We start from the raw sequence: 55,904 nt of genomic DNA, 5'->3' as shown, positions 1-55,904 counted from the left end.
CCCCGGGGTCATCGCCGTCCTGCGCGACGGGGACCGTACGCAGACCTACCGGGCGGGGGTGGCCGATGTGGAGAGCGGTCGGCCGCCGCGGACGACCGACCACATGCGGATCGCCAGTGTCGCCAAGGCCTTCAGCGGAGCGGTGGCGCTGACGCTCGTCGACCGCGGCCGCCTGCACCTGGACGACACCATCGGTGAGGTCCTGCCGGGTCAGCCCACCGCCTGGCACCGGGTGACCCTGCGCCAACTCCTCAACCACACCAGCGGATTGCCCGACTACTCGGCGTCCCAGGGGTTCGCGGACATCATCTCAGCGGACCCCCGCCACCGCTTCGACTCCCGGCACCTGCTGGACTTCGTCGCCGACGAGGACCTCGCGTTCCGGCCGGGCAGCCACTACCAGTACTCCAATTCCGACAACATCGCCGTCGCCCTCATGGCCGAGGCCGCCACGGGACGCCGCTATGAGGAGTTGCTGCGCGAGCTCGTCTACGAGCCGTTGGGCATGGATGCCACGAGCCTGCCCCAGGGCTACCGGCTGCCCGCGCCCTTCCTGCACGGCTACCAGATCGATCCGCAGGCCGGGCCCGTCGACGTCAGCGAGGCCGTGGGCGCCTCCGGGGCCTGGGCGGCCGGGGGCATCGTCTCGACGCCGAAGGACCTGACCGCGTTCATCCGGGGCTACGCGGGCGGCACGCTGATCTCCGACCGCACCCGACGAGAGCAATTCACCTTCATCCCCGGCGCCTTGTCCCAGCCCCCCGGCCCGGGCCGCACCGACGCGGGCCTGGCGATCTACCGCTACACCACGCGCTGCGGAGCGGTGTACGGCCACACCGGCAACACACCCGGCTACACGCAGCTGGTGGCGGCCACCGCCGACGGACGGCGTTCGCTGACCTTCTCGATCACCACGCAGACAGCCCTCAACAGCAACCCCGATCTGCTCGCACAGGTCCGGGAGGTCCAGGAGGACTTCGTCTGCGCCCTGCTGCACAGGTAGCGCGGGACGGCGAGGGGCCAGTACCAGACATTCCGTTGCCCGTGCACGCAACTTCGTTCAAAACCGGCTAAGTTGACCTCCCGCCCGCAGCGTGAGCGGCATTCCGAGAGACAGAAACAGGCATGTACACGAAGAACGAACCCGGGCAGATACGGTCGGCGGTCGGCGGGGACCGCGAGGGGGACGGGGGCGGGGGCGGGGGCACGGACCGGGACACGGACCGCGAGTCTCCGCGGGGCGTGGGCGGGAGCGGGAGCGGGAGCCAGGACGCCCCGGAAACCGCGCGGTGGTTCGAGGCCCTCGCCTCGTACGCCCCCGCGCCCGCCTTCATCCGCGACGGACACGGCCGGTATCTGTGGGTGAACGCCGCCTACGCCCACCTCTACGGGATGGAGCCGCACGCCGTGGTCGGCCGGACGGTCGAGGAGATCGACGCCCCCGACGACGCCGCCATGTTCCGGGCACTGGACCGCGACGTGCTGTCGTCACGCCGTCCCGTCCGGCACACCCTCGTCTTCCGGCACCCTGACGGAACGCCCCGGCAGGTGACCGGGCACCGCTTCGTCCTGGACCTCGGCCGGGGGCCCCGCGTGGGCGGCATCTACGCGGACGTCACCGAGCAGGCCCGGGCTCTGGAGGACAAGGCCGCGGCCGCCGAGGAACTCCATGCCCTGTGGGAGCGTTCGGGCCTGGCGATCGTGACCCTGGACCTGCGGGGGCGCGTACAGCGGGTCAGCGGCGGCGTCGCGGAACTGCTGGGGGGTGACCGCGCCTCCCTGGAGGGCAGCCGCGCCCTCGGGCACGTGCGCGGGGACCCCCGGGCGGTGCGGCACGCGTGGGCGGAGCTGGTCAGCGGCAAGGCCTCCCGGCGCACGTGTTCCGTGGTCTGCGGCACGGCCTCCGGCGAGTGCAAGGTGCTCCGCGCGGATCTCGCGGTGATCAGGCGCCGCGGGGCTCCCTACCGGGTCTCGGCCGTACTGACCTCGCGCAGCGTCGAGTTCGGCGCCACCGTCCCAATCAGCCCGGTGCAGCTGCGGGTCCTCTCCCTCATGGCGGGCGGCCGGTCCAACGGAGCCATCGCCACCGACCTGGGGCTGTCGCGCCAGGCCCTGGACTACCACCTGCGCCGACTGCGCGTCGCACTCGACGCGGACTCGCGCCCGGCTCTGGTGGCGCGCGCCTACACCCTCGGCATCCTCGACACCGGGGTCTGGCCGCCGCGCGCGGCCGACCCCGCGTACCAGGGCTGAGCGGCGGGCCAGGGCTCACCGACGTATGACGGGCTCACCGCCGCATCAGGGCCGACCGCCGCATCAGGGCCGACCGGTCGCCGTCCGCGCGCCGTCCCGGCGCAGCCGTCCCAGGACGACGCCCACCACGAGCAGCAGCAGACAGGTGCCCGCCGCCGCGTGCACGAGGAGCGCGTCGAGACGGTCGGCCGCCAGGTAGGCACCGACGGCCAGCGCCACCAGCGCGCACACGCCGCGGTCGATGATGGACTCCACCGACAGCAGGGTCGCCCGGTAAGGGGTGGGCGGGATGGCCGCGTTGATCAGGTTGCGTTGCACCGGGTACGCGAGGCCCGCCGCGGCGGCGAACACGCACAGCCACAGGATGGTGCCCGGTGCCCCCGACAGGGTGGTGGCCGCGAGCGTGAGTGCCATGACCACGCTGAGCACGGTCACCACGGTGGTGTCGGACAGTCTGCCGCGCAACCAGCCTGTTCTCGCCGAACCGACGGCCTCGGCGACCGTCATCGCCGACAGCACCGCGCCGTGGTCGGCGACGGGGAGGTGCTTCTCGAGGAGCAGCGGCTGGAAGAGGTTGACCTGGCAGATGCGGGCGAGCGTGAAGATGGCCACGCCCTGCACCATCAGCGGCCCGAGGGACCGTGACGTGCCGAGCACCTTCGCGGCCTGCCGGGCCGAATCGAGCAGCCCGACGCGCTCCGCGGGCGGTTCACCGCCCCCGTGGGGCCGGGGCGCGGCGATCGCCGGGAGGGCCGCGGCGCAGGCCAGCGAACCGAGGGTGGAGAGCGCGGTCAGCACGTACGGGGCCTCGTGCCGGACGTCCATCAGGACGCCGACCAGCGGCCAGCAGGCGATCTTCGCCCAGAGGCCGAGCGCCCGGGCCGTGCCCTCGGCCTGGACGTAGTGCTCGCCGGCGCCGTGCTCGTGCAGGTACTCGTACAGGTAGGCGCTGGAGGCCCCGGACACCAGCGAGCGGGCGGTGGCGATGGCCAGGAAGTGCGCCATGAAGCCCGCGAAGGACGGCGAGGCGACCGGGAGGAGGTTCGCCGCGGTCATCGCGGCCGCGCCGAGCTGCATGCAGCGGCGCTGTCCGATGCGGTCGGCGATGAAGCCGGTGGGTATCTCCAGCAGGCAGAACGCCACGTAGTAGACGCTCTGGATGCCGAAGATCTGACTGTCCGACAGACCCGCCTGCTTCTGGTACTGGTAGAAGACGGGCATCCACCACAGCAGGTTGAACAACAGCTGGAACCCGTTGTTCAGGCGGATCACGCGGAGCACCGCGGCGGGCGGGCGGACGCGGCGCTTCACGCGCGTCCGCAGGGAGAGGGGCATGGGTGACCTTCGGGTGGGACGGTGCGCGGGGACTCGGGGCGCGGGGACGTGTCGACGCGCGGACGGGTCAGGCGCGGGGACGGGTCAGGCGCTGTACGGGCGCAGCTGGAGGATGTGGAGCGCGCCCCCCGGTCCGAGCAGCCATTCGACGTCGAGCGGCCCCGCGAAGGTGTAGTCCGTGGCGAAATGGGACTGGAGCAGGCGGCCGGCCAGTGCCAGCCGGCCCAGGTGGGCCCGCGTGTCCTGCGGGAGGTCCTCGGTGGCGGCACCCAGCGAGATCGTGCGGCCGCCGCCCTCGACCGTGTTGTACAGGTACTGCAGGGGCAGCGTCCGGCCGTCGACGACATCGGCCGTGGACCCGTGCGCGCAGTTGAGGTACACGTTGCGGAAGTCGGCCCGGTTGGTCGGGTTGCAGGTGACCATGACGCCGCCGAGCGGGGACGGCTCGTAGCGCTGGACGATCACTCCCATGTAGGTGTCGTCCAGGGAGATGCCGGCCTGATGGCGCAGCCGCACACTGCGCGGGGACAGCAGCGAGGCCCAGACGTGGCGGATGGCGTCCAGCAGCCCCGGCAGATCGGTGACCTTGGTGTGGGACTCGTAGATCCCGGCCGCGGAGAAGCCCGGCAGGTCCTCGGCGTTCGAGGAGGACCGCACGGCGAAGCGGCCCGTGCCCGCCAGGTGCTCGACCAGCTGCGCGTCCAGGGCGCGCACCAGGTCCTCGGGCACCGGGAGGGTGCGCACCAGGTGCTGCAACTGGAGGCAGACCGTGTCCACGGCGTCCATGGCGTTCAGCTCCAGGGCCATCTTCAGCTTGCCGATGCTCTGTTGCACGGCGGGCGAGGAGTCCAGGAAGCGCCGCTGGACGGAGAAGGGGACGGCGATGCCCGCGGGTGCCTGGACGTGCCGGGTCAGGAACTCGCTGGCGTGCTGGGCGAGATCGCCCTCCTCGGGCATCTCCAGCCGGGCGGCCAGATGGCCGAGCAGATCGGCCCGGGGCGGCCGGGGCACGGAGTAGTAGCCGGTCAGCCGGCCCGATCCGTGGCGCAGTACGTGGTGCAGCTCCCCGAGGTTGGCCGCTTTGGTGCCGTAGCGGTTCCGGTCGCCGGCGCGCAACGCGGACAGCGGCACGAGCGGTGCGTCCGTCACGTGCGGCGCGTCGAGGCGGATCCGCTGGGTGTGCCACGTCGGTTCGGCCAGGTCCGACGGCGCCTCGGCGCGCTCGATGACGAACCCGTCGGCGGTGACCTCGTACCGGACCCAGGCGCCGTCCAGCTTCTCGTCCGCGATCGTGTCGAGGACGCCGCGGACGATGGCGTTGGGGATGCCCCATCCGGCCGCCAGCATGTTGGTGTGCGACAGCGGGGTGGTGGGCTGGGCGTTGATCAGTCCGGCGAGCCGCGGGATGTCGTCGGGGACCACCGGCATGGCGACGATGTCGTGCCAGCTCAGGTCCGCGCGGGCGGCCAGGTACTCCTCGCCCGAGGCGAAGGCGCGGAGCCGGCCGGTGGCCGAGGCGAGCGTCAGCGGCACGAAGGGCGCGGTCGCCAGGAGCGCGTGGCCCCGGGCGCGGGGCACGACGGTCTCCGGAACCGCGGCGAGGGCGTGCTCCTGGCCGTGGTTGGCCGGTTTCAGCAGCAGCTCCAGCGCGGGATCGAGGTGGGCCCGTACGAAGGCGTGGAACTCGATCAGCAGGTCCGCGCCCATGGTGTCGGCCTCGGTGGTCTCCAGGACCATGAACGGCTCGTCGCGCTCCGGGCCGCCGCGCGAGTGCAGCGACAGGACGCCGAGCAGGAAGCGCCGCGCAGGGTCCTGGTAGACGTCGTGGTTGAAGCGGTCGAGCTCGGCGTCGAGCTGCTCCAGGGTCAGCCCTTGGATCTCGGTGGCTATGTAGTTGACGTGGAAGGAGTGCACGGAGCTGTCGAGGACGTGCCAGAGGCCCTGGTCGCGGTCCACGACGACCTTGACGTACGGATGCCCGCCCAGCACCCCGGCCAGCTGCTCGAAGAGGGGGAGCGTGAGCAGGGTGTCCACGGCGGCGCCCCGGGGGGACGGCGCGGCGGCGGTGGTTCCGGCATGCGTCATGCGGGGCTCCCGGGCGTCGGGCGGTCGGCGGACAGGGGGGAGGTCTCGGTGGGGGCGGCGGGACCGCTGCCGGAATCGGTGGGGGCGGCGGGACCGCTGCCGAGGGCGGGGGTGACGGCGGGGGCGGTGAGGGCGTCCGGCAGGGCCGCGAGGATGCGGCCGCAGTCGGCCAGCAGCTGCGGCCCGGACTCGGCGGTGAGGAAGCACAGGGCGGCCATGGAATTGGCCCCTCCCGCCTCCTCGTACGGCGGGACGGGGCTGCCCGGCGCGAGACTGTGCTCGCGCACCAGCTCCACACGGGATCCCGGCGCGACCAGGGCGGCCCAGTCGACCGACTCGAAGTCCCAGGCCGGGAGTTCGGTCCAGGGCCGGCCGGCGGGGTCGACGGCGAGGATCACGAGGGATCCGGCGGCGCCTTCGCCCCCGCCCGCGCCCGCCCCCTCGGTCAGCATCCGCTCCGGGTAGGCGACCTCCTGGCCGAGCAACTGGCGCACCAGCATGCCGATCATGTCGAACCCGAAGACGGTCTCCACCTGCCGGGTGGTCATCACCCCGCCGAAGCGGGCGGCGGTCTCGATCAGCCACATGGCCCCGTCCGCGCCGAGTTTGATCTCGGTGTGGGTGGCGCACGTGTCCAGTCCGAGCGCGTCGACCGCGGCGCGCGACACCTCCTCGATCCGGCGCTGCAACGCCTCCGGGAGGGCGGCCGGGGCCAGGCTCGCGCGCTCGGTGAAGGGTGCGATGGTCGGCATCCGCCCGGTGATGCACAGCGGGTGGTAGCGGCCGTCGGCGACGATCCCCTCCACGCTGACGTAGTCGCCCCACCCGTCCGCGTCGAACCAGTCGGCGGCCTCTCCGGTCACGATCTCCTCCAGCAGGAAATCGCTGACGCCCTCGTCCGCGGCGTGCAGTTCCGCGTAACCCTGCGCGGACGAGGCTTCCATGACGGAGCGTCCGGTCTTCCAGGCCGCTTCGGCCTGCTGCTCGTTCCACACGGTGAGGTGGGCCGTGGAGCCCGCGCTCCAGGCGGCCTTGAGGAGGAGCGGCGGCCGCAGGGTCCGGAAGGCGGCCGCGATGTCCTCCGGAGCGTGGATCTCCGCGAACCGCGGTACGGGCACCCCCGCGTCACGCCAGATCCGGCGCATCAGGCGCTTGTCCCGAGCCCCCGCGACCCGCTCGCCGGCGCCGCGCAGACCGAGCCGCAGGCTCGCGTGGGCGACGGCCACCACCGCGTACTCCGACAGGGTCAGCACCGCCTCGGCGCCGACGCGGCGGGCGTGGGAACAGATCAGATCGACCAGTTCCACCCCCTCCCCCGGCGGGGCCGTGGTGACCGAAGCGCACGCGGGCAGCCACACCGACTCGGTGATCCGGGGCAATGGCGCGAGCGCCAGGACGTGCACCTCGGCGTGGGCGGCGATGCGCGGGACGGCGTACTCCAGCGGAGGGCCGCCCTTGGCATAGACGAAGAGGATCGGGGTCATGGTGCTCCTGAGGTCGAGGGGGACGCCGCGTGGCGCGACGGCGTCGTCGGCGGACGATCCGTACGCGGTGTCACCGCGCACGGACCAGGGGTAACTAGACCACGACGGAAAACGACGGACGCACAGATGTACGCCTACTCAGTTAGGCGTTCGCCAAACAATCGTGCTGGCCAAGTGGCGCCGGTATGAGGGTGTTTCAGCCATCCGCGCGGGGCCCGCGGGGATGGCGCGTCCCAGGGGACCTGCCCAGGGGCCTGACCAGGGGCCTGACCAGGGGCCTCACCGGCCGAGCGGGGACCCGAGCGGCCGCCTCGACCGGCGCCAACGTCCGATGCCCTCCGGCCGGTTGGGGCCAGAGGGCATCGGAGGAGTCGGGCGGCGTGAGCGGTGCGTCAGGTGGCGACAGTGGCGACCGGTTCGACGCCGTAGGTGCGGGCGTAGCCGTTCTCGGTCCCGACGAGCAGGTCGACGATCTCGAAGTAGCGGTCCCAGAACGGTGTTTCGCGCAGTGCGTCGATGAGGAGCTGGTAGGCGTGGTGGTCGTCGGCCTCCCACACCCAGATGTCGGTAACGCGCGCGGAGTAGAACTCCGTGTCGTAGAAGCGCGACCGGACGCCGGTGGTCTTGGCCGCGATCGCGGGCATGACCTGGGTGGAGAAGGCGTCGACGCGCTCCTGGACGGTCAGAGCGAGCCACTCGGGTGTGGTCTTGACGAGGATGAACGCGGTGACCGGCGGTTCGGTCGTGACGGCGGCCATGAGAGTGCCTCCAAAGCGGCAGCGTGGCAGGTGGACTTGGCGGGCCGGGCGGCGTACGCGTCCCGGCGACGGGGGGCGGGCCTCAGGAGAGGACGGCGGGCTTCAGCGTCTGGGCGCACCACTGCTCGAAGCCGGTGGGCGAGGCGGTGCCCGGGGTGCGGGCGACGCCGGCGTCCAGGCCCTGGTCCTTGGCCCGCTTCATGTCGACGATGCCTTGCACGAACGCCTCGTTGAGGCCATAGCCGACAAGGGTGGTGTACAGCTCGTCGAGCGGTTGGCGTTCGTAGCGGACGGGGCGGCCGAGCTGTTCGGTCATGATGCGGGCCAGGTCGTGCGGAGACAGGTCCTGCGGGCCGAGGACCGGGACGCTGTCGACGCCGGTCCACGAGCGGTCCAGCAGCAGGCCGGCGGCGGCGGCCGCGATGTCGGCTACAGCGACGAGGGGGGCCTTGCGGTCGGCGTCGACGACGTCGGTGAAGACGCCCGTGTCGCGGATCGAGCCGGCCTCCTCCAGGAGGTTCTCGAAGAAGGACGGGTTGGCCAGGGCCCGGTAGGCGACGCCGGCTTCGGCGATGAGGTCGTCCATGGCGAGGGACGCGGTGACCAGGCCGGCCCGGCCGGCGAGCGGGGTGCCGCGGCCGAGCGCGGAGACGCCGACCACATGGCCGACGCCGTGGGTGGCGAGCGCCTTCACCGCGGGGCGGGTGAAGCCGCTGAACGCGTCCAGCGGGCTCAGGGAGGCGTCCGGGGGAACGAGCCAGAAGACGGCGTCCGCACCCTCGAAGGCCCGGTCGAGGACTTCGGCGTCCCCGTGCGAGCCGGTGACCACCTCGACGCGTCCGCGCGCCGCGTCCGGCAGCCGGGCGGGATCGCGCACGATCACGCGCAGTTGCTCGCCCGCGGCGGGGGCGGCCTCCAGGAGCCGGGAGAGCAGCGGACGGCCGATGTTCCCGGTGGGAGCGGTAATGACGATCATGAAAACCTCGCAGGTCGTGCCGGATCGGTACACCCCCCATCCTGCGAAGGGCCGTGGTGTTGCCACAATGGGAACTTCAGCATGGAATCATTGACGGAAATGGAATGATGCTGGTGAACACCCCCGATCCGGTCCTCGACGCCAATCTCGCCATCGCGCTGGACGCCTTGCTGGCCGAGAACAGCGTCACCCGCGCCGCCGCCCGCCTGCACACCTCGCCCGCCGCCATGAGCCGCACCCTCGCCCGGCTGCGCCGCGTCCTGCAGGACCCCCTCCTCGTCCGGGCCGGGCAGACCATGGTCCCCACCCCGCGCGCCCAGGCCCTGCGCGGCGAAGCCGCCGCGGTGGTCCGCAGCCTCGGGGCGCTGCTCAGCCCCGGCACGGGCGTCGACCTCGCCGGCCTGCGCAGCACCTTCACCCTGCAGGCCGCCGACCTGGTCGGGGCGGCGCTGACCCCCGGCCTGCTCCGGCTGGCCCGACAGGAGGCGCCCGGGGTCTCGTTCCGGCTCCGGGCCGAGGAACTGGAGGCCGGAACCGCCCTGCGCGACGGCCGGATCGACCTGGAGATCGGATCCATCGACCACGTCGGCCCCGAGACCCGGGTCGAGGAGCTGGTCAGCCTCCGCATGGTGGCGGCCGTCCGCTCCGGCCACCCCCTGACCGAAGGACCGCTGACCCCGGCCCGGTTCGCCGCCGCCGAACACGTCGCGGTCAGCCGCCGCGGCCGGTTCAGCGGCCCCCTGGACACGGCCCTGGCCGAGCTGGACCTCCACCGGCGGGTCGGCGTCGTCCTCCCCAGCCACCTGGCCGCGATGACCCTGGCCGCGCGGAGCGACATCGTCTGCCTCGTCCCCGCCGCGCCGCCCGGCGCTGCCCCCTCACCCCTCACCGACGACGCGCGCGCCCTCGGACTGCACCTCCTCGACATCCCCCTGGCGCTGCCGCCGCTGATCATCGGCATGGCCTGGCACCCCCGGCACACGGCCGACGGAGCCCACCGCTGGCTCCGCGACGCCGTCCGCCGGACGCTCCGGTGACCCCTTCGCACGCCCCGGGCCCCCGCCACGCATCCGGCCGGGGCCTCGGGGCCGGTGCGTCACGCGCGGTCGCCGCCCTCGGGCTTCGCCAGCAGCGCCTGGAGGACGACATCCACCAGGGCCGTCGCCACCATGGTCATGAGGTCGTCGACCGGGAAGACGCCCCACACCACCATGGCCAAGCACACGAGCACCAGGAGGTGCTTCCGCGGTGCGGAGTCCGCGGCCTTACGCGTTTCCTCACACATTGCCTTCTCCCCATCTCTGCGCCGGCGGTTCGCTGCCCCGTCAGGCCCGGTTGACAGCACAACTGTTGAGGTCGGCGCGGCCCTGGGCACAGACACACTCGGCGGACGGGATGTGCGTCGGGGGGCTCACAAAGGGCGCACCGGCGGCAAAGGCTTCGTAAAGCTGCGGAGCGCTCCTAACCTGGAGTCAGCCGGAGCATTTACGTCGGGGGTATGAGATGAGCGATCGTCGAGAACCGAACGGACAGCTGCTCGACCTGCTGCTCGAAACGGGATTCACCCGCAAAGGCCTGGCCCGCCGGGTCAGTGACCTCGCCGCCTTGCAGGGCCTCACCGTGCGCTGCGATCACACCTCGGTGGCGCGCTGGCTCGCCGGCTCCATCCCCCGGGACCCGACTCCGGCGCTCCTGTCCCAAGTGTTCTCACAGCGCGTCGGCCGCTCGGTGACGGCCCGGGATCTGGGGATGCGGGTCATGTCCGAGGACCAGACGATCGGGCTCCGCTACCCCCGCAATGCCGAACGCGCCGTCGAGACGGCACTGCGTCTGTGGAGGTTCGACGTGGAACAGTCCGATTTCCTGACCAACTCCGCCTTCGTGGCGGGTGCGGTATCGGCGGCGAGCCGGGACTGGTTGATCGGCGGTCCGGTCGAGAATCTGACCTACTACAGCGGCAGCAGCCGTGTCAGCATGTCGGACGTCCGCCAGGTACGCGCCTTGGGGAACGAGTTCGAGCGGCTCAGCCACGAATTCGGATCTTTCCGCATCCGGCGCCATATGATCAATTATCTGCGCTATGACGTCGCTCCGCTGCTGAAGAAATCACGCTCCGACGAGGTGGGGCGGGCCCTGCTGCAAACGGCCGCCGAGTTCACGGCGGCGGCCGGTTACATGGCCATCGACTGCAACAAGCTGAGCCTGTCGCAGCGTTACTACACGCTGGCGCTCGGTATGGCCAACGCCGCCGATTCCCGGGAGTACGGGGCGCAGGTCATGGCGACCCACCTGGGGCACCTCGCCCTGTACGCCCAGCACCCGGCGGAGGCGGTGCAGCTGGCCGTGGCGGCCAGGTCCCGGGGGCACCGGCGCGACGACCCGCTGGCGCACGCGGTGGCCTGGGTGGTCGAAGCCCGGGGATACGCCCGGTTGGGCGATGCGCGGGCAAGCTCGATGGCGCTCGTGGAAGCCGAACGGCACTTCGGCAGGTCCCGGTCCACGGACGATTCGGCGCCCTACCTGAGCTATTTCAAGGAGGCCTACCTCGCGGACGCGTTCGCGCACTGCTTCCGGGACCTCAAGCAGCCCGCGAAGGCGAGGCACTACGCGGAGGCGGCCCTGAACGACCTCCCCGAGACCTACGTCCGGCGGCGGTCCATCAACACCGGCATCCTCGCCCACGCGAGTCTGCTGGACAACGAGCCGGAAGAGGCGGCCCGGCACGGCCTGGAGGCCCTGCGGCTCACCCGCCAGCTCCACTCCCCGCGCGCCTTCCGCAGGATCGCCCGGCTGCGCAAGCAGTTCGAGCCCTACCCGAGGAGCGCCGAGGTGTCCGCCTTCCTCCACGGCTCCGCCGAACTGCTGGCCGACGTCCACGCGTGAGCGACGGCGGCCGGGGCCGCCCGCCCGCCCGCCCGCCCACCCGCCCACCCGGCGCAGGAGTCTCCACCCGCCCTGTCCACCCCTCGTCTCCACCCCTCGTCTCCACCCCTCGTCTCCACCCCCGTCTCCACCCCTGTTTCCACCCACGGGTCCAGGTGCCGCGAGCCGCTTCGCCGCAGTCTTGGGGGCATGACAACGACCGAGTGGATCACCGACATCGCGCTCCTCCTCATCGTCTTCCGGCAGCTCCGGGAGGGACGGCTCGACCTCAAGTCCTTCCTGATCCCGCTGGGGATCGTGGCCTTCGTGGCCAACTCGTACCTGGACACCATTCCCACCGCCGGCAACGACCTGGTGCTGATCGCGGTCCTGGTGGGCGTGGGTGCCGCGCTCGGCATCGCGGGCGGCGTCTACACCCGGATCCGGACCGTCGGCGGGCACCTCCTGATCAAGGCCGGAGCGGTGTCGGCGGTCCTGTGGATCGTGGGCATGGGCGCACGCATGGGCTTCCAGCTGTGGGTCGAGCACGGCGGGGCCGCCGACGTGGCGCGGTTCAGCGTCACCCACCAGATCACCAGCGACAAGGCCTGGGTGGCGGCGTTCGTCCTCATGGCCCTCACCGAGGTGGTCACGCGACTGGCGACGATCTTCATCCGGAGCCGGAGCCGCGCGGTGACCCGCCCCGTGCCCGTCCTCGACCACACGGCCTGACCGTGCAGTACGTTCGGCGCATGCTCACCACCCAAAGCGCTCCGCCCCCCGGGAAGTCACCGTCCCCGGGGGCGGTCCCGCATCCGATTCCCGGACAGGACCCGCGGGTCCGGTGGGCGATGACCCTGGCGGTCATCGTCGCCGGGATCGTGACGGTCAGGCCGATGGGCTTCAGCGGCCGGGGCCTGGCCGTCGCCGCCCTCTTCGCGGTCAGCACGGCCGCGCTGCTGGCCCGGGGCCTGCCCGAGAACGCCGCGACCCAGCGGTTCGCCCCCGTCTGGCTCACCGGCGGGGTCGTCGCGGCGGCCGCCCTGATCGGCCTCAGCAGCAGTGGTACGGGGTACCTCTTCGCCTTCTTCCTGGCCGGTCACATCGGATACCGGCTGGAGACCAGGCGGGCCCTGGCCCTCGCGGGGCTCTGCAGCGTGCTCTGCGCCGGCGTCTTGTACGTCCACCTCGGCTCGTGGCAGCAGCCGTTGCCGTGGACCGTCGGCCTCGCCGCCGGCGCGCCGGTCCTGGTCGGGATCATCAACCGCAGCCAGCGCCAGGCCGTACGGGCGGTGATCGCGGCGTCCGAGTCGGCCGAACGCGCCGCCCTGGCCGAGGCGCGGACGGCCGTACTGACCGAACGCGGCCGGATCGCCCGGGACGTGCACGATGTACTGGCGCACTCGCTGGCCGGGATCAACATGCAGCTGGAGCTGGCCGACGCGTTGATCGAAACCGGTGACCTGGAGAAGGTCCGGGAAGCCAACGCCAAGGCCCACTCCCTGGTCAAGGAGAGCCTGAAGCAGGCGCAATGGACCGTGCACGCGCTGCGCGAGGACGCGCTGCCGCTCGTGGAGAGCCTCACCGCGATGGTCGAATCGTCCGGTCACCACGACTCCCTCACCGTCGTCGGTGCGGTCCGTGACGTCCCGACCCGCGTGACCCAGAACCTGCTGCGGATCGCCCAGGAGGCGCTGACCAACGCGGCTCGGCACGCGCCCGGTGCGGACGTCCGCGTGGAGCTGACGTTCGGCGCCGCATCGACGACACTGAAGATCCGTAACCGCCCCGGCACCCGGGAGGTGAACGCGGGGCTCGGCAGTGGAATGGGGCTGATCGGCATGCGTGAACGCGTCGCGCTGCTGGACGGAACCGTCACCGCGGGTCCGGTCACCGAAGGGCCCGACCGGGGCGGCTGGCACGTGGAGGCAGTGATCCCGGGATGAGCGAACCGACCGAGAAGCAGTCAGCCGAGAAGCAACCGTCCGATCAGCGACCGTCCGCCGGGCAGCAGAAGGTGAGAGTGGTCGTCGCCGACGACCAGGCCGCCGTCCGGGAGCCGCTCGCCGCGGTGCTCGGGCTGTCCGAGGACATCGACGTCGTCGCGGCCGCCGCGGACGGGACCGAGGTGCTGACGGCGGTCGCCGCGGGGGCGGTGGACGTGGTGCTGATGGATCTGAGAATGCCCGTCATGGACGGCATCGAGACCACCCGCCGACTGACCGAGGAACACCCGCGGGTGGCGGTGGTCGTGCTCACCACCTTCGCCGACGACGACTCGATCCTGGGCGCGCTGGGGGCGGGAGCCCGCGGGTACCTGACCAAGAACGCGGGACGCCAGGACATCATCCGGGCCATCCGCGCCGCGGCCGCCGGTCAGTCCGTGCTCGACCGCGAGGTGCAGGACCGGCTGCTCGCCACCGCCAGGACCACGGCGACGAAGACCCCCGTACGGGGCCCCGCCCTGCCCGCGGACCTCACCCCCCGCGAACGCGAGGTGCTCACGCTGATCGGCCAGGGGCTGCCCAACCGGGGCATCGCCGAGAAGCTCTTCATCAGCGAGGCCACCGTCAAGACCCACATCAACAACCTGTTCGCCAAGGCCGACATCCCCGACCGCGCGGCCGCCGTCCGCCGCGCCATCGAGGCCGGCCTGGCCTGACGGATGTCGTCACCCGCGATCGGGCGGCGGCGGGGTGTACGCGTGGCCCGGGGCCGGCCGCGGTGTCGCGGCCGGCCCCGGCCTGGTCAGCGTGCGGCGGCGGCGCGGCGCATGCGTGCGGCGAGCAGGATGCCCGCGCCCGCGACGAGTGCGGTGCCCGCACCGCCCGCGATCAGACCCGCGTCACCCGCGCCGGTGGCGGCGAGGGGGGAACCGCTGCCGCCCTGGGGGGTGACAGCGGTGTTACCGGTGCCGGACCCGGAGCCCGTGCCGGTGCCCGCACCCGTGCCGGAGTTGTTCTGGCCCTGCTGGCCCTGCTGGCCCTTGTCCTTGCCGTTCTCCTGCTGGGTCTTCTTGTCCTTGGCGCGCGCCTCGTGCTGACCCGTCTTGAGGAACTCGACGCGGTCGGCTGCGGTGCCCTTCAGTGCGGCGCGACCGGCCTTCACGAGTTCCGGTCCCCCGCCGTCGATGATCTTCGCGATCGCGACGCGGTTGTCCTCGTCGCGCAGCGCGTACTGGGTCACCTCGAGGAACCGGCGCAGCTCCGCCGGGGTCGGGGAACCGCCCAGGAGCTTGCTGATCGCCTCGGTCAGGATGGGGCCGTCCCAGCCCTCGTCGATGCGCGCGAGCTCGACCCGGTCGTCGGAGGCCTGCGCGAGGTACTGTCCCGTCGCCAGGAAGGCGATGCGGTCCGCGGGCGTGCCCTGGAGGGCCTTCTTGGCCGCTTCCTTCACTTCGGTGCCACCGGTTCCGACCAGCCTGGAGATGGCGACCTTGTTGTCGTCGTCGCGCAGCTCGTGCTGAGTGACGTCGTAGAAGTGGCGCAGCTGCTCCAGCGTCTGCTTGTCGGTCTTGAAGAGCTTGTTGATGCCTTCCTTCAGGCCGGGGCCGGCGCCGTTCAGGAGGCGGGTGATGAGCACCCGGTAGTCGTCGAGACGGATGCTGTGCTGGTCGGTCTCGATGAACTTGCGCATGGCCGCGGGGCCGTCGGCGATGGCCTTGTTGCCGGCTTCCTTCATGTACGCGCTGGCCATCGGATCGGCGATGATGCCGAGGATGGTCTTGCGGTCCTGCTCCGCCTGGTCCTTGTCGCCATGGTCGGCCGCCGCCTGGTCAGGTGCGGTCGGAGCCGTGGGACGGGTGGACGCGGCGGCCTCCTCGCCGGCGGCGAAGGCCGGTGACGCGATGAGGACGACGGGCGCCAGAGCGGCGGTGGTGACCGCTGCGGCGATCCGGGACAACTTCATGGACATAACCCCCTGGAAACTGTTCTTACGCGGCGTAAGACTCACCAACCACCGCAATGGTTGTACGGCACATCAAGAACAGAACCAGGGGCCGGAACGGAAGCCGGAACGGAAGCCGGAACGGAAGCCGGAGCAGGAGCCCCCGCGGGTCCGCCGAGGGATCAGGCGGGGCGTGTCGCGTAGCAGAAGAAGTGCTCCTCGGGCCCGGCGAGGGGGTCCGCGGGTACGAAGGACGAGGTGTGCTGGTGCAGCACGTCCAGCCCGGCCGCCGTCAGCCGTCGCAGGTGCTGTTCCGCGGACAGGCTGCTGACGGTCACGGCGTGGCCCATCCACTCGATGTCCAGCCCCCGGATGTCTCCCGGGACCGTGGCGAGCACGAGGTAGCCGCCCGGCGCGACCCAGGACGCCATGCGGTCGAGGGCGGCCTCGATGTCCGGCTGGTCCATCACCAGGAGCGGGAAGAAGGAGCAGACGGCGTCGAAGCCACCGGCGTCCGGTACGTACGTGCGGACGTCGGCCTGCTCGAAACGCGCCCCGGGCACCCGGGCGCGCGCCGCCTCGACCATGGCCGCCGAGACGTCGATGCCGGTCACGGTGTGTCCCGCCCGGGCGAGCGCCTCCGCCGTCGGCCGGCCGGTGCCGCTGCCCACGTCCAGCACCCGGGCCCCGGCGGGCAGCCGCTCCGCGAGCCAGTCCAGGGCCTCCAGTTGCTCGGGTACCGACCCGAACAGGTCCTCGTACCGCTCACCCAGCGCGTCGAACACCTCCGCCGCGCTCTTGCGTCGCGTCATGTCCCCTCCTCGTCTCGGCTGTCGCCACGCTACCGGCGACCGCGGCCGTACGGGGGCGTTCGCGGGTCCCGGGCCGGGCCCGGGACCCGCGGAGGTCAGCGGCGCTCCGGCAGGTCCTTCTCGGCCGGGGCGGGCGCCGGGGCCGTGGTGGGGGCCGATGCCGGACCGCGCGCGGCGGTGTTGCTCTTCGGCGCCGCGGGCTTGCCGCAGAACGCCGCCTCCAGCGTGCCGCCGAGGGCGGTGTTGGCCGCTCCGTCGTTCGAGGTGTTCGCCATGGCGGAGAGGCTGCGCTTCCCGTCACGGGTGGTGAAGGCGTAGGTGTAGAAGCCCTGCACGGTGCCGGTGTGCCCGAACACCTGGGTACCGCACGACAGGTCGTAGCGCCGCAGACCCAGGCCGTAGAAGCGGGTCTTCGCCGCGTCCGTCGGGGTCATGGTGGTCATCATGTCGAGCATGCGCGCCGGCAGCAGCTTGCCGCCGACCAGCCCGGACATGAAGGTGCTCAGGTCGGCCGCGTTGGAGATCACCGCTCCGGCGGTCTGCGCCCAGGACACCGTCTGCTCGGTGGAGTCGACCAGCGGCTGCCCGTCCTCGTCCGGGTGGAGGTAGCCGTGGGCGTGCCGGCCGCGGATGACGGTGGAGGGGTGCACGTAGGAGGTGTTGCGCAGCTTCAGCGGCTTGATGATGCGGCGGTCGTACTCCTTCTCCACCGGCTTCCCGGTCACCTTCTCGATGATCATGCCGACGACCACGAAGTTGGTGTTCGAGTAGCTGTACGACACGCCGGGCTCGGCCGTCCGCGGCTCGGCGAGCGAGAGGTCGACCAGCTCCTGGTAGCTGAACACCTTGTTGCGCACGGCCTCGAAGCCCGGGACGGTGTTCTCGAACATCGCGTTCGTGTAGTCCGACAGACCGCTGCGGTGGGTCAGCAGGTGACGCACCGTGATCCGGTCGTCCGGCAGCAGCCGCGGCAGGTACTGGTTGACCGGGGTGTCCAGGTCGACGCGGCCCTCGTTCACCAGCTGGAGCAGCACGACGGAGGAGAACGTCTTGGAGACGCTGCCGATCCGGAACCGCGACCGCACGTCCATCGGGGTGCCGTGGGCGGTGTCCTGGATGCCCAGGGTCTTGCTCTTCACCCCGTCCGGACCGGTGTAGCGGGCCAGGGCGCCCGGCGCGCCCGCGTCCAGCGTGCTCTGGAGGGCCTTGGCCAGGGCCTCCATGTCGGGGGTGACCTGCTGGGACTGCGCGGTCGGCGCGGCGGCGGCAGGCTGGGTGACCGGGGCGGCGTAGGCCGCGGTGGCCGGGACGACACCGGCTGTGAGGGCGAGCAGGGCGGCACTCACGGCCAGGCGTCGCTCGAGGGACAGGCGCACGTATTCCTCAACTCAATGCGTGGGGGCAGGACATGCGAAAGCACGGCCGCCGCGGGAGACAACTCCGGGCACGACGGACATTCCTGAGCTTACGGAAGATCATCGGGCGATGGACACCCACCTCGCCCCACAAGGTGCGGCGCGTTCCGTCACCCGCCGTTACTCCAGCCACGTTCCGTCACGCATGATGACTCTGCCACGCAGCTCCCGTACGCCGCGCCAGGCGCGCACCGTCTTCGGCACCACGCGCCGTGACCAGTCGTTCGAGAGAGTCCCGCTTGCGTGCGGTGAGTTGACGCGGGACGAGTTCCGTGTGCTGCATGAGAGCCGACCCCAGTCAGCGGGCGCGCGCCGCACATGGGGCGCCGGTCCTACGCCCAACGGCGGACGGACCCTCAGCCGCCGAGGTGGATGAAGGCGGCCCAGAAGCGGGGATCGGCATAGCAGGGAGCCTGCTGCGGAAAGCGCTCGAGGACGGCGACGGCCTCGCGCAGGCGGGACCGTGCCGGTTCGTCGACGGCGTCGAGGAGGGCGCCGCACCACCGGGACAGCTGCCCGGCCGTGGAGTCCCGCAGCCACAACTGGGCCGCGCGCAGCGCCTGGCCGGTGCCCGAGGGCAGTTCGTGGTAGAAGCGGGTGGCGAGGAGCATGGTCGGCAGGTCCTGCACGTTCCACAGGGAGGCGATCACCTCCGCCGCACCGGCCTGGAGGAGCCCCGACGCCAGCCCGATGGCCTCGTCGGGCAGGAACCGGTCGGTCGACGCCGTACCGCAGGCCGATGCGAAGACCAGCCGGACACCGCGGAAGGCGCGCCGCGCCATGATCTCGCGGAGCGTGATGCGGGTGTCCCGGGCCAGCAGGAAGGCCGACTCCAGCGGGGTGGCGGGGTCGAAGAGGCCGTGACACGCGAGGTGGACGTGCGTCGCCCCGGGCAGGTCCTCCTTCAGGAAGACGGAGGCGGTGGCCGCCGTGCCCTGGCGCAGTGTGTACCGCGACCAGGGGCCCAGCGCGACGGCGGCGGCCGCCTCCGCCCACGCGAAGCCCAGATCGTCCGTGGGGTCCCCGACCGCCGCCAGCGCCGTCGGCCCCGGCCGCGACCTCGGCCGACGGGCCAGCAGGGCGGCCGACGGAGCGAAGGAGACCGTGAACTCGTCCACCAGGCAGCGGCCGTCATGTGCGACGGCGTGCAGCGGCACCCCCGCCAGCGGACCGCACGCGACCAGGGTCACCTCCGTGACGCGGAGTCCGCGCAGCCACGCCGCCAGTTCTCCGACGATCCGGTCCTGGAGCGCGGCGACCGGGTCCTCCTCGGGCGCCACGTCCCGCACGTCCGCCGTACGGACGTCGATGTCGAGGCTTCCCTCGGCGTCCCGCCGGACGAGCAGGAGACGCGCTGTCCCGTGCGACACGTAGACGTAGACCAGGGGGCGGTGCGGGGGCGCCGCGAGCGACAGTTCACCGATGCCCGGCGGCCCGAGCGGCTCCACCGCCACCGTGAGTCGCGCGAGCGCGGCGTCCCGCTCCGCGCGCGCCGTGGCGATGGCCCGGACGAGCGTCGACTGCAGCCGCTCGAGATCGCCCGTACCGAAGCGGCTGACGGCCACCGACTGCTCGGCGGCCCCGAGTTGCGCGAGGCGCGCGTCGGCCGCCCGGTAGGCGTCGTAGGCCTCGGAGTCGGCGTCCCTCGCCCTGCGCAGCGCCTCCTCGTCCTGCTGCAGGATCTCGCCCAGTTCACGGGCCCGGGTCCGCTCCAGAAGGAGGACGGCGTCGAGCGTGCGTCCCGCCGCGACCATGGCGGTGACGATCTCCATGACGTCCTCCGCGGCGGCGTGCTGCTCCATGTGGCGGCTCTGCCGGAGCAACGCCTCCTGGTACAGGCTCTCGTGGAGCTCGGCGGCCCGCGCCCCCGCGTCGGCGGCCGCCGGCAGGTCTCCCGCGTCGCTGAGCATCCGCAGGTAGAGCAGGCAGGCCCGGTACGCGTCGGTGCGCTGTCCCCTCTCGATGAGCAGTTTGATCGTCTTCTCGTGCGCGACGCGGTCCTGCGACGGCTCCAGCTGCGCGAGGTTGAGCCGTACGGTCGCCCACTCCCGGGGATTGTTCTCGAAGGTCAGCACCCGCAGGGCGGCGCGGAAGTGCGCGGCAGCGGCGGTGAGTTGCGCCGGCACCCTGGTCTGCATCCGCATGGCGCCCAGGAACGACTGGGTCAGCGCCCACTGCCTGGGGGCGGAGGCCTCGGTGAACACCTGGAGGCAGGAAGTGAGATGAACGATGGCGCGCTCCAGGTCCGGTTCCGCGCGCACCTCCGCGTCACCCAGCGCGACCCCGAGGGAGAACTCGGCCGAGGCCCACAGCTCGGGTTGGTCCGCGAGCGTGAGGACGGAGAGGGCGTCCATGAACGCCGCGACCGCGAGCCGTTGGGTGGCCTCGACGTCCCTGCCGCGCATCATGCTGTAGGCGACGCCGAGCGAAGTCTGGGACATGGCCCAGTCCATCGGCATCGTTTCCTTGGGCTGCGCCACGAGGGACGCGCGGTAGTGCTCGATGGCGCGCCAGAGGTTCGCCTCGCGGCCTTCCGCGAGGCGGTCACGGTACAGGCGCGCGAGGTTGTGGTGGACGTCCCCGCGGCGCACGGCGTCCGTGACGGGGTCGAGCAGGTCGAGGGCCGCACGGGCGGCGGCGATCGCGTCTTCGATGTTCTGCTCGGGCTCGCCCGTCGTGAGGCTGGGCAGGAGTCGCGCCAGCACACCGAGCAGACCCGCCCGGATCTCCCTGTCGGCATCCGCCGGCAGGGCGTCCAGGGTGGTGCGGCACAGGCCGATCGCCCGGTCGACGCTGTCCCGGCGGTCGGTGCGGTCGGCGTCGTCCACCAGGGACTGGGCGAGGGAGATGACGAAAGCGGCACGGCGAGGGTGGTCGGGGGGCGCCTGCGCCAGACAGTGTTCGAGGAGTTCCAGGGCCGCGGCCGTGTTGGCCGCGGGGTCACCGGCCCGGCGTCGGGTGTAGGCGACGGCGAGGTTGTGCCTGATCTCCAGGCCGACACCGAACTCGACGGTCTCGGGCAGGTCCAGGACGCCCCGCAGGAGCGTGATGGCCTCGTCGGTGTCGATCGGTCCGTTGGTGCGGACCGAGAGGATCTCTTCGGCCAGGGCCGTGGAGAGGACCACCCACGCGTCCCCGGCGGTTTCGTACGGGTTCATGGCGAGGGTCTCGCGGAGCTTGGCCACCCGTGTGTCGTGGTCGGGGACCTTCGTGACTTCCCCGACGAACGCGAAGACGTCCATCCGCCCGGGTTCCTCACCTTCCCCGGGAGTCCCCTCGGGTGCGTTCTCCTCGACCCATTCCTGCAACCTCCGCAGCTTCAGCACCAGTTCGGCCGCGTACCGCCGCTCGGGGCCCTCGGGCAGGAGCCGCTCGCTCTCCATCGCCAGGCCTACCGCGCGCGCCACCTGGGCCCGGTGGGCCGCGGGGCTCGCGTCGAAGAGGTTGACGATCGACAACGCCAGGGACAGCTGGTAGCGGGGAAGGTCCGGATCACTCGGATCCCGCAGCAGCCGCTCGAGCGCGTCGCTCCGCAGGCGTAACAACGAACGCGGCATGGAAGGCGGCACGGGACGCGTCAGAGGCGGCTCCATGGACGGCGCCGAGGACGGTGTCGAGGCAGGAGCCGGCTCGTCCGTGTGCTCTTCGATCAGCCTGCACACCCAGCGGCACAGCGCCCGCGCGGAGGTGTCCCGCGGCGGATCGTCCACGAGGGACCACATGGTCCGGGCCGTCGTGAGCAGGTCGTCGGTCCCATTGGTCAGGCGGTACCGGCGCTCCTGGGCCCGGCCCAGAGTGAAGCTCCCGATGGCCCGGTGACCAGGCGGAATTCCGGGCAGCGCGAGCGCACTCTCCAGGTGGGTCAGGGCCGCCGCCAGGTCTTCGAGGCGGGCGTCCCGGTCGTACCTCGCGATACGGGTCAGGCCCAGGGCGGCCAGCGTCGACCAGCGCTCCGCCGGTGGCATGGCGGCGAAGCCCGGATGCGTCATGACCGCCTCCCAGGCCGCGACGACCACGTCGGGGTCGGTCTCCTCGGGAAGCCGCGCGGCATGGTGGAACAGCTCGTTCAGCACGGTCGGTCACCCTTCGAGTGGGGCGAAGACCGGGTCCGGTCGACGGGATCCGGCGGAGAGGTAAGCGGTCAGCCGCCGGCCCGCCTCGTACTCCACCAGCGGGTCCCGTGGCAGCGGCCAGCGCAGGGACACGTACAGCTGGTGCCGGTACAAGTCGAAGCAGGATTCGACGAGTTCCGCATGGGCCCGGGCCGAGGCCAGCAGGAAGCCCCGGTAGGTGAGGAGCGCGGCGAGCAGGGACACGGGGATCGCCCAGAGGCTCCACACCGACCACACCGAAGCGGCGACGGCGCAGACCCACACGTGGGTGACGAGGAGCAACGACCGGTGCGCCGCGGTGACTTCGTCCTTGGCCGCGTCCGGGAGCAGCAGCCACAGGCGGGGCCAGCAGACGACGGGGTCCAGACCGTAGTGGGCGCGCACCCGGTCTTCCGAGGCCCGCAGTACATTGCCGAGCAGGGTCGGCATCCTCCGCGCCGGTACGAGCGGCACCGACCGGACGCGCCGGGTCAGCCGTGCGCGCTCCGCGAGCCGCTCGGCGTCGAGGGAGGCGGCCGGAGGGGCCGCGAGGAGGCGCAGCCGCGCGATGTCGGCGTCGGCCCGACGGCCCAGGCGGACCCGCAGCCATCGCCGCGGGCCCGGGAACACCCAGTACCCCTCCAGGCAGCGGACGATCGGACGGGAGAAGAACCGCAGCAGCAGCCCGGACAGGGTGAGCAGCACCAGCACCCCCACCACGGCCATCCCCTGCACCAGCGCGGGCAGGCCGGTCAGCCCCGCCGTCCAGATCCTCGCGGCGCCCAGCCAGCCGTGCCCGCGGACGGTGGCCCACCCCTCGCTGCGTATCCAGGCGGCCAGCCCGGCCAGCCAGAACAGGCAGGCCGGCGAGAACAGTGCGGTCAGCCAGCGCTCGGAGAGCTTCTCGCTCACGCCTTTCCACAGGTCACTCAGCACCGGGCCGCCATCCCGCCGTCCGGTACGTCAGAGCCGACCCGTCGCGGGGACAGCGCTCCGGGTGCGGCGCGGGGTCTCCGACATCGAGAACGGGCCACGCGTAGTCGCACCGCGCACACAGCAGCCGGTCGAAGTCGGCGAAGGCGTCACCGGCCGGCCCCTGCAAGGCCGCCCCAGCGGATCGCTCCGCCCTGCCGGCCTCCTCGGGACCGGCCGGCGTCCCGGCCCCCTCGGGAGCCCCCACCGGCTGCCGCGCGCCCGCCCCGGCGCGCTCCTGTTCCGCCCCCACGGCACCATCCCCCGCCCTGTGTTCCGCCCTCCCAGGACCATCCCCGCCGCAGCCGGGTTCATGCACGGCCACCAGGGCCGGGGCAGCCCCTCAGCCCGCCAGGGCGACCAGCCTCGCGTACTCCAGGTGGCCGGCCTGCCGGGCCGTGAGGTGGACGTGAATGTTCGGGAAGGACTCCTTCAGCGCCGTGTAGCCCTCGGTGCAGGAGTTTTCCTGGCCGTCGGCCCCCGCCGGCACCCAAAGGATCAGCAGCACCTCGTGCCGGCGCGCCCCCTCACGGGTCGCGAAGACCAGCTCGTGGACCACCAGCCGCGCCGCGTCCGGGGGAAGGGCCCGCACCAGCTCCTCGTGGGTCAGATTGCCCTCCAGCTCGAGCGCCAGGGCACCCGGCGCCTGCGCGCACTGGAAGATCACGGTGTTGACGTCTCGTCGGTCCTTCAGTCGCTGAAGGGCATCGAGACCTTCGGGCGACAGGCCGGTCGGGCTGCTCACGTACGGCTCTTTTCGGTCGGGGCCAGGAACCGGAGAATCCAACGACCGGAGCTTTACGAGGATGCGCTGATCGCGGGTCTTCCTGAGCCGGGCGGGCCCCGAACGAGGCGGGCGGGTGTCACGCGGTGGTGCAGGCGCTCCCGTTCAGGGTGAAGCCGGAGGGCTTGGTGAAGGTGCCGCCGTACGTCCCCTGGAATCCGAAGGACGCCTGGCCGCCGACCGGGATCTGCCCGTTGTAGGCCGCGTTGCCCGCCGTGACGGCGCCCGACGACGGGGAGACGTTCGCGTTCCAGGCTTGGGTGATCCGCTGCCCGGTAGGCAGGGTGAACGCGAGGTTCCAGCCGCTCACCGGGGCGGATCCCGTGTTGGTGACGGTGACGTCCGCGGTGAAGCCCCCCTGCCAGACGTTCGTCGCGTACCCGACCTTGCAGGCCGCGCCGTCTCCGGGGCCGCCCGGGTCACCGGAGGAGCCCGTGTCGACCGTCGAGTAGAAGGACGTCACGGCGAGACCGGCGCCGTTCTGCCACGGCTCGAAGCCCGCCTGGATGCTCGTCAGGTACCAACTGCTCTGCGCGAGCCCCCGGGAGACCGCTTGCCGGACGAAGTCCATGACATCGAAACTCCAGTTGGCGATCGGCGACGGCGCGACGAAGGACAGCACGTCGTTGGAGCCGTTGTTGCCCGACCACACCTGCCACTGGCGCCCGGCCACGGTGGCGGTGCCGACCTGGGCGCCCACGGGCTGGACCGGGCCGACCGTGTGGAGCCACACCATGATCTCGGTCCGGTTGACGCCGTCGGTGCGGGGCGTGGGGTCGAGCCAGATGTCGTACGCGGCGTCGTACACCGCGTCGTTCACATAGCCGTACGAGATGCTGGTGGGCGCGGTGGCGATGCGGCTGAGCTGGGCGGGAAGGTTGGTCCCGGGCGAGCAGTTGGTGTAATGGCAGCCGTTGTATACGGACGGGTACGACTTCGGGGCGCCGTTGGTGGGAACCGAACCGTCGGCCCGGGTGACCCGGAACCCCGAGTCGGTGGCGGCGACGCACTGGCTGTCGCTGGTGCCCCACCGGTTGTTCTGGACGACGTAGCGACCTTGGACCGTCGTCGACCCGAACTGTTCGCAGACGGTGGTGTCGGCCTGCGCCGCCGACGCGGCGGTGAGGAGCGCGGCCACCGGGACGAGCGTGGTGAGCAGCGCGCACAGCAGGCCGAGCACGCTGCGGGCATGGTGCGGTGAAGGTCGCATGCGGATCCTCTTCGGGGAGGCGAGGGGCGGGAGACGGGGGTGTTCCCGGGGCCCCGAGGGTGGCGACGAGCGCGGGGCCGGCGGCGACGAGGGGGAAGTGCGAGGAACGGCGAGCACAAGCTCCGAACCAGTGGGAGCGCTCCCACTGTGCAGACGGGACGCAACCACGTCAAGATGCGTGAAGAGTCGAATGCACTGCGTTGAGGAATTTACTCAACTCCCCTTTTGCTTGACGCCAGTTGGCGCTACGGTCTGGCTCCACCAGTGGGAGCGATTCCGTCAGTCGGCGCGCCGTCAGGGCGCGCCCTCGCTGCAAGGAGTCGCCCATGCGACATCCCCCACCCCCGCGTCCGTCCGCGCCGCCCGGCAAGCCGGCACGCACCGGCCGCGGCGGTGACACCGGTCCGGGCATCGCCTAGGCCGTCTCCGCGGTCACCGCCTCCGCGGTCACCGTCTCCTCCGCGGTCACCGTCTTCACGGCCACCGGCACGCGGGACCTCCTGGACGCCGCCCCGACCCCCGGGGCCCTCCACTTCGCACGGGTCCCGTGCATCACGTACGCCCACGAGGCGGGCAGGCGACTCACCCGCTCCCCCACGGTGAGCACCTGCGCGCACGCGTCCACCTCATTCGCACCGGGCTGCGCCACCACCGCGCCCCGAACGGAAGGCACCCCCGAAATGAGCCGCACGATCCCCCGCACGACCAGCCGTACCACCACCCGCACCGCCCTCCTGGCGGCCCTCGCTCTCGTCGCCGCCGCCGGCGCCAGCGCCACCGTCATGACCTCCACGGCGGGAGCCGCCGCCGCGGGCTGCAAGGTCGAGTACCAGATCTCGAACCAGTGGAACAACGGCTTCGGCGCCAACGTGATCGTCACCAACACCGGTGACCCGGTGGCTTCTTGGACCCTGGAGTGGTCCTACGCGAACGGCCAGCAGGTCACCCAGGGCTGGAACGCCGCGATCACCCAGTCCGGGGCCGCCGTGACCGCCAAGAGCCTCTCCTACAACGGGAGCCTGGCCACGGGCGGTTCGACGTCCTTCGGGTTCAACGGTTCACACAACGGCACGAACGCCGTCCCCGCGACCTTCAAGCTGAACGGCGTCACGTGCAACGGCGCCACCGACCCGTCGCAGCCGCCGACCACACCCCCGACGACGCCGCCCACCACGCCTCCGCCCTCCGGCGGCAAGGCCGACAACCCTTACGCCGGCGCCAAGGTCTATGTGAACCCCGAGTGGTCCGCCAAGGCGGCCGCCGAGCCGGGCGGCACGAGGGTGTCCAACCAGCCCACCGGTGTCTGGATCGACCGGATCGCGGCCATCACGGGCGCGAACGGCGCGATGGGGCTGCGCGATCACCTGAACGCCGCCCTGGCCCAGAAGGGCAGCGGCGAGCTCGTCGTGCAGCTGGTGATCTACAACCTGCCGGGACGGGACTGCGCCGCGCTCGCTTCCAACGGCGAGCTGGGCCCCACCGAGATCGACAAGTACAAGACGCAGTACATCGACCCGATCGCCGCGATCCTCGCCGACCCCAAGTACGCGGGCCTGCGGATCGTCACCACCGTCGAGATCGACTCGCTGCCGAACCAGGTCACCAACGTCTCCGGCCGCCCGACGGCCACCGCCAACTGCGACGTGATGAAGAGCAACGGCAACTACATCAAGGGCGTCGGTTACGCACTGAACAAGCTCGGGTCGATCGCCAACGTCTACAACTACGTGGACGCCGGACACCACGGCTGGCTCGGCTGGGACGACAACTTCGGCGCCTCGGCCGAGCTCTTCAAGCAGGCGGCGACCGCCGAGGGGTCCACGCTCTCCAAGGTGCACGGCTTCATCGTGAACACGGCCAACTACAGCGCCCTGAAGGAGGATCACTTCTCGATCGACGACTCCGTCAACGGCACTTCCGTACGACAGTCGAAGTGGGTGGACTGGAACCGGTACACCGACGAGCTGTCGTACGCCCAGGCCATGCGGACCAAGCTGGTCTCCCTGGGCTTCGACACCAACCTCGGCATGCTGATCGACACCTCCCGCAACGGCTGGGGCGGCGCCGCCCGGCCGACCGGACCGGGCGCGATGACGAGCGTCGACACCTACGTCAACGGCGGCCGCTACGACCGGCGCATCAACCCCGGCAACTGGTGCAACCAGGCGGGCGCGGGGATCGGGGAGCGGCCGCAGGCGGCCCCCGCGCCGGGCATCGACGCGTACGTGTGGATGAAGGCGCCGGGCGAGTCGGACGGGGCGAGCAAGGAGATCCCGAACGACGAGGGCAAGGGCTTCGACCGGATGTGCGACCCGACCTACACGGGCAACGTGCGGAACGGCAACAGCATGTCGGGTGCCCTCCCGAACGCGCCGCTCGCGGGCCAGTGGTTCTCCGCGCAGTTCCAGGAGCTCATGAAGAACGCCTACCCGGCACTGTGACGCACGACCGGTGAGCAGCCGGAGCGGTACGCGGCCCCATGGATCCATGGATCGCATACCGCTCCGGCCTCGGCACGAGCGACCCCGCCGCGGTCAGCCCGGGCGGCGCGGTCGGCCCGGTCAGCCCGGGCGGCGCGGTCAGCCAGGTCAGCCCGGGCGGCTCACGGTCGGCGGACCCGGTACGCATCGCCCCGGGCCGTCGTCGGCTCATGAGGAATCCCGCACGATCAGCTCCGTCGGGAGGACCCTGCGCGGCTCCTCGGCCCGCTCCCGCGTCGGGGCGGAACCGGCCCCGGACCCCTCCGCGATCTTCTGGAGCAGCAGCCGGGTCATCGTGCGGCCCATCTCCTCGATCGGCTGGCGCACGCTCGTCAGGGGCGGATCCATCAGACGGGCCACAGCCGAGTCGTCGACTCCCACGAGGGCGACGTCCTCGGGGACCCGGCGCCCGGCTTCGCGCAGCACGCCGCGCGCGCCTGCCGCCATCACGTCGGAGGCGGCGAAGACCGCGTCCAGCCCGGGGGCGCGCTCCAGGAGCTCGCGCATCGCCAGCCGGCCGCCCTCCTCGGTGAAGTCGCCGGTCGCCACGAGCGACTCGTCGGGCACGATGCCCGCCTCGGCGAGCCCCGCGCGGTAGCCGCCCAGGCGCGCGCGGGCCACGTACATGTCGAGCGGCCCGCTGATGGTCGCGATCGCGCACCGGCCCCGCCCCACGAGGTGGGCGACGGCCGCCCGGCCCGCGCCGATGTTGTCGGAGTCCACGTAGTCGACGGGCTCGGCCTCCGAGCGCCGGCCGTTCATGACGACGGGCAGCCCCAGCTGCGCTATGAGGTCGGGCAGCGGGTCGTCCCCGTGGACGGACGCCAGCAGGACGCCGTCGACCCGCTGGGCGGCCAGGTACTGCTCGAAGCGCTGCCGCTCCGCCTTCGTCCGGACCAGGGTGAGCAACAACTGCTTGTCCGCCCGGCCGAGTTCGGCGCTGACCCCGCGGATCAGGTCCAGGAAGTACGGCTCGGCGAACAGGCGGGCCTCGGTCTCCGGGATGACGAGGGCCACCGCGTCCGTCCGGCTTCCGGCCAGCGCCCGGGCCGCCTGATTGGGTACGTACCCGAGCTCGGCGACGGCGCGGGCGACGGCTTCCTTGGCCTGCTCGCTCACTCGTGGCGAGCCGTTGATGACTCGGGAGACCGTGCCCCGGCCGACGCCGGCCAGGGCCGCGACCTCTTCCAGGGTGGGTCTGGCGTTCTGCCGTCCGCTCACGACTCTCGAACTCCCCTCGTGCGACACCGCGCTCCGCGCCGTACGCGCCGCCCGGTCGGCTGATCAGGTAAGACGGTGGATCCCGCCGCCGTCCGCCGCGGGACACACGTTACGCCGACCGGAGATATGGGAGCGCTCCCACACTACCCTTGATCCCTTCGTGACGCCACGCCCCACGTCACGAGCCGACGGCGTCCCGCGCCAGAATGGGGCCGCAATCGCCCGGAACGGGCACCGCTTACCTCCGCGTAATGAAATCGCGTTCATCTCTTGACACCCGCACCCGCCAGGCAGCAACCTTCCGGCATCGATATGGGAGCGCTCCCACCCCACGTTCCCACCCCGTGTAAGCGAGAGCGACCCTCACATCCGGTCCGGGCGGGCCCTCGCCGAGCCGCGAACAGCCCACGGACCGCTTGGCGCACAACGAGCACCACCTTGGACGAGGAGAGTGGAATGCGCACATCCAGCAGCAGACGCGGACGCCGCACGGCCATCGCGGCGGTGGCCGTGGTGGCGACCGGTACGGCCTTGCTCACCGGTTGCGGCGGCGGCGACAGCGACGACGGCGCGTCCGGCGGCGAGCAGATCACGCTGCGGATCGGGACCTTCGGTTCCTTCGGCTACGACAACGCCACCGGGGCCAAGCTCTACGCCGAGTACGAGAAGGCCCACCCCCACATCAAGATCGAAGAGTCGAACGTCGCCGACGGCCAGAAGTACTGGGACACGCTCAAGCTCCGCCTCTCCCGCAACAGCGGCCTCGCGGACATCCAGGCCCTGGAGGTCGGCTACATCGCGGAGGCGACCGGCCCCGCCATGGCGGACAAGTGGACCGACCTCGGCAAGACGGGCGGCGCGGACCTCGGCGCGTTCCTCGACTGGAAGGTCAAACAGGCCACGACGGCGGACGGCAAGGTCATCGGCCTCGGCACCGACATCGGCCCCATGGCCATCTGCTACAACAAGGACCTCTTCGCCAAGGCCGGTCTGCCGACCGACCGCACCGAGGTCGCCAAGCTGTGGGCGGGCGACTGGGCGAAGTTCCTGCAGACCGGCGAGACGTACAAGAAGAACGCACCGGCCGGAACCGCCTTCCACGACTCCGCGAGCGGTCTCTTCAACGCCGTGGTCTCCAGCCAGCCGGTGCAGTACGCCAACACCAAGGGCGAGCTGGACTATGAGAACAGCCCCGGGGTGAAGAAGGCGTGGGACACCGCCGTGGCCGCGGCGAAGGGTGAACTGACGGCGAAACTACGCCAGTTCGATGAGAAGGGCACCTGGAACGCGGCCTTCAAGAACACGAAGTTCGCCACCGTCGCCTGCCCCAGCTGGATGACCGGGATCATCAAGGAGCAGGCGGGCCCGGAGAACCAGGGGAAGTGGGACATCGCCGCGCCGCCCGTGGCGGGCAACTGGGGCGGCGCCTTCCTCGGCGTGCCGAAGTCGGGCAAGCACACCAAGGAGGCGGCCGAGCTCGCGGCCTGGCTGACCGCGCCGGCGCAGCACGCCAAGGTGTTCGCCGTGAACGGCAACATCCCGTCCTCCAAGGACACGCTCAGCTCCCCGACGGTCCAGGACGCCAAGCTCCCGTACTTCGGTGAGACCCCGGTCGGCAGGATCTACTCGCAGGCCGCGGCCGGGATCACGCCCGCACCGATCAGCCGCTGGGACGGCCAGGTGAAGACCTTCCTGACCGACAACGGAATCCTCGACATCGAGCAGCGGGGCACCGACCCGGCGAAGGCCTGGGAGAACGTCAAGAAGCTGGTCAACGACAAGATCGACCACTAGGCAGTCCCGGGGGTCGCACGCGGCCCGCCGCCGCCTGCGGGCGGCGGGCCGTCACCGCCCGTACCACCGCACGCATCGATCTGGAAGGACGCCCTCGTGGCCACCTCCGTTCGGGCGACGACCGGCGGCTCCCCGCCGCCGGCCGCACCGCCCCTCGCCCCCGGCTCCGGCAAGCCCCCTTCCGGCCGCGGCCCCGGCTGGCGCAGCACGCTCTACCGCCTGGACATCAAGGCGGTCCCGTACGTCTTCGTCGCGCCCTTCTTCCTCACCTTCGCGGCCTTCGGCCTCTTCCCCCTGATCTACACGGGCTGGCTCTCGCTCCACCGGGTCGAGCTCGGCGGCAGCGCTCAGTGGAAGGGGCTGGACAACTACACCTCCCTGGCGACCAGCGAGTTCTTCTGGAACGCCCTCGCCAACACCTTCACCATCGGTGTCATCTCGACCGTGCCCCAGCTGCTGATGGCCCTCGGCCTGGCGCACCTGCTGAACTACAAGCTCCGCGGCCGGGGCTTCTTCCGGGTCGCGATCCTCGCCCCCTACGCCACCTCGATCGCCGCGGCGACGCTCGTCTTCGCGCAGTTGTTCAACACGGACTACGGCCTGATCAACACGGCCCTCGGCTGGCTGGGCTTCGACCCGGTCGCCTGGGAGTCCTCCAAGTGGCCCTCGCAGATCGCCATTTCGACGATCGTGACATGGCGCTGGACGGGCTACAACGCGCTCATCTACCTGGCCGCGATGCAGGCCGTTCCGCAGGATCTGTACGAGGCCGCGGCGCTGGACGGGGCCTCGCGCTGGCGCCAGTTCCTCAGCGTCACCATCCCCTCCATCCGGCCGACGATCCTCTTCACGGTCATCGTGTCCACGATCGGGGCCACCCAGCTCTTCGGCGAACCGATGCTCTTCGGCGGCAGCGTCGGCATCAGCGGCGGCAGCGGCAACCAGTTCCAGACGCTGAGCCTGCTCATGTACGAGAAGGGGTGGGTGACCGGCGCGCTGGGCCAGGCCTCCGCCATCGCCTGGGTCATGCTGCTGCTCCTCCTGCTCATCGGCGGCGTCCAGGCGCTGATCAGCCGCTCGAACCGCAAGCGCAAGCGCAAGAAGCCGGGGAGCTGAACTCATGGCCCGCACACTCGACACGACGACGCCCACGACCACGACCACGACCACGACGAGCACGCACACGGACTCGGCCACGCCCCCCGCGGCGCCGCGCGCCAGGCGGCTTCGCCAGTCGGCAGGCCGTCAGCACCATGCGGGACCGCTCACCTACGTCCTGCTGGGCCTCGCCGCGCTGATCTCCCTGTTCCCGCTGTACTGGAACATCGTCGCCGCCTCCCATTCCGGCGAGCGCGTGGTGGAGGCCCCGGCCCCGCTGCTGCCGGGCCCACGGCTCTTCGACAACCTCTCCTTCGCCTGGAACCAGGTCGACATGGGCGAGGCGCTGGTCAACACCACGATCGTGGCCGGACTCGTCGCCCTGTCCACGGTCCTGTTCTCCACCCTGGCCGGCTTCGCCTTCGCCAAGCTGCCCTTCAGGGGCCGGGGCGCCCTGCTGACGCTCGTCGTGGCGACCATGACGATCCCGCCGCAGCTCAGCGTGATCCCGCTCTACCAGATCATCACCGACCTCGGCTGGATCGACCAGCTCCAGTCGGTCGTCCTGCCCTCGCTGGTCGCCGCCTTCGGCGTGTTCTTCATGCGGCAGTACCTCATCGAAGCACTGCCGGTGGAGCTGGTCGAGGCGGCCCGGATGGACGGCGCGCACAGCCTGCGCGTCATCTGGCACGTGGTGTTCCCGGTGGCCCGGCCCGCGATGGCGGTCCTGGGGATGCTCGTCTTCGTCCAGGCCTGGAACGACTTCTTCTGGCCGTTCATCGCGCTGACCCCCGACGGGAACCCGACCCTCCAGGTCGCGCTGGCCGGTCTCGGCGCGGGCAATCACACGGTGAACCAGGCCGTCGTGCTGACCGGCGCGCTGATATCCACGCTGCCGCTACTGCTGGTCTTCGCCGTGCTCGGCAAGCACATCGTGGGCGGCATCACCGCCGGCGCCGTCAAGAACTGACCGGCTCGCCCCACTCTCCCCGCCCCTCCCCTTGTCCGTACCCCACCCTCATCCGCACTCGCGTTGGGAGCGCTCCGCCATGACCGCGTCCGATACCCGGCCGCTCGCCGCCGTCCGCACCTTCCCGCCCGGCTTCCTGTGGGGCACGGCCACCGCCGCGTACCAGATCGAGGGCGCCGCCCGTGAGGACGGCCGGACCCCGTCCATCTGGGACACCTTCTCGCACACCCCGGGCAAGGTCTTCGAGGGCCACACCGGTGACGTGGCCGTCGACCACTACCACCGGTTCCGCGAGGACGTCCGGCTGATGTCCGAACTCCGCCTGGGCGCTTACCGGTTCTCCGTCTCCTGGTCCCGGGTCCAGCCGACCGGCCGCGGACCCGCCGTCCAGCGCGGCCTCGACTTCTACCGTCGGCTCGTCGACGAGCTGCTCAGCGCCGGCATCGAGCCCGCCCTCACCCTCTACCACTGGGACCTGCCACAGGATCTGGAGGACGCGGGCGGCTGGCCGGAGCGCTCGACCGCCGAGCGGTTCGCCGAGTACGCGGGCTTCGTCGCGGAGGCCCTCGGGGACCGGGTGAAGCGCTGGATCACGCTCAACGAGCCCTGGTGCAGCGCGTTCCTCGGATACGGCTCCGGGGTCCACGCCCCCGGTCGCACCGACCCGGTCGCCTCCCTGCGCGCGGCCCACCACCTCAACCTCGGTCACGGCCTCGCCGTACAGGCCCTGCGGGCCGCGCTGCCCGGGGACGGTCAGCTCGCCGTATCGCTCAATCTCCACGAGATCCGCCCCCTGACCCCCTCGCCCGAGGACCGGGACGCGGCCCGCCGCATCGACGCCGTCGGCAACCGGATCTGGCTCGGGCCGATGATGGAAGGGGCGTACCCCGAGGACCTGTTCGCCGACACCGCCCACCTGACCGACTGGTCCTTCGTCCAGGACGGCGACACCGCCGTGACCCACCAGCCCCTGGACCTGCTCGCCGTCAACTACTACACGCCGACGGTCGTCTCGCACGTCGCGAAGGGTGCGGAGCGGCCGCAGGACGACGGCCACGGCAACAGCGAGCACTCGCCCTGGCCCGGCGCGGACGAGGTCGCCTTCCACCGCGCGCCGGGCGACCGTACGGCCATGGGCTGGGCGGTCGACCCGAGCGCACTGTTCGACCTGCTGACCCGGACCGCCGCCCGGTACCCCGGCCTGCCCCTGGTGATCAGCGAGAACGGCGCCGCGTACGAGGACGAGGTCGGCCCGGACGGCACGGTGCACGACCCGGAGCGCGCCGCGTACGTCCACGCGCACCTCGACGCCGTGCACCGGGCGATCGAAGCCGGGGTGGACGTGCGCGGCTACTTCCTCTGGTCGCTCCTGGACAACTTCGAGTGGTCGTACGGGTACGCCAAACGGTTCGGTGCGGTCCACGTCGATTACGAGACCCTCGCGCGCACGCCCAAGTCGAGCGCCCGCTGGTACTCCCGCGTGGCGCGATCGGGCGAGCTGCGCGCTCCCGGCGACGCGTAGCCCCCGGCGCCAGACCCGCCGCGGCACGGCCCGGCACGTCCCGGCCCGGCGGGATCAGGCTGGGGTCAGCCGATGTTCTGGCGGTCCTCGATGTCGCAGTCGGTGTAGACCGTCGGCCTGGTCATCAACGCCGAGAGTGCCTGGGCCAGCTCGCTGGTCTCGGGCGCCTTGCTGTTGGCCATGGCCGTCTCGTACGACTCGAACTCGACCAGGACGAGGTAGCGGTTGGGGTTGGCCCGGTCCTTGAGCAGGGTGCGGGCGGTCGGGGTGCTGGTCCGCCCCGCCGCGTCGGCCTCGTAGGCGCGCAGGAGGTCGCGCACCTCGTCGATGCGCTCGGTCTCGAAATCGACGATCTGTGCGAACTTCATGATCGGGTTCCTTCTGGCGCATGGCGGCCCCGCGGATGGGACCTTCCTTGCGCACAGCAAACACCTCCACCCGCGGCGCCCCCGGCTCACACGCCCGGCGGCGCGGCGATTCCACGAGTTCGGCGGGTCAGGCGGCGCGGGCGGCGGCCGGCCTCGGGGCACCGGACCGCCGGGGGCCGGTGGAGGACCCGCCCCGCCGCGCGGGAACCGCAGGCGGCATCCTGGGATCTTGTAGATGGGATCCAACAGGGAGCGCTGGATGTGGTCGGTGTTGTCAACGGGCGAGGTACCAGCGGGCGAACGGTTCGACTGGTACTCCGACATCGTCTCGCGCGAGGTGATGCCCGCCGCACTCAGCAGCGAGCGGCCCGCCGAATTCCAGGGAGAGGCCGCGGTGTTGGACCTGGGGCAGATCCGTGCGTCGAGGTTCACCCTGTCGCCCCTGCGCTCGCGACGCACGTCCGCGATGATCCGGCGCGGTGACCCGGAGCAGTACCAACTGGCCCTGCTGCGCAAGGGAGCCACCTCGCTGTCGCAGCACCGCAGCGAGTGCACCATCGGAGCCGGCGACCTCATGCTCTGGGACACCTCGCGGCCCTCCGACAACCAGATGCCCGCCGCGGGTGGCCAGGTACGGGCGACCATCCTGCTGCTGCCCCGGCACATCATGCCCCTGCGCACCCAGCGCCTCGACCAGGTCTTGGCCCGCCGCATCCCCGGCGACAAGGGCATGGCCGCGATCCTGGCGTCGTTCATGACCTCGCTCGAGGACCACGGCGCCGAATGCACTCCGGAGGAGCTGCACCGGCTCGGTACGGTCGCGGTCGACCTCGCGACGGCCTGCCTGGCCCAGCAGCTGGACGTCGAGAGCCAGCTTCCCGCCGAAGTCCGGACCCAGGCGCTGGTGCAGCGGATCCACGCCTTCATCGAGCACAATCTCGGCGATCCTGAGCTGGACCCTTCGGCGATCGCGGCTCACCACAACATCTCGGTGCGCACGCTCCACCAGCTCTTCCACGGCCAGGGGGAGAGCGTCCAGGCCCGGATACGCCGACGGCGCCTCGAGCAGTGCCGCGCCGACCTCGCCCGCCCCGGTCTCCGCGGCCGCCGGGTGGGCGCCATCGCCGCCCGCTGGGGGTTCAGCGGACCGGTGGTCTTCAGCCGTTCCTTCCGCGAGGCGTACGGCATCAGCCCCACCGATTTCCGGGCGCTGAGCATCGGCGACGCCCTCGCCGAGCGTTCGGCGTGAGGCGCGTTCCCGGGGCCGTGACGGCTGGTCACCGCCTCCTTCCCGGAACGGCGTTGTCAGTGGTGAGGGATACATTCGGGGTGTTGCGCAGGCCGTTTCCGGACAGGAGTGGACGATGACCGAGAGCAGTGTTCAGCACCCGCTGAGGGTGGTGCTGACAGACGTGAACGAGCGCGTGGTGGAGGCGTGGCGGGCGGCGTTCGCGGACACCCCCGGCGTCCAGATCCGCAAGGGCTCGATCCTCGACGAGGACGTCGATGCCTGGGTCACTCCGACGAACTCCCTTGGCCGGATGGACGGCGGAGTCGACGCCGCCATCAAGCGCCACCTCGGATCCGGCATCCAGCTGCGGGTGCAGCGCGCGATCCGCGATCGGTTCACCGGAGCCCTCCCGGTGGGCAGCGCGGTCTGCGTCCCCTCGGGGGCGACCACTCCCCGGTACCTGATATCGACGCCGACCATGGTGCGGTCCTCGCAGAACGTCAGTGCCACGGTGAACGTGGCGCTGGCGTGCGCCGCCGCGTTCCAGGCCGTCCACCGGCAGAACCGGCAGGCGCCGGGCAGCATCCGGTCCGTGGCATTGGTCGGTATGGGTGCGCAGACCGGCCGGGTCCCGGCCAGGGTGTGCGCGAATCTGATGTGGACCGGCTACACGCTCTTCCACGACCACTGGTTCGAGAACGACGACGAGCTGCGCACCACGATCATCACGCAGCTGAACGGCATCGAGAACGCCCCCGTCGAGGAGCGGGTCCGCATCGTGCCTCCGACCGTGGCGCCCGTCCCCGCCGACGAACCGGCCGCCGCGCCCGCCGTCGCGCCGGCCGTCCAGGCCGCCGGCCACGTCCCCGCCTCGACCACGACGACCGAAAGCACCTCCCCCGTGACCGACGTGAACGACCCCCTGTCTCTCGCCGAACTCTTCGACGGCGGCGGTGAGCCCTGGCTGCCGCTCCTGAAGCCGGTCATCGAGGGGCTGCCGGACGCCTCCCGGTTCATCGGGAAGGGCCGCAGCCCCGAGGTCGTCCCGGTCCGTGAGCTGACCTTCCAGGCTCTCAAGCCCCACCCGCCGCACAAGTGGAAGGTCGTCGCCTTCGGCCAGAACCCCTACCCGCGGCCGGAGAGCGCGACCGGCATAGCCATGTTCGACAACACCTTCAACGACTGGAAGGACAGCCAGTTCGGCAGGGTCGTCAGCATCCGCTGCCTCATCAAGGCCGCGGCGATGTGGAAGTACGGCATCGCCAAGAAGACGCCCATCGCCGACGTCCGCGCGCTGCTCAAGGAGCGGGACACCGTCCAGCCGCCGGAGTGGTTCCAGGCGATGCTCACCCAGGGCGTGCTGCTGCTGAACGCCTCGCTGACCGCCAGCGGCGACGGAGCGATGGGCACCGACCAGCACACGGCGTTCTGGCGGCCCGTCGCCGAACGGATCATCGAGGAGATCCTCAAGGCCAAACAGGACGCCGCCGAGGAGGACCGCGGGATCGTCTTCGCGTGGTGGGGTGCGCACGCCCGCAACCTCAAGCGGGTCGTCCTGCGGCTCCAGGAGAAGTACCCGGACGTCGAGGTCCGCCACATCGACCACGCGAACCCGGCCGCGCAGGGCGACCTCTTCTGCGAGGGCGATCACTTCACCCTGGTGAACGAGGCGCTCGCCTCGCTGGGCGCCGACGCGGTCGACTGGCTGCCGAGCAAGGGGTGGAACGAGGGGACCGCCGGTGCGGACGGGGGTGTGGCGGCGCGCATGGGCGCCTTCATCGAGTCGACCATGAACCTGCACCAGCTGTACCTGGAGCGGCTCACCAGCGTCAAGGACGAGGGCCTCGTCCTCCCCGCGATCACCGGCGTGTTCGCTACCCCGCTGATGGATTTCCAGGACGCCGTCGCTCCGGTCGCCGAGGCGCTGTCCGGGCTCGCCAGACACATCGACCGCTCGCGCGACTTCGGCAAGCGGCGGGCGGACGACACCTCGGGCAGCCTGTCCGCCGACGCGATCGCCGCGCTCCACCTCTACACCTGCGAGTCCGCCTTCTACCGCGAGATCAACGCCGTCCTCCGCTCCCCGGACCGCACCAGGGTCACGCCCTACCTGCCGTACCTGCGGTTGCTGTTCTCGGCCGTGGCGGGGCTGCCCGCGCACACGCGGCCACTGTGGCGCGGTGTGTCGCTGGACCTGCGGGCGCAGTACCCGGTGGGGCGGACGGTCACCTGGTGGGGCGTCTCCTCGTGCACCTCCGAGCTGAACGTGGCGCGGTCCTTCCTGGGCAGCCGCGGCAAGCGGACGCTCTTCGAGGTGACGGCCAACCAGGCCGTGGGGATCAAGCGCTTCTCCGCGTTCACCGGGGAGGAGGAGTACATTCTCACGCCGGGCACGCAGCTCAAGGTGACGGACGTGAAGAGCGAGCGCGGCGGGCTGTGCACGGTCAAGCTGACCGAAGTGGACGTCGCTCCCGTCGTCTCCTGACCCATGGCACCGCCGAGCGGGTGCATCGAACGAGCGGGCCGTGGGTACGCATCGGCACCACGCACCACCTCGCGGCCGTCCGCGTGTGGACACGCGCGGACCGACCGGGCGGCGAGGCACCTGAGGAGGAGATTCTGTGTCATCGCCCTACGACCCTCAGCACGCACCCGCCGGCGATGTGGGCGCGGCGCTCATGATGATCGACTCGCGGCTCAAGAGCATCCATGACGGCAAGGACGGGGCCGACCCCGAACAACAGGAGCTGATCGAGCAGTTCGCCGCATCGCTGGGTCCCAGGGGAGCGAGTGACCTGCTGGACGGGGCGTGCACGCTCATCTTCATGTTCGTGACGTGGCTGCGGCAGGCGCACGAGAAGCACGACAAGGACGTGATCGAGTACGTGGTGCCCCACCTGGTGTCCTCGCTGCGCATGATGCCCAGGAGCATCCGGCCGGAGGCCATTCCCACCATGGCCGGCCTGGTCATCGCCGCGAGCACCGGGCTGAGCCCCAGCTTGTGGCGGGGGCAGTACGGCGAGTGGACCCCGGAGGAGATGAACCCCCTGGAAGCCACCGCCTTCCTGCTCGCGGAACACATCAACCGCATCGCCGATGACCCCGACTTCGCCACGCGTCTGATCACGACCGCCCTGTCCAGCGTGGACGATGCCTGACGCGCCGCGGCCTTCGCCCGCCTTCGCCCTCCCCGCCCGTCAGCGGCGGCGCTTCGCCGGGTGAGGTGGGCGCCGGCCGGGCGGGGTGGGCCTCGACCGGGCCCGGTCGGCGGCTCCCAGGTAGAGCCGGCCTGCGGCGATGGCCAGTCCCGCGAAGAGCGCCGCTGCCGCGCCGAGCAGGGCGATTCCTTCGTCGAGGCCCACCCGGTCCACGTCCCGCGCTCGCGGAGGCACCCAGCCGGCCGGGTCCACCAGGAGATCCCGGGTCCGGCCGACGTCAGCGGGGCCGGAGCAGCCCGCGTACCCTTCGAGGACGGCGTGCGGCAGGGCCACGCCGTCCGCGCGGCGCAGGTCACAGCTCCAACTGATGTGTCCGGCCCGGTCCCTGGCGCGGTGGGCGGTGGTCACCACCACCGGGGTGTGCACCCCTCGCAGGACGAGCACCTCGGCCCGGACCGCGGGCAAGGAAGCGACCAGCAGGCCGATCTCCAGCACCAGCGCCGGACCGATCAGCCACCAGGTGGGCCGCAGCCCGGCCACCACTCCCAGGGCGGCGATGAGCACCACCCCACCCGTGATCATGCCGAGCGGGCTGTAGTCGGGATTGCTCGCGAGAACCGCGAGGCCGATCAGGGCGCAGGGGGTGGCGAGCGCGGTCGTCACGCTGAGGCGCGTCACCGCCCGGGATGACATCGGGGCGGTCCGCCTCTTGCCGCGCCTGTCGCTCATCCTCTGCTCCCCCGCCAACGACCGGGCCAGTCTGGCGGATTCCCCGGGCGTGGGAAAGGCCGTAGCGTATCGATCATGCCGATGCCCGTTCTGTACTGCCGTGATCCGCTGAACCCCCGACGCGTGGACGAACACTTCGCGCCGGAGGCTCAAGAGGTGCGCGCCGCCGGCGGGGCCGTCGCACTGATCGACCACGACGCGCTGTTGGGGGGCGACGCACAGGAGGCTGTCGCACGCGTGCCGGCCGGACTGGGCAGCGCCTGGTACCGGGGCTGGATGATTCCCGCCGACCGGTACGCCGCGTTGGCCGAAGCCCTCGGCCGCCGTGGCACCGAGCTGCTCGTCACCCCGGAGGAGTACCGGACGGCCCATGAACTGCCGGGCTGGTACCGGGTGTTCGCCGACATCACGCCCGCCAGCGCATGGCGCCCCACCAAACCCGGTGAGAGGGTGACCTCCGAAGACCTGGCTGTTCTGGCCGAACCCTTGCCGCGGGGCGCGGGAATCGTGAAGGACTACGTCAAATCCCGCAAGCACGAGTGGGAGCAGGCGTGCTTCATCCCCGACCTCGCCGACACCGCGGGACTGACACGGGTCGTACGACGGTTCGTGGAGCTCCAGGAGGAGTCCCTGACGGGTGGCGTCGTCCTCCGCGCCTTCGAGGAGTTCTCGCGTCTCGAGTCCGTCGCGGCCGAAGTGCGCGTGTGGTGGCTGGACGGCAGACCCAGGATGCTGACACCCCACCCGGACAGCCCGTCCGGGCGGGGGCTGGCACCCGACCTCGATCACATCGGGTCCGCGGTGCGGCGGCTGGGATGCCGGTTCGTCACCACCGATGTGGCCCTGCGTACGGACGGGGTGTGGCGGGTCGTCGAGGTCGGTGACGGCCAGGTCAGCGACCTGCACCGGTCGAGCAGCCGAGGCGAACTGGCCGCGCTGCTGGTCGGTCCGTAGCAGGTGCGGGAGCGGTGGCGGGGCTCAGCGGAACACGTCGATGTGTTCCGTCAGGAAGGCCTCCAACCCGCGCGGGGCGCGCCCCAGTAGCCGGGCGACCGTGTCGGTCGGCGCCTCCGGTCGGGTGACCGCCAGCCGCTGGATCTCCACCACGTGGTCCGCCAGCCAGCCCGGCAGTCCACGCTCCGTGGTCAGCTGGGCGCGCAACCGCTCCGGCGGCAGGTCGAGGTAGCGGACGGGCCGCCCCCGGAGTCGGCCCAGCAGCTCGGCGAGCCGGCCGAACGAGCAGGTCTCCGTTCCGGTCAGGGTGTATGTACCGCCGGCCAGTTCGGGCCGGGTGAGCGCCGCCGCCGCCACGTCGCCGATGTCCCGGCAGTCGACGTAGTTGCACGGCGACCGGCCCATCGCGCCCACGAGCAGGTCACCGCGGGACACGCTCGGTCCGAGCAGCAGGAGGTTCTGCATGAACGCGTAGGGACGCAGGACCGTCGCGGCGATACCGGCCGTCCGCAGCCGGGTCTCGACGGTGTGGTGGCCGCGTGCTATGGCGACCGGGGAGTCCGGCTCGACGGCCGGGGAAGAGATCTTGACGATGTGTTCGATGCCGCTTTCCAGGGCGATCTCGATGGCCCGCAGCTCGAATTCGGTCTGCCGCGGGCCGTTCTCCATGGTGAGGAAGAGCTGGCGGCCGCCACTGAACGCGGCGCGCAGCGACGCGGTGTCGGCCGCGTCGGCGACGTGGGGCTCCACCAGCGGGGCGGCCGCCGGGCCGAGGCGGTCGCGCAGTCGGTGGGGTGCGCGGCTGAGGGCCCGGCAGGGCACCGCGCCGTCGGCCAGGCTGCGCACCAGTGCGCCGCCGGTCATCCCGGTTGCTCCCATAACGATGATCATCGGTTTTCCTCCAGGGGTCGAGCGGTGAACCGGCTGCGCCAGCGCCAGCCGACGATCGTGGCGGCGAGCGCGGCGGAGAGCGGCAGGTCGAGAGAGAGGCGGTCGAGGAAGGGCCGGTCGAGGAAGGGGAGGTCGCGCCACGGCTGGTGGGACGGCCCGGTCCATCCGGGCTGCCACCGCTGGGCCGCCCAGGCGCAGGCGAAGGCGAGGGCGGCCGCGAGGGCGGCCCCGGCCAGTGACACGGCGGCCCGCCGCGCCGGCCCGGTCGCGCGGCGGCGGCCGAAGCACTGCAGCCAGCCGCCGACCAGCAGGGCGACCACGGCCGAGGTTCCGGCTATCGAGGTTCCGGCGGCCCACAGCAGCCGGGTGTTCCCCCCGACGAGCGCGCCCGCACCCGCCGTCACCGCGGGCGCGACGTAGGCCGTGGCGACCTCGCGCCAGAGCGCGAACGGCGGTGGACCCGTGGTCCGTTCACCCGTCCGTTGGTTGAGCTGGGTCATGCGATCCTCCCGGGAGCGCGATTGATTAGCTACCTAACTACATGGGCGATGAAAAGCCCCGCCGACGAGCGGCGGGGGGAACTGCGTCACTCCCCTGCTCTTACTCCTCCACCAGGGCCCCGACGCCCTGCGCGATGCGCTCCAACAGCTCGAGGAACGTCCCGCGCTCGGCCTCGGTGAGCCCTCCGACCATCGCTTCCAGTCGCCGGAAGTGCTCGGGCGCCATCTCGCGCAGCCGCCGCGCGCCGCGCGCCGTCAGCACCACGACCGTTCCCCGGCCGTCGTCCCGCGAGGAGCGGCGGGCCACCAGGCCTTCCCGCTCCAGCCCGTCCACCAGCCCGGTGACCGTGGCCCGCGATACGCCGAGCCCGGCCGCCAGCTGCGAGGGCGACTTCTCACCCCCGCAGTCCTCGAGGTCGGCCAGCAGCCGGTAGCGCCCGGTGGAGAGACCGAACCTGCCGAAGTGCACTTCGGCCGCCTGCCCGAGCCGGGCGCCGGTGGCCATCAGCCGGACCGCGACCAGCACGGCCTGCGGATCGGCGGTCAGCCCGTAGTGCCGGATCTGGCGCGCGGCCTGATCCAGTGTCGGCTGGGCGAAGTCGCGATCGGCGTCCTGGGGCATGTAAGTAATATGGCAGCTAACCACTACCTCGGTCAACCGGGGCGGGGACCCGGATCCAGGGCGCCGCCGGGCGTTGTGGCCGGCGTACGGCGGACCGCCGCTCTCGTTCCCCAGGACGCTTCCCATCTGAGGCGCGCGGTTCGGCCGACGACGCCGAAGTGGGAACCGGCGCGGGAGCAGGCGGCGTCCCGTCCATCGACGCGCAAGATCGTTGAGTGCAGGATCGTTGATCGTTCAGTGGGCACCGAGGAGTTCGCGATGACCGGCATGGCTACCCGTTACCTCCATCTGGTCCGGCACGGGGAGGCGTCGCCGGACGGGAGCGGGCTGACGGAGCGCGGCCGTCGGCAAGCGGTGCTGCTCGGCGAACGCCTGCGGAACGCCCCCTTCGCGGCTGTTCACCACGGTCCGCTGCTCCGGGCGGAGCAGACCGCACGCCTGGTGGGCGAGCAGCTCGAGAACGTCCCCCTGCGCGTCTCGGAATGTGCCGGTGACTACGTCCCCTACACGCCGGGGAGGAGCGAGCTCCCGGAGGAATCGGCGGACTTCTACCTCCGCTTCCTCGCCGGTGCCACGGAGGAGGAGCGGCAGCGCGGACCCGCGCTGGCCCGCCGGGCGCTGGACGCGTTCACCGGTCCTGTGGACGGCGAACAGGACCGGCACGACCTCGTCGTCACCCACAACTTCCTGATCGCCTGGCTCGTCCGGGAGGCCATGCACGCCCCGCGGTGGCGCTGGCTCGGCCTCAACCATTGCAATGCCTCGCTCACGGTCATCCGGTACGCGCCCGGCCGGGCCGCCTCGGTCGTCTTCGCCAACGACATGCGGCACCTGCCCGCCGACCTGCGCTGGACCGGCTTTCCCCCCGAGGTGCACCTCTAGGCCGTGATCGCCGGCCTCACCGGCTATGAAGCGGCGCCGACAGAAGAAGCTCTCCCGCCGCCTCTTCGCGGCAGTCCTGGCAGGCGACGCCGGGCAGACGAAGGCCCTGTTGCGCAGAGGAGCGAGTCCGGAGAGACGGGACGGCGCGGCCTCTCTGGACCTCGACCTCCGCTACTGGGCGGCGACGCGGCAGGCGGCCACCGCGGTTCCGTGGGTCACGCTGCTCTCCGCCAGGCCGGACACGCATTCGTCCTGAGCGCCGGCCACCCCGACGTAACACGCCGCGCGGACGGCCTCCGGAGCCTCGCCACCCTTCAGCTCCCGCTCGACTTGGTTGATGCAGGCCCTGACGTCCGCGTGGGCGGCGGGGGCCGTGAGGGCCGCGCCTCCGAAGGCGAGGGTCAGGCCGGTGAGAACGCTTGCGATACGGCTTGCGGTACGGGTCGACGTGCGCATGGGACCTACCTGCTCTCGGTATCACCGCGCGGCCCGGGACCCGGGCCCTGCTCTGCGTACCCGGGCATGCCGGACCATGTGGAACGGCGCCGAGCGCTTGCGGCCGACGTGCGGCCACACGGCTCCGGCCCCCGCGCCGGACCGGCTCGGCAGTGCGTCCCCTCCCTCATCCGACGCTAGAGCAGCCCCCTGCCTCACGCACCCGCTGGGCCCGGCCCCGCCCGATCGGCCCCGGCCCGGCCCCGCCCGATCGGCCCTCCCGCCGCTCGCCCCGGCTGAACCTCTGCGGCTCCTCAAGTCCCTTGCCGTACGCGACACACACCCACCACCATGATCGGCATGACGGGATTTCTGGGACGGAACACGAAGCACGACGTCGTACTGCTCGTCCGGGACGCGGACACGATCGCGGCCGCCCTGCGTGAGGCGCTGGCCGAGGCCTCGCCCGAGGAGCGCCCCGGCCTGGAACGCGCCGTCGCTCTCGCCGAGGCCACCGCCGGTGCCACCGAGGCCCAGCTGCGCGCCCGCTGGGTCCGATCCCGGCTGAGCGCCGTCGGTTTCACGGGTGACATCGCCTCGGTCGCCGCGGTGAAGGCGCTGCGGCAGGCGGAGCGCACGCTGAGCCTGCTGGCTGCGGTGCAACTGCAGAAGGACGCGGTGGCGCACCCCGAGTGACCGGCTCCGGACCGGTCTGCCGACCGGGACCTGAAGCCGCTCCCCGTTTGAGGCCCGGGACTTTGGCCAGACGGGAGGCGTACGTCGGCTGCCGCGGTCCCGAGCCCATCTGGGGCTCGGGACCGCGGCGCGCGTGAACGAGAGGGGGACTCCGTATGAGGTCGTCGGAGCACGAGGCGGGCATACCCGGGCGCGGCTCCGCGCCGCTGGTGCGCGACGTGGTGCTGGCCGTCGGACTGGTGGCGATCTGCGTCGGAGGCCTGGCGGTCTTCCTCAGGAGCGCCGGAGCGTCCGGGGCCAAGGCGTTCGCGATACCCGTCGCCACGGTGTTCGTCCTGGCGGTCGGCGTGGCGTTGGCACGGCGGGGCCCGGCACCCGGCCGCCGCTCCACCCCCGCCGGCCCGCCGAGTACGGCCAGTACGGCGAGTACGCGGCCCGAGGGGTACGGCGCGGGGGCGGCGGCGGACGTCCCCGACATCGGGGCCGGGGCGCTCGACCACGCCGCGGTCGACGCCGACGGCTTCGAGCACGCGGTGGCCGCGCTGTGCGCGCGGGACGGCTGCACCGCGGTGGAGGTGGTCGGCGGGGCGGGGGACCTCGGCGCCGATGTCATCGCGACGACCGCGGAGGGTCTGCGCGTCGTCCTCCAGTGCAAGCACTACGGCGACGGCAACCGGGTCGGTTCGCAGGACCTGCAACGGTTCGGCGGCACCTGCTTCGCCGTCCACGAGGCGGACGTCGCGATCGTCGTGACCACCAGCTCCTTCACCGCCCCGGCCCAGGAGTACGCCGCCGTGTGCGGCATCGTCTGCGTCGACGGGGACGCCCTGGCGGCCTGGACCGAGCTGGGGGCGGCCCCGCCCTGGGACGCCGTCGGCGAGGACGCCACGGGCCGGGTCTCCGCCGCCTGAACCGACTCCACGCGCCACCCGGGCCCCGCCTCACCCCGCCGGGGACTGCCCGCCGCCGGGGCCGGGGCCGGGGTCGGGATGGGGATCGGGGCCGCACGGCGGACGGAAGCATGCGGTGATCGCCTTGCCGCCGTGGCGGGCGTGCGCGTCCCAGGTGTCGGAGAGCGCCTCGATGATCGCGAGCCCGCGGCCGGAGGTGGCCGAGGTGCTCGGGTCACGGGGACCGGGGAGCCGGGCGTCCTCGTCGCTGACGCTCACGTGCAGACACCGGCTGTCCCAGGTCAGGACCAGTTGCGCCGGACTGCGGGCATGGATGTGGGCGTTGGTCACCAGCTCGGACACGGTCACGAGGATCGCGTCGACGGTGTCCGGGGCCTCGGCGGTCCAGGGCAGGGTCTCCAGGTGCTCGCGCGCCCAGTGGCGCGCCGCGCGCACCCCGTACGACACCGGGAACGACCGCGCCCAGCCCACTGCTCGCAGCATCTTGTCCTCCTCCTCGCGGTGATACGGCGGGAGAGTCCCGCCGTGGCGCGTGTGCCCGGCATTGCGCACGACAGCCGTACCGAGCGGCATTCTGACGGCCGATCGAGTCATATCCGGACCACCACCCGGGGCCCGCGCGGGCTCGGAGGGGGATTTCCCCGGCGAGGCGGGGCATCCGGTCATGCATGACTCTCTACGTCGTCACCGTTCCCGGCACGCTGCTCACCGAACTGACCCCGGAGGCCCGGTCGGAGCTGCTCCGCGCCCTCCGACCGGCGGACCCACGGACCACCGACCTGGGCGTCGAAGAGGACTTGGACATCATCACCTTCTACTCGGGGTCGTCCGCCTTCGCCCTGCACCTCGAAGTCGAGGCGGCGGACACCGCCGGCGGCGAACGCGAGGCCCTCGCACTGGCCTCGGCCGCGTTGCGCAGCGCCGGGCTGAGCCCGGAGTCGGCGCCCCTGGGGGATCCGGTCATCACGGGCATCTCGAGCAAATAGCGGACGCGCGCCCGGACGCATCGTCTCATCCGCGCGCCCCGACGCGCCGTCGCGCGGCGGGCAGCCGAACCGGAACCGGAGCACCGCCCGCCGCCCACCGCCCACCGCCCGACCGTGTCAGCCGGCCTCGTCGTGGTCCCGATCGCGGGCCATCCGCCGCTCCTGCATCCTGCGCACTTCCTCGGGGCTCTTGCCCGCGGTCGGCATGCTGGCCTCGGGGTGTACCGGATCCGGACCGGGGTGCTCCTGCGCTTGCTCCTCGCGGCCCTTCCCCGGCTCCTGACGCTTGTTCTCCATGCCCTGCACGGCGTCTCCTCTCGTCCGGACCCTCTCGGGACCCCTGTCGGGCCCGGTCGGGGCGCACTGCCGAACACCACCGGTATACCCGCGTGACATCGCCGTAGACGGGTTCGGCGAGCCGGTCCCGACGGCGGGCCTCCCGCGCCCGGCCGCACGCCCGGCGTCGGAGGAATGGAGAAAGAACCGGCCCGGCAGGCGTCATCCGGCCAGGTCGGGGGCAGGACCGGAATATGCCGGAAATGATCAACAGGCTCGTCACCCGTGTCGCGCGGCGCCGCCGCGAGCCCGTCGCCGTCCAGGCCCTGCGGTCCACCGCGGCGGCCGTCGTCAGCTACGCCGTCGCTCTGCGCCTGAGCAGTGAGCCGAGCCCGCTGACCGCACCGCTGACCGCCCTGCTCGTCGTCCAGGTCACCCTGTACTCCACGCTGACCACCAGCATCCGCCGAGTGAACGCCGTGGTCGTCGGCGTCCTGATCGCGATCGGTTTCAGCGTGCTCGTCGGCCTCACCTGGTGGAGCCTCGGCCTGCTCATCCTGGCCTCCCTGGTGGTGGGCCATCTCGTCCGGGTCGACGAGTTCGTGCCCGAGGTCGCGATCAGCGCCATGCTCGTCCTCGGTGTCACCCAGGTGACCGACACGGCCTGGGACCGGGTCCTGGAGACGGTCATCGGCGCGGTGATCGGCCTGCTGGTCAACCTCCTGCTGGCGCCACCCCTCTGGGTCGGCCCGGCCGGTACCGCGATCACCGACCTCGCACTGCGCATGAGCCGGCTGCTCGACCACCTCGGCGAGGAACCCCTCGGACCGGCCAGGGTCGCGCAGGCCGCGGCCCGGCTGCACGAGGCGCGGCGCCTCGACAACGACATCGCGCAGGTCGACGCCGCCCTCCGGCAGGCCGAGGACAGCCTCCGGCTCAATCCGCGGGTCAAGGAGGGGCTGCTGTTCAGGCTGGTGCTGCGCACCGGACTCGACACCCTGGAGATCTGCGCGGTGGTGCTGCGCGTGGCCTGCCGGACACTGACCGACCTGGCCAAGGCCCGCCCCGAGGGCCCGCTCTTCGACGCCGGGACCGCGGCCGCCCTCCAGCAGGTCCTGCGGCACACCGCGATCGCCGTGGAGAGCTTCGCCCAGCTGATCACCGCGCAGGTCAGCGCCAACGCGGAAGAGGCCGAGGCACGCCTGACCGGGGAGCTGGCCGTCGCCCGCGCCCACCGCGACCTGCTCGCGGAGCGGCTACGGGACTCCGCCCGCGCGGATCCGGCGCACTGGCAGCTGCACGGCGCGCTGCTCACCGAGATCGACCGGGTCCTCGACGAGCTGGACGTCGACACGCGCTCCCAGCGCCTCCTGGAAGAGCTCGACCAGCACGCCCGCGGCCGGCACGCGGGCTCCCTGGGGAGCCGGCTGTCCGGATGGCTGCCCGCGTGGCTGCCCGGGGTGCGGAAGTAGGGAGCCCGGACACGGGCCGGTCCGGCGCGACAGCGTCGGGCAACCGGCACAGTATGGAAAGAGGTGGGCCCGTCGGCCCCCGGCGCGGGAATCCTGTACCGCGAAGACACGCACGCTTGTCGCATGAAGCCCGCGCGTTCCTGATCATGATTCGGGAGCACCATGACTGGCGATGAAGAGCGATTGCTGGCCGGTCGGTACCTCCTCGTCGAGCAGCTCGGCCACGGCGGGATGGGGACCGTGTGGCGGGCGCGGGATCAGGTGCTCACCCGTGAGGTGGCGGTGAAGGAGCTGGCGGTCAGCGGACTCCCGCACGAAGAGCTCACGGTGCTGCACGCCCGTATGGTGACGGAGGCGCGGGCCGCCGCGCGGGTCAAGCACCCCGGGGTGGTCACCGTCTTCGACGTGCTGGAAGAGGACGGCCGGCCGTGGATCGTGATGGAGCTGATCGACGGACAGTCGCTCGCGGACGTCATCGCCACGGAGGGCACGCTCCTGCCGCGGGACGCCGCCCGGCTCGGCATGCAGCTGCTGTCGGCGCTGGACCGGGCGCATCAGTCGGGTGTCCTGCACCGCGACGTCAAGCCCGCCAACGTCCTGCTCGAGCGCGGTGGTCGCGTGGTCCTCACCGATTTCGGCATCGCCGTCATGGGAGGCTCCAGCGGTCTGACCCGCACCGGTGACGTCATCGGTTCGCCGGACTACCTCGCGCCGGAGCGTGCCATGGGCTGTCGGCCGGGCCCGGAGTCCGATCTCTGGTCGCTCGGCGTGACGTTGTACGCGGCGGTGGAGGGCCAGTCCCCATTCCGCCGCACCACGACGGCCAGTACCCTGCAGGCCGTCGTCTCGGAGGAGCTTCCGCCACCCCGGCACGCGGGCCCGCTCGCCCCCGTCATCGACGCGCTCCTGCGCAAGGACCCCACCGAGCGGCCCCAGGCCGAGGATGCCCAGCGGATGCTGAGCGATGTGGCGGCCGGGGTGCCGGTGAGCCCACCGGCGTCCGGGGCCGCGGAGCATCCACCCACTCGGGCCGTTCCGGCGGTGGACGGCGCCGACACCGAGCGCCTCCCCCAGGAACAGACCCTGACCACGCCGCCCACGCCGGTGCCGTCACTCGGAGGGGCCGGCCGGACCGGGCCCGCACCGACGGCGTACGACGGCGGTCGCGCGGCCCCTCTCCCGACCGCACAGGTGCCTTTCGTCGGCCGCGACAACCACCCGGGCGGCGCGGGCAGCACCGGCGGCGCGGGCAGCGACGGCAAGCGGAAACGGGACAAGACACTGCTGATCGCCGCGATCTCGCTGGTCCTGCTGGCCGGCGGCGGCGCCGCCGTCGTGATGAGCAACCAGTCCCAGGACTCGCCGCTGCCCCCGCCCGTCACCATCACCGAGACAGCCACGCCACCGCCACGACCGCAACCACCACCGCCCAGCCCCCGCGAGACGAAGAAGACGCCCGAGGTCCCGGCGCCGGCGCGAACCAGCCCCGCACCGCCGCCGAACCCGCCGACCACCGCCGACGCCCATCCCGCCCAGCAGGTCGTCAAGGACTACTTCGCGGACATCAACGCCAGGGATTACGCGGCCGCGTGGGACCTCGGCGGGAAGAACCTGGGCGGAACCTACGATTCCTTCGTCGAGGGCCTTGCCGACACGGTCTCCGATACGGTCGTCATCGAGTCCGTGTCGGGCGACAGGGTGACCATGCGGCTCGACGCGCTGCAGACGGACGGAACGCATCAGTACTTCGCCGGGACGTACACCGTCCACAACGGCGTCATCGTCGCGGCCGACGTACGGAAGCAGTGACGCCCGCCCGTTGACGGACCGACAGGTGCTTGCATGGGGCACTGATCAGCTGTTCCCGGCCTTCTGATACCTCTTCAAGCCATGAAAACGATCACCCGCCGGCAGGCTCTGGCCATTGCTGCCGGCGCAGTCACGGTCGCCGGCGCGACCACTGCCGCCGTTCTGCTGTCCGACACGGACACCTCGTCACCAGCTGCCGAACCGGCCTCCGGCGCGCCCGGTTCCCTGCCCACCGGCACCATCGACGAGGTCTACGAAGGCCGCCGCATCGAGATCGGTCTCGACGCGGGCGGTCACCACGGCGGCCACGGCTCCCCCGGTCTGCCCACCGTGCGGATAGACGGCAAGGAGCTGCACCTCATGCGCAATGCCGACAACAGCTGGCTCAGCGTCGTCAACCACTACCAGACGTTTCCCGACCCGGTCTCGGCCGCCCGGGCCGCCGTCCTCGACCTCCAGGGCGCCGCCCTGGTCGCGCTCGACCTCAAGGGGGGTACGGCATGACCGTCCGCAAGAACCAGGCCAAGCTGACCCCCGAGGAGAAGCGCGCCTTCACCAACGCCCTGCTCGAGCTCAAGCGCACCGGCGTCTACGACCGGTTCGTCAGCGCTCACAACTCCTTCCTCATGGCCGACTCCGACTTCGGCAATCGGGTCGCCCACCGCGGCCCTTCCTTCCTGCCCTGGCACCGGCGCTTCCTGCTCGACTTCGAAGCGGAGCTGCAGAAGGTGAACCCGAAGGTCTCGCTCCCGTACTGGGACTGGACCGCGGACCGCGCTCCCGACTCCTCCCTCTGGGCGGCGGACTTCCTCGGCGGCACCAGGCGGGCCCGGGACGGGCAGGTCCTCGACGGGCCGTTCGCGTACCCGGCGGGCAAGTGGCCGATCACCGCGGGAGTGGACGCGCGCCAGTACCTGCGGCGCGGCCTCGGCGCGGGCGGGGTCCAGCTGCCGACGAAGGCCGAGGTCAACGCCGTGCTCGCCATGGCCGAGTACGACGCCGCCCCCTGGAACAGCGCCGCCAACGGCTTCCGCAACCACCTGGAGGGCTGGCGCGGGGCCAACATCCACAACCGGGTCCACGTGTGGGTGGGCGGCCACATGGCGAGCGCCGCGTCTCCCAACGACCCGGTGTTCTGGATGCACCACGCCTTCGTTGACATGCTCTGGGCAGAATGGCAGGCCCGTCACCCGAAGTCCGCCTATCTGCCCGCCGGCCGGACCCCGCAGGTGATCGACCTGCACAGCCCCATGCGGCCGTGGAACAACGTGACCCCGGCCGACATGCTGGACCACCGCAAGTTCTACACCTTCGACACGGAAGGGGCCGCGGCCCCCGCCAAGCCCTAGGCACCCCCCGAAGGGCCGCCGCCCACGAGTTCCGCCAGAGCCGCCGCGAGACCGGCGACGCCGGCTCCGGCGGGACCGCCCGGCTCGGACATGTACGCGTCCCGGCGGATCTCGACCATCAGGGCACTGACCCGGTCGTCCACGCCGTAGCACTTCAACGGCACGTACGTACCGGCGAAGGGGGTGTCCAGCGCGGTGCCGCCGCAGCCCGCGAACGCCTTCCCGGCCCGGGCGAGGAGGGCGGCCGGCGTATGGAAGGGGTCCGTGCCCAGGCAGATGGGCGGCCGCGCGCCCCCTCCGTGCAGTTCGTACGGAAGGGGGTGCGTTGGGTACGAGTGCACGTCGATGATCACCGCCCGTCCGGTGGCCTCCAGCCGCTCCTCCACGGCCCGTGTCATGGCAGCCGCGTACGGATGGAAGTAGCGGTCGATCAGCGGGCAGGCGTCGAAGCCGTCCGGTCGCAGGCGCTCCCGGTGGGTGGTGCGCGTGTACACCGCGCCCATGCCCACGGCCAGCATCTCCTCGCGCTCGTCGGGGAACCGCTCCGGGTCGACGACGAGACGGGACAGTCCGTTGACGAACCGCCACGGCGTGAGCGCGGCGCCCGCCGCGGCCCGGGCCGCGATCTCCATGGTGTGGGAGTCGGTGATGTGGTCCAGCTCCCGCTCCAGCGCGCGGTCGTCCAGCACGATCCCGGCGCGGACCGGCTCCGGTATGACGCGCGAGGAGTGCGGGACGTGCAGGATGACCGGCGACGTGTCGGCGCCGGGGAGGAGTTGGAAGGACTCCGTCGAGTACGGCGTGCGTGACGGCAGCGGGTGTAAGGGCGACGTGTGGGACGGCGGCGTGTGTGACGGCATGGGTGACAGCATGCCCGGCTCCCCGGTGCGCCGCCGCGCCCGCCCCGTCCCCGCTCCCCCTCCTCCTTCGGGTGGAGGGGGAGCGTCGGACGGGTGACCCGCGGGGGTTCCGTGGGGGGACGTGGGCCGCGCGGCGCCGTGTGAGCGTGGTGGTGTCGCCCCCGCCGCTCAGGAGATCGCCGTGAACCCAGCAAAACCCCTGCTCACCGATGCGCCCGTTGCCGCCGCGCGCAGCCCGCGCTGGGTGGTACGCGCGGCACACGCCGTGCCCCTCGTGGTCCTGCCCTCGGGGTTGTGGCGGATGGCGATGGCCGTGGGGATACCCGTCGGCTGGAGCGGACAGCTGGCGCGGGACTGGCGGCCCGGCCTGGAGACCTCCTCGTACATCGTCTTGCTGACCCTCGTCACCGAGGGGCTCGCCTTCCTGACCGTGGGACTGGTCAGGCCGTGGGGCGAGCGGCTGCCGCCCCAGCTCCCGGTGCTGGGCGGCCGCCGCGTCCCGGTGTGGGCGGTGGTCGTTCCGGCGGCGCTCGGAGCCCTCGCGGCGACAGCGGTGAGCCTGCTGATGTTCCTGGGCGGCATGCCCTCCGACGCGGGCGGCCCGGACGGACCGCGCGGAGCGGCCGCCTGGATCATGAACGCCTGCTACGCGCCGCTGCTGCTGTGGGGCCCGCTGGTCGCCGTCGTGACCGCCGCCCACGCCTGGCGGCGCTGCCGCCCGGGCCCGGCGGGGGGAGGATGAGAGGAGCGTCGGTACGGGCGAGCGCGCGCCGTAGCGGTTCAGGAGGTCCGGTCATGGTCGCGTCGGATGCGTTGCGGGCCGGGCCCGGCCCGGTCGGGGTGGTGCCGTCCGAGCCCGGCGGTCTGCTCGACGTGCTGAGCGTGGCCGCGGTGGTACTGGACGCGCGCGGGCGGATCACCCTGTGGAGTCCGCAGGCCCAGGAGCTGTTCGGCTGGTCCGCCAAGGAGGCGCTGGGCCGGCACGCGGCCGAGCTGCTGGTCGCGGACGCGTACGTGGACCTGGTCCTGGAGCTCTTCGCGAAGGTCATGGCCGGTGGCGGCTCCTGGGCCGGGGTGTTTCCCGTACGGCGCAAGGACGGCTCCACGCGGCTCGTGGAATTCCGCAACATGCGGCTGCTGGACGAGCAGGGCGGGGTGTACGCCCTGGGGATCGCGTGCGACGAGGCCGTGCTGCGCGGTGTGGAGCGCGACCTGGCGCTGTCGGTGCGGCTGGTCGCGCAGTCCCCGCTGGGGCTGGCGGTGCTGGACACCGACCTGCGCTACGTCCTGGTCAATCCGACACTCGAACGGATCAACGGCCTGCCCGCGGAGAAACACTTGGGCAAGACCGTCCGGGAGGCGCTGCCGTTCCTGGACACCGACGTGATCGAAGCCTCCATGCGGCAGGTCCTGGAGAGCGGCGTGCCCCTGCTGGACCAGTTCGGGGTGGGCCGCACGCCCGCCGACCCGGACCGGGAGCACGCCTGGTCGGGGTCGTACTACCGGCTGGAGGACCCCAGCGGGCGGGTGATCGGTGTCGCCCTGTCGGTGGTGGACGTCACCGACAGATACCGGGCGGCCGCCGAGGCCACGGAGGCCCGGCGGCACCTGGATGTGATCGCCAGGGCGTCGGTCACGGTCGGTACCACCCTGAACGTGGAGCGTACGGCCCGCGAGCTCGCCGGTCTCGTCGTGGCAGATCTGGCCGATGTCGCCTCGGTCGATGTCCTCGACTCCGTCCTGGAGGGCAGCATGGTCACACTGCCCGGCCCCGGGACGGAGCAGGCCCTCTTCAAGGCCCTGGCGGTGGCCGCGGCCTACGAGACGGACGCCGTCGACGCCGCGGACCCGGTCGGCGAGCGCGCCGTCTACCCGGCCGAGCGCCTCGTCACGCGCTGTGTCAGCACGGGGCGCCCGGTCCTGGTCGCGCGCGTCACCCGGCCGGACCTGGCGCGCATCTCCCGGGACGAGGCGGCCGCGGATCTGCTCGCCCGCGAGGGCGTGCACTCCTACCTGGCGGTCCCGCTGACCGCCCGCGGCCAGGTGCTCGGCGTCCTCGGGCTCCTGCGCGCCCGCAATCCGCTGCCCTTCGGCCACGACGACGTCGCTCTGGCCGTCGAACTGGCGACCCGCGCCGCCCTCGCCATCGACAATGCCCGCTGGTACCAGCACGCCCGCGACACCGCCCTGACCTTGCAGCGCCATCTCCTGCCGCACCCGCCGCCCCACGCCGCCGGCCTGCGGATCGCCTACCGCTACCAGCCCGCGTCGGTGGCCAGCGGAATCGGCGGCGACTGGTTCGACGCGATCCCCCAGCCCAAGGACAAGACCGCCCTGGTGGTCGGCGACGTCATGGGCCACGGGGTGCACGCCGCCGCCACCATGGGCCAGCTGCGCACGGCCACCCGCACCCTGGCCGAGCTGGGCCTCGACCCGGCCCGTGTCCTGCGCCACCTCGACCACATCACCGCCGGTCTGGAGCAGACCATCGCGACCTGCGTGTACGCCGCCTACGACCCGCACCGCTCCCGCTGCCGCCTCGCCGTCGCCGGTCACCCGCCTCCCGTCCTCATCCGGGCGGGGCGGGCCCCCGAACTGCTCGCGCTGCCCGCCGGAGTGCCGCTCGGCGCGGGTGGCCTCGGCGGCCCCCGGTTCCAGTCCAGCGTCCTCGACCTGGTCCCGGGCGACCGGCTGGTCCTGTACACCGACGGTCTCGTCGAGACCCGCGACGACGCCCTGGACGACCGGCTGAACCTCCTCCTCGGCCTCCTCGCCGACCCCCGGCTGTCCCTGGAGGCGACCTGCGACCGGCTCCTGGCCGCGCTGCGCCACCCGGATGCCTCCGACGACGTGGCGCTCGTCATCGCCGGGGTGCAGGAGGAGATCGCCGGGGCACAGGAGCAGGCGGGCCGACCGCCCGTGCGGGGTTCCGTCAGCCCTCGCGGCGCGGGGTCCCTCAGCCCTCGCGGCCCGGCAGGACCTCCTTGATCTTGGCCATGGCGAAGCCCCAGCCCTGCGAGACGGTCGGCTTGCCCGGTACGGCCACTTCCTCGGGGTTGGTGAGGACGTCCAGCAGGACCGGGCCCGGGGTTTCGAAGGCACGGCGGACCGCGTCGTTCAGCTCCGCCGGGTCGGTGACCCGGATTCCCGTCAGACCGAGGGCCGTGGCGACCGCGGCGAAGTCGGGGTTGTCGAGCTCCGTACCGAATTCGGGCAGGCCCATCTGTTCCTGTTCGAGTTTGACCATGCCGAGGCGGCGGTTGTCGAAGACGACGAGCTTCACCGGGAGCCGGTACGTCTTGATGGTCATCAGATCGCCCAGCAGCATGCTCAGGCCGCCGTCCCCGCAGAGGGCGACGATCTGCCGGTCGGGGGCCCACAGCTGGGCGCCCAGCGCCTGCGGCATGGCATTGGCCATCGAGCCGAGGTTGTACGAACCGATCAGGCGCCGGTCGCCGCGCATGGTGACGAAGCGGGAGAGCCAGACGGTGGCCATACCGGTATCGGAGGTGAAGACGGCGTCCTCGTCCGCCTGCGCGTCGATCGCGGCGGCGAGCGCCTCGGGGCGGATCTGGTGGTCACGGTTGTCCAGCGCCGCCCGCAGCTTCCCGGTCCAGCGGTGCTCGTGCGCGGGGTCGGCCAGCCGTCGCTGCCCCTCCTGCCAGTGGGCGAACCGTTCCCGGGCGTCGTCCAGGTGGGCACGGTCGGGGGCCGCCTTGAGCAGCGGCAGGAGGGCCCGCAGCGTGGCGCCCACATCGCCGGCCA

General features: G+C 72.0%; 51 protein-coding genes and 1 pseudogene (2 of these 52 only partly in view). 26 read left to right on the top strand and 26 right to left on the bottom strand.

What is annotated here, in order from left to right:
- On the top strand, positions 1-1,003 hold the 3' portion of the coding sequence (locus tag ABT084_RS00515) for a serine hydrolase domain-containing protein (protein WP_502968797.1). Its footprint begins 179 nt before the window's first position; the window shows 1,003 of its 1,182 coding nt (coding positions 180-1,182); its start codon lies off the left edge, out of view; its stop codon occupies positions 1,001-1,003.
- Positions 1,004-1,125: 122 nt separating this feature from the next.
- Positions 1,126-2,253: a PAS domain-containing protein gene (locus ABT084_RS00510; RefSeq protein WP_351037296.1), complete on the top strand. Its 1,128-nt coding sequence runs from the start codon at positions 1,126-1,128 to the stop codon at positions 2,251-2,253.
- A gap of 63 nt (positions 2,254-2,316) precedes the next feature.
- Here ABT084_RS00510 and ABT084_RS00505 read toward each other — a convergent pair whose 3' ends face one another.
- The 5 genes from ABT084_RS00505 to ABT084_RS00485 all read right to left on the bottom strand — a co-directional run bounded on the left by ABT084_RS00505 (position 2,317) and on the right by ABT084_RS00485 (position 8,891).
- Positions 2,317-3,588 (bottom strand): MFS transporter, encoded by a 1,272-nt coding sequence (locus ABT084_RS00505; RefSeq protein WP_351037294.1) that lies wholly within the window; start codon positions 3,586-3,588, stop codon positions 2,317-2,319.
- A gap of 84 nt (positions 3,589-3,672) precedes the next feature.
- Positions 3,673-5,673 carry a PEP/pyruvate-binding domain-containing protein gene (locus ABT084_RS00500; RefSeq protein ID WP_351037292.1) on the bottom strand — a complete coding sequence of 667 codons (2,001 nt, stop codon included), beginning with the start codon at positions 5,671-5,673 and terminating at the stop codon, positions 3,673-3,675.
- Positions 5,670-7,238, bottom strand: a complete 1,569-nt coding sequence (locus ABT084_RS00495; RefSeq protein ID WP_351037290.1) for an ATP-grasp domain-containing protein — start codon at positions 7,236-7,238, stop codon at positions 5,670-5,672. Before ABT084_RS00495 ends, ABT084_RS00500 begins: the two co-directional genes overlap by 4 nt.
- A 311-nt stretch (positions 7,239-7,549) precedes the next feature.
- Positions 7,550-7,915: a darcynin family protein gene (locus ABT084_RS00490; protein WP_351037289.1), complete on the bottom strand. Its 366-nt coding sequence runs from the start codon at positions 7,913-7,915 to the stop codon at positions 7,550-7,552.
- 82 nt (positions 7,916-7,997) lie between these two features.
- Complete coding sequence (locus ABT084_RS00485; RefSeq protein ID WP_351037287.1) at positions 7,998-8,891, bottom strand: NAD(P)H-binding protein; 894 nt, start codon at positions 8,889-8,891, stop codon at positions 7,998-8,000.
- A 104-nt stretch (positions 8,892-8,995) separates the two neighbouring features.
- On the opposite strand from ABT084_RS00485, the gene ABT084_RS00480 reads away from it, so the two are divergent.
- Positions 8,996-9,928: a LysR family transcriptional regulator gene (locus ABT084_RS00480; RefSeq protein ID WP_351037285.1), complete on the top strand. Its 933-nt coding sequence runs from the start codon at positions 8,996-8,998 to the stop codon at positions 9,926-9,928.
- Positions 9,929-9,987: 59 nt separating this feature from the next.
- Here ABT084_RS00480 and ABT084_RS00475 read toward each other — a convergent pair whose 3' ends face one another.
- Positions 9,988-10,176 (bottom strand): hypothetical protein, encoded by a 189-nt coding sequence (locus ABT084_RS00475; protein WP_351037283.1) that lies wholly within the window; start codon positions 10,174-10,176, stop codon positions 9,988-9,990.
- 218 nt (positions 10,177-10,394) lie between these two features.
- Between ABT084_RS00475 and ABT084_RS00470 the strand changes: the two genes are divergently transcribed.
- From ABT084_RS00470 to ABT084_RS00455, 4 genes are all read left to right on the top strand, one after another.
- Positions 10,395-11,774, top strand: a complete 1,380-nt coding sequence (locus ABT084_RS00470; RefSeq protein WP_351037282.1) for an NsdA family TPR-like regulatory protein — start codon at positions 10,395-10,397, stop codon at positions 11,772-11,774.
- A gap of 189 nt (positions 11,775-11,963) precedes the next feature.
- Entirely contained in the window at positions 11,964-12,485 is a 522-nt protein-coding gene (locus ABT084_RS00465; protein ID WP_351037281.1) for a hypothetical protein, read from the top strand.
- A gap of 20 nt (positions 12,486-12,505) precedes the next feature.
- Positions 12,506-13,699 (top strand): sensor histidine kinase, encoded by a 1,194-nt coding sequence (locus tag ABT084_RS00460; RefSeq protein WP_502968796.1) that lies wholly within the window; start codon positions 12,506-12,508, stop codon positions 13,697-13,699.
- Positions 13,700-13,776: 77 nt separating this feature from the next.
- Complete coding sequence (locus tag ABT084_RS00455; RefSeq protein ID WP_351037512.1) at positions 13,777-14,415, top strand: response regulator; 639 nt, start codon at positions 13,777-13,779, stop codon at positions 14,413-14,415.
- 86 nt (positions 14,416-14,501) lie between these two features.
- On the opposite strand, the gene ABT084_RS00450 is transcribed toward ABT084_RS00455, so the two are convergent.
- The 9 genes and pseudogenes from ABT084_RS00450 to ABT084_RS00410 form a co-directional block, all read right to left on the bottom strand.
- Positions 14,502-15,662: an ALF repeat-containing protein gene (locus tag ABT084_RS00450; RefSeq protein ID WP_351037278.1), complete on the bottom strand. Its 1,161-nt coding sequence runs from the start codon at positions 15,660-15,662 to the stop codon at positions 14,502-14,504.
- A 161-nt stretch (positions 15,663-15,823) separates the two neighbouring features.
- Positions 15,824-16,453, bottom strand: a complete 630-nt coding sequence (locus ABT084_RS00445; RefSeq protein WP_351037277.1) for a class I SAM-dependent methyltransferase — start codon at positions 16,451-16,453, stop codon at positions 15,824-15,826.
- Positions 16,454-16,548: 95 nt separating this feature from the next.
- Positions 16,549-17,829, bottom strand: a complete 1,281-nt coding sequence (locus tag ABT084_RS00440) for a serine hydrolase domain-containing protein (RefSeq protein ID WP_351037275.1) — start codon at positions 17,827-17,829, stop codon at positions 16,549-16,551.
- A 159-nt stretch (positions 17,830-17,988) separates the two neighbouring features.
- A pseudogene (locus tag ABT084_RS00435) lies at positions 17,989-18,078 on the bottom strand (pyridoxamine 5'-phosphate oxidase family protein); the annotation flags it as partial.
- A gap of 146 nt (positions 18,079-18,224) precedes the next feature.
- Positions 18,225-21,941, bottom strand: coding sequence for a CHAT domain-containing protein (locus ABT084_RS00430; RefSeq protein WP_351037273.1), 3,717 nt, complete (start codon positions 21,939-21,941; stop codon positions 18,225-18,227).
- Between the two features lie 6 nt (positions 21,942-21,947).
- Positions 21,948-22,871: a hypothetical protein gene (locus ABT084_RS00425; RefSeq protein WP_351037272.1), complete on the bottom strand. Its 924-nt coding sequence runs from the start codon at positions 22,869-22,871 to the stop codon at positions 21,948-21,950.
- 403 nt (positions 22,872-23,274) lie between these two features.
- The gene (locus ABT084_RS00420; protein WP_351037271.1) at positions 23,275-23,676 is read right to left on the bottom strand and encodes a cofilin family protein; all 402 of its coding nucleotides are present in this window, start codon (positions 23,674-23,676) and stop codon (positions 23,275-23,277) included.
- Positions 23,677-23,794: 118 nt separating this feature from the next.
- A complete protein-coding gene (locus ABT084_RS00415) occupies positions 23,795-24,925 on the bottom strand; it encodes a glycoside hydrolase family 12 protein (protein WP_351037269.1) in 1,131 nt (376 codons plus the stop codon).
- A gap of 415 nt (positions 24,926-25,340) precedes the next feature.
- Entirely contained in the window at positions 25,341-25,598 is a 258-nt protein-coding gene (locus ABT084_RS00410; protein ID WP_351037267.1) for a hypothetical protein, read from the bottom strand.
- 7 nt (positions 25,599-25,605) lie between these two features.
- On the opposite strand from ABT084_RS00410, the gene ABT084_RS00405 reads away from it, so the two are divergent.
- A complete protein-coding gene (locus ABT084_RS00405) occupies positions 25,606-27,366 on the top strand; it encodes a glycoside hydrolase family 6 protein (protein WP_351037266.1) in 1,761 nt (586 codons plus the stop codon).
- A 207-nt stretch (positions 27,367-27,573) separates the two neighbouring features.
- On the opposite strand, the gene ABT084_RS00400 is transcribed toward ABT084_RS00405, so the two are convergent.
- Entirely contained in the window at positions 27,574-28,626 is a 1,053-nt protein-coding gene (locus tag ABT084_RS00400) for a LacI family DNA-binding transcriptional regulator (RefSeq protein WP_351037264.1), read from the bottom strand.
- Between the two features lie 456 nt (positions 28,627-29,082).
- Between ABT084_RS00400 and ABT084_RS00395 the strand changes: the two genes are divergently transcribed.
- From ABT084_RS00395 to ABT084_RS00380, 4 genes are all read left to right on the top strand, one after another.
- Positions 29,083-30,420: an ABC transporter substrate-binding protein gene (locus ABT084_RS00395; protein WP_351037262.1), complete on the top strand. Its 1,338-nt coding sequence runs from the start codon at positions 29,083-29,085 to the stop codon at positions 30,418-30,420.
- 96 nt (positions 30,421-30,516) lie between these two features.
- On the top strand, positions 30,517-31,536 hold the full coding sequence (locus tag ABT084_RS00390; RefSeq protein WP_351037260.1) for a carbohydrate ABC transporter permease: 1,020 nt from the start codon (positions 30,517-30,519) through the stop codon (positions 31,534-31,536).
- A gap of 4 nt (positions 31,537-31,540) precedes the next feature.
- Positions 31,541-32,488 (top strand): carbohydrate ABC transporter permease, encoded by a 948-nt coding sequence (locus ABT084_RS00385; RefSeq protein WP_351037259.1) that lies wholly within the window; start codon positions 31,541-31,543, stop codon positions 32,486-32,488.
- 79 nt (positions 32,489-32,567) lie between these two features.
- Positions 32,568-34,010: a GH1 family beta-glucosidase gene (locus ABT084_RS00380; RefSeq protein ID WP_351037257.1), complete on the top strand. Its 1,443-nt coding sequence runs from the start codon at positions 32,568-32,570 to the stop codon at positions 34,008-34,010.
- A gap of 65 nt (positions 34,011-34,075) precedes the next feature.
- Here the strand turns inward: ABT084_RS00380 and ABT084_RS00375 are convergent, their stop codons facing one another.
- On the bottom strand, positions 34,076-34,378 hold the full coding sequence (locus ABT084_RS00375) for a hypothetical protein (protein WP_351037256.1): 303 nt from the start codon (positions 34,376-34,378) through the stop codon (positions 34,076-34,078).
- Between the two features lie 235 nt (positions 34,379-34,613).
- Between ABT084_RS00375 and ABT084_RS00370 the strand changes: the two genes are divergently transcribed.
- The 3 genes from ABT084_RS00370 (at position 34,614) to ABT084_RS00360 (ending at position 38,767) form a co-directional block, all read left to right on the top strand.
- Positions 34,614-35,627 carry an AraC-like ligand-binding domain-containing protein gene (locus ABT084_RS00370; RefSeq protein ID WP_351037254.1) on the top strand — a complete coding sequence of 338 codons (1,014 nt, stop codon included), beginning with the start codon at positions 34,614-34,616 and terminating at the stop codon, positions 35,625-35,627.
- A 115-nt stretch (positions 35,628-35,742) separates the two neighbouring features.
- On the top strand, positions 35,743-38,094 hold the full coding sequence (locus ABT084_RS00365; RefSeq protein ID WP_351037253.1) for an ADP-ribosyltransferase domain-containing protein: 2,352 nt from the start codon (positions 35,743-35,745) through the stop codon (positions 38,092-38,094).
- 136 nt (positions 38,095-38,230) lie between these two features.
- Positions 38,231-38,767: a hypothetical protein gene (locus ABT084_RS00360; RefSeq protein WP_351037252.1), complete on the top strand. Its 537-nt coding sequence runs from the start codon at positions 38,231-38,233 to the stop codon at positions 38,765-38,767.
- 39 nt (positions 38,768-38,806) lie between these two features.
- On the opposite strand, the gene ABT084_RS00355 is transcribed toward ABT084_RS00360, so the two are convergent.
- Positions 38,807-39,496: a hypothetical protein gene (locus tag ABT084_RS00355; RefSeq protein WP_351037250.1), complete on the bottom strand. Its 690-nt coding sequence runs from the start codon at positions 39,494-39,496 to the stop codon at positions 38,807-38,809.
- A gap of 75 nt (positions 39,497-39,571) precedes the next feature.
- Between ABT084_RS00355 and ABT084_RS00350 the strand changes: the two genes are divergently transcribed.
- On the top strand, positions 39,572-40,450 hold the full coding sequence (locus tag ABT084_RS00350; RefSeq protein WP_351037248.1) for an ATP-grasp domain-containing protein: 879 nt from the start codon (positions 39,572-39,574) through the stop codon (positions 40,448-40,450).
- Positions 40,451-40,474: 24 nt separating this feature from the next.
- On the opposite strand, the gene ABT084_RS00345 is transcribed toward ABT084_RS00350, so the two are convergent.
- The 3 genes from ABT084_RS00345 to ABT084_RS00335 form a co-directional block, all read right to left on the bottom strand.
- The gene (locus tag ABT084_RS00345; RefSeq protein WP_351037246.1) at positions 40,475-41,341 is read right to left on the bottom strand and encodes an NmrA family NAD(P)-binding protein; all 867 of its coding nucleotides are present in this window, start codon (positions 41,339-41,341) and stop codon (positions 40,475-40,477) included.
- Entirely contained in the window at positions 41,338-41,841 is a 504-nt protein-coding gene (locus tag ABT084_RS00340) for a hypothetical protein (protein WP_351037244.1), read from the bottom strand. Before ABT084_RS00340 ends, ABT084_RS00345 begins: the two co-directional genes overlap by 4 nt.
- 100 nt (positions 41,842-41,941) lie before the next feature.
- Complete coding sequence (locus tag ABT084_RS00335; RefSeq protein WP_351037242.1) at positions 41,942-42,463, bottom strand: MarR family winged helix-turn-helix transcriptional regulator; 522 nt, start codon at positions 42,461-42,463, stop codon at positions 41,942-41,944.
- A gap of 258 nt (positions 42,464-42,721) precedes the next feature.
- Here ABT084_RS00335 and ABT084_RS00330 point away from each other — a divergent pair, with 258 nt between their 5' ends.
- The gene (locus ABT084_RS00330) at positions 42,722-43,345 is read left to right on the top strand and encodes a histidine phosphatase family protein (RefSeq protein WP_351037241.1); all 624 of its coding nucleotides are present in this window, start codon (positions 42,722-42,724) and stop codon (positions 43,343-43,345) included.
- A gap of 171 nt (positions 43,346-43,516) precedes the next feature.
- Here the strand turns inward: ABT084_RS00330 and ABT084_RS00325 are convergent, their stop codons facing one another.
- The gene (locus tag ABT084_RS00325) at positions 43,517-43,801 is read right to left on the bottom strand and encodes a hypothetical protein (RefSeq protein ID WP_351037239.1); all 285 of its coding nucleotides are present in this window, start codon (positions 43,799-43,801) and stop codon (positions 43,517-43,519) included.
- A gap of 339 nt (positions 43,802-44,140) precedes the next feature.
- Between ABT084_RS00325 and ABT084_RS00320 the strand changes: the two genes are divergently transcribed.
- Positions 44,141-44,476: a hypothetical protein gene (locus ABT084_RS00320; protein ID WP_351037237.1), complete on the top strand. Its 336-nt coding sequence runs from the start codon at positions 44,141-44,143 to the stop codon at positions 44,474-44,476.
- 155 nt (positions 44,477-44,631) lie between these two features.
- Positions 44,632-45,387, top strand: coding sequence for a restriction endonuclease (locus tag ABT084_RS00315; RefSeq protein WP_351037235.1), 756 nt, complete (start codon positions 44,632-44,634; stop codon positions 45,385-45,387).
- 30 nt (positions 45,388-45,417) lie between these two features.
- Here ABT084_RS00315 and ABT084_RS00310 read toward each other — a convergent pair whose 3' ends face one another.
- Positions 45,418-45,870, bottom strand: coding sequence for an ATP-binding protein (locus tag ABT084_RS00310; RefSeq protein WP_351037233.1), 453 nt, complete (start codon positions 45,868-45,870; stop codon positions 45,418-45,420).
- A gap of 185 nt (positions 45,871-46,055) precedes the next feature.
- Here ABT084_RS00310 and ABT084_RS00305 point away from each other — a divergent pair, with 185 nt between their 5' ends.
- On the top strand, positions 46,056-46,373 hold the full coding sequence (locus ABT084_RS00305; RefSeq protein ID WP_351037231.1) for a hypothetical protein: 318 nt from the start codon (positions 46,056-46,058) through the stop codon (positions 46,371-46,373).
- 117 nt (positions 46,374-46,490) lie between these two features.
- Here ABT084_RS00305 and ABT084_RS00300 read toward each other — a convergent pair whose 3' ends face one another.
- Positions 46,491-46,670, bottom strand: coding sequence for a hypothetical protein (locus ABT084_RS00300; RefSeq protein ID WP_351037229.1), 180 nt, complete (start codon positions 46,668-46,670; stop codon positions 46,491-46,493).
- A gap of 233 nt (positions 46,671-46,903) precedes the next feature.
- Here ABT084_RS00300 and ABT084_RS00295 point away from each other — a divergent pair, with 233 nt between their 5' ends.
- The 4 genes from ABT084_RS00295 (at position 46,904) to melC2 (ending at position 51,279) form a co-directional block, all read left to right on the top strand.
- Positions 46,904-48,121 carry an FUSC family protein gene (locus ABT084_RS00295; RefSeq protein ID WP_351037227.1) on the top strand — a complete coding sequence of 406 codons (1,218 nt, stop codon included), beginning with the start codon at positions 46,904-46,906 and terminating at the stop codon, positions 48,119-48,121.
- 162 nt (positions 48,122-48,283) lie between these two features.
- Positions 48,284-49,930 (top strand): serine/threonine-protein kinase, encoded by a 1,647-nt coding sequence (locus ABT084_RS00290; RefSeq protein ID WP_351037225.1) that lies wholly within the window; start codon positions 48,284-48,286, stop codon positions 49,928-49,930.
- Positions 49,931-50,011: 81 nt separating this feature from the next.
- Positions 50,012-50,434, top strand: a complete 423-nt coding sequence (melC1, locus tag ABT084_RS00285; RefSeq protein WP_351037223.1) for an apotyrosinase chaperone MelC1 — start codon at positions 50,012-50,014, stop codon at positions 50,432-50,434.
- Complete coding sequence (melC2, locus tag ABT084_RS00280; protein ID WP_351037221.1) at positions 50,431-51,279, top strand: tyrosinase MelC2; 849 nt, start codon at positions 50,431-50,433, stop codon at positions 51,277-51,279. Before melC1 ends, melC2 begins: the two co-directional genes overlap by 4 nt.
- Here melC2 and ABT084_RS00275 read toward each other — a convergent pair.
- Positions 51,276-52,139, bottom strand: a complete 864-nt coding sequence (locus tag ABT084_RS00275) for an N-formylglutamate amidohydrolase (protein ID WP_351037219.1) — start codon at positions 52,137-52,139, stop codon at positions 51,276-51,278. The genes melC2 and ABT084_RS00275 overlap by 4 nt on opposite strands.
- A gap of 181 nt (positions 52,140-52,320) precedes the next feature.
- On the opposite strand from ABT084_RS00275, the gene ABT084_RS00270 reads away from it, so the two are divergent.
- The gene (locus tag ABT084_RS00270; RefSeq protein WP_351037217.1) at positions 52,321-52,881 is read left to right on the top strand and encodes a hypothetical protein; all 561 of its coding nucleotides are present in this window, start codon (positions 52,321-52,323) and stop codon (positions 52,879-52,881) included.
- A gap of 53 nt (positions 52,882-52,934) precedes the next feature.
- Positions 52,935-55,127, top strand: a complete 2,193-nt coding sequence (locus tag ABT084_RS00265) for a SpoIIE family protein phosphatase (RefSeq protein ID WP_351037216.1) — start codon at positions 52,935-52,937, stop codon at positions 55,125-55,127.
- Here ABT084_RS00265 and ABT084_RS00260 read toward each other — a convergent pair.
- Positions 55,096-55,904: the end of a thiamine pyrophosphate-dependent enzyme gene (locus ABT084_RS00260; protein ID WP_351037214.1), read on the bottom strand. It continues 919 nt past the right edge of the window; 809 of the gene's 1,728 nt are visible here — the last part of the coding sequence; its start codon lies off the right edge, out of view; its stop codon occupies positions 55,096-55,098. The genes ABT084_RS00265 and ABT084_RS00260 overlap by 32 nt on opposite strands.

Source organism: Streptomyces sp. NPDC002138, assembly GCF_040296485.1.
Taxonomy (GTDB): Bacteria; Actinomycetota; Actinomycetes; order Streptomycetales; family Streptomycetaceae; genus Streptomyces.
The sequence above is the reverse complement of the archived record's forward strand: the minus strand, read 5'-3'. Positions and strand labels throughout refer to the sequence as shown.

What these genes read in the sequence shown, in the direction of transcription:
- ABT084_RS00365 (WP_351037253.1), top strand. Translation starts at nt 35,743, where the DNA reads ATGACCGAGAGCAGTGTTCAGCACCCGCTGAGGGTGGTGCTGACAGAC.
- ABT084_RS00385 (WP_351037259.1), top strand. Translation starts at nt 31,541, where the DNA reads ATGGCCCGCACACTCGACACGACGACGCCCACGACCACGACCACGACC.
- ABT084_RS00295 (WP_351037227.1), top strand. Translation starts at nt 46,904, where the DNA reads ATGCCGGAAATGATCAACAGGCTCGTCACCCGTGTCGCGCGGCGCCGC.
- ABT084_RS00510 (WP_351037296.1), top strand. Translation starts at nt 1,126, where the DNA reads ATGTACACGAAGAACGAACCCGGGCAGATACGGTCGGCGGTCGGCGGG.
- ABT084_RS00490 (WP_351037289.1), bottom strand. Translation starts at nt 7,915, where the DNA reads ATGGCCGCCGTCACGACCGAACCGCCGGTCACCGCGTTCATCCTCGTC.
- ABT084_RS00335 (WP_351037242.1), bottom strand. Translation starts at nt 42,463, where the DNA reads ATGCCCCAGGACGCCGATCGCGACTTCGCCCAGCCGACACTGGATCAG.
- ABT084_RS00395 (WP_351037262.1), top strand. Translation starts at nt 29,083, where the DNA reads ATGCGCACATCCAGCAGCAGACGCGGACGCCGCACGGCCATCGCGGCG.
- ABT084_RS00325 (WP_351037239.1), bottom strand. Translation starts at nt 43,801, where the DNA reads ATGCGCACGTCGACCCGTACCGCAAGCCGTATCGCAAGCGTTCTCACC.
- ABT084_RS00300 (WP_351037229.1), bottom strand. Translation starts at nt 46,670, where the DNA reads ATGGAGAACAAGCGTCAGGAGCCGGGGAAGGGCCGCGAGGAGCAAGCG.
- ABT084_RS00265 (WP_351037216.1), top strand. Translation starts at nt 52,935, where the DNA reads ATGGTCGCGTCGGATGCGTTGCGGGCCGGGCCCGGCCCGGTCGGGGTG.
- ABT084_RS00445 (WP_351037277.1), bottom strand. Translation starts at nt 16,453, where the DNA reads ATGACGCGACGCAAGAGCGCGGCGGAGGTGTTCGACGCGCTGGGTGAG.
- ABT084_RS00470 (WP_351037282.1), top strand. Translation starts at nt 10,395, where the DNA reads ATGAGCGATCGTCGAGAACCGAACGGACAGCTGCTCGACCTGCTGCTC.
- melC1 (WP_351037223.1), top strand. Translation starts at nt 50,012, where the DNA reads ATGAAAACGATCACCCGCCGGCAGGCTCTGGCCATTGCTGCCGGCGCA.
- ABT084_RS00505 (WP_351037294.1), bottom strand. Translation starts at nt 3,588, where the DNA reads ATGCCCCTCTCCCTGCGGACGCGCGTGAAGCGCCGCGTCCGCCCGCCC.
- melC2 (WP_351037221.1), top strand. Translation starts at nt 50,431, where the DNA reads ATGACCGTCCGCAAGAACCAGGCCAAGCTGACCCCCGAGGAGAAGCGC.
- ABT084_RS00485 (WP_351037287.1), bottom strand. Translation starts at nt 8,891, where the DNA reads ATGATCGTCATTACCGCTCCCACCGGGAACATCGGCCGTCCGCTGCTC.
- ABT084_RS00465 (WP_351037281.1), top strand. Translation starts at nt 11,964, where the DNA reads ATGACAACGACCGAGTGGATCACCGACATCGCGCTCCTCCTCATCGTC.
- ABT084_RS00290 (WP_351037225.1), top strand. Translation starts at nt 48,284, where the DNA reads ATGACTGGCGATGAAGAGCGATTGCTGGCCGGTCGGTACCTCCTCGTC.
- ABT084_RS00320 (WP_351037237.1), top strand. Translation starts at nt 44,141, where the DNA reads ATGACGGGATTTCTGGGACGGAACACGAAGCACGACGTCGTACTGCTC.
- ABT084_RS00480 (WP_351037285.1), top strand. Translation starts at nt 8,996, where the DNA reads ATGATGCTGGTGAACACCCCCGATCCGGTCCTCGACGCCAATCTCGCC.
- ABT084_RS00375 (WP_351037256.1), bottom strand. Translation starts at nt 34,378, where the DNA reads ATGAAGTTCGCACAGATCGTCGATTTCGAGACCGAGCGCATCGACGAG.
- ABT084_RS00415 (WP_351037269.1), bottom strand. Translation starts at nt 24,925, where the DNA reads ATGCGACCTTCACCGCACCATGCCCGCAGCGTGCTCGGCCTGCTGTGC.
- ABT084_RS00450 (WP_351037278.1), bottom strand. Translation starts at nt 15,662, where the DNA reads ATGAAGTTGTCCCGGATCGCCGCAGCGGTCACCACCGCCGCTCTGGCG.
- ABT084_RS00500 (WP_351037292.1), bottom strand. Translation starts at nt 5,673, where the DNA reads ATGACGCATGCCGGAACCACCGCCGCCGCGCCGTCCCCCCGGGGCGCC.
- ABT084_RS00310 (WP_351037233.1), bottom strand. Translation starts at nt 45,870, where the DNA reads ATGCTGCGAGCAGTGGGCTGGGCGCGGTCGTTCCCGGTGTCGTACGGG.
- ABT084_RS00460 (WP_502968796.1), top strand. Translation starts at nt 12,506, where the DNA reads ATGCTCACCACCCAAAGCGCTCCGCCCCCCGGGAAGTCACCGTCCCCG.
- ABT084_RS00315 (WP_351037235.1), top strand. Translation starts at nt 44,632, where the DNA reads ATGAGGTCGTCGGAGCACGAGGCGGGCATACCCGGGCGCGGCTCCGCG.
- ABT084_RS00355 (WP_351037250.1), bottom strand. Translation starts at nt 39,496, where the DNA reads ATGAGCGACAGGCGCGGCAAGAGGCGGACCGCCCCGATGTCATCCCGG.
- ABT084_RS00405 (WP_351037266.1), top strand. Translation starts at nt 25,606, where the DNA reads ATGAGCCGCACGATCCCCCGCACGACCAGCCGTACCACCACCCGCACC.
- ABT084_RS00275 (WP_351037219.1), bottom strand. Translation starts at nt 52,139, where the DNA reads ATGCCGTCACACACGCCGCCGTCCCACACGTCGCCCTTACACCCGCTG.
- ABT084_RS00380 (WP_351037257.1), top strand. Translation starts at nt 32,568, where the DNA reads ATGACCGCGTCCGATACCCGGCCGCTCGCCGCCGTCCGCACCTTCCCG.
- ABT084_RS00305 (WP_351037231.1), top strand. Translation starts at nt 46,056, where the DNA reads ATGACTCTCTACGTCGTCACCGTTCCCGGCACGCTGCTCACCGAACTG.
- ABT084_RS00370 (WP_351037254.1), top strand. Translation starts at nt 34,614, where the DNA reads ATGGGATCCAACAGGGAGCGCTGGATGTGGTCGGTGTTGTCAACGGGC.
- ABT084_RS00340 (WP_351037244.1), bottom strand. Translation starts at nt 41,841, where the DNA reads ATGACCCAGCTCAACCAACGGACGGGTGAACGGACCACGGGTCCACCG.
- ABT084_RS00345 (WP_351037246.1), bottom strand. Translation starts at nt 41,341, where the DNA reads ATGATCATCGTTATGGGAGCAACCGGGATGACCGGCGGCGCACTGGTG.
- ABT084_RS00475 (WP_351037283.1), bottom strand. Translation starts at nt 10,176, where the DNA reads ATGTGTGAGGAAACGCGTAAGGCCGCGGACTCCGCACCGCGGAAGCAC.
- ABT084_RS00350 (WP_351037248.1), top strand. Translation starts at nt 39,572, where the DNA reads ATGCCGATGCCCGTTCTGTACTGCCGTGATCCGCTGAACCCCCGACGC.
- ABT084_RS00330 (WP_351037241.1), top strand. Translation starts at nt 42,722, where the DNA reads ATGACCGGCATGGCTACCCGTTACCTCCATCTGGTCCGGCACGGGGAG.